43 protein-coding genes are annotated in these 41,285 nt (G+C 39.4%); 24 read left to right on the forward strand and 19 right to left on the reverse strand.

Annotation, left to right across the window (positions count from 1 at the left end):
• Positions 1 to 669 precede the first annotated feature (669 nt).
• From queC to PTQ34_RS08485, 6 genes are all read right to left on the reverse strand, one after another.
• Positions 670 to 1,335, reverse strand: a complete 666-nt coding sequence (gene queC, locus PTQ34_RS08460) for a 7-cyano-7-deazaguanine synthase QueC (RefSeq protein WP_273933147.1) — start codon at positions 1,333 to 1,335, stop codon at positions 670 to 672.
• Position 1,336: 1 nt separating this feature from the next.
• Positions 1,337 to 2,710 carry a phosphomannomutase/phosphoglucomutase gene (locus tag PTQ34_RS08465; RefSeq protein ID WP_273933149.1) on the reverse strand — a complete coding sequence of 458 codons (1,374 nt, stop codon included), beginning with the start codon at positions 2,708 to 2,710 and terminating at the stop codon, positions 1,337 to 1,339.
• 184 nt (positions 2,711 to 2,894) lie between these two features.
• Positions 2,895 to 3,080, reverse strand: coding sequence for a hypothetical protein (locus PTQ34_RS08470; protein WP_273933151.1), 186 nt, complete (start codon positions 3,078 to 3,080; stop codon positions 2,895 to 2,897).
• Positions 3,081 to 3,394: 314 nt separating this feature from the next.
• Positions 3,395 to 4,129 carry a TIGR02757 family protein gene (locus PTQ34_RS08475; protein WP_273933152.1) on the reverse strand — a complete coding sequence of 245 codons (735 nt, stop codon included), beginning with the start codon at positions 4,127 to 4,129 and terminating at the stop codon, positions 3,395 to 3,397.
• 2 nt (positions 4,130 to 4,131) lie between these two features.
• Positions 4,132 to 5,310, reverse strand: a complete 1,179-nt coding sequence (gene truD / locus PTQ34_RS08480) for a tRNA pseudouridine(13) synthase TruD (protein ID WP_273933153.1) — start codon at positions 5,308 to 5,310, stop codon at positions 4,132 to 4,134.
• A complete protein-coding gene (locus PTQ34_RS08485; protein ID WP_273933154.1) occupies positions 5,264 to 6,085 on the reverse strand; it encodes a thiamine-phosphate kinase in 822 nt (273 codons plus the stop codon). Before PTQ34_RS08485 ends, truD begins: the two co-directional genes overlap by 47 nt.
• Before the next feature lie 102 nt (positions 6,086 to 6,187).
• On the opposite strand from PTQ34_RS08485, the gene PTQ34_RS08490 reads away from it, so the two are divergent.
• From PTQ34_RS08490 to PTQ34_RS08525, 8 genes are all read left to right on the forward strand, one after another.
• Complete coding sequence (locus tag PTQ34_RS08490; protein WP_273933155.1) at positions 6,188 to 7,273, forward strand: aminotransferase class I/II-fold pyridoxal phosphate-dependent enzyme; 1,086 nt, start codon at positions 6,188 to 6,190, stop codon at positions 7,271 to 7,273.
• Positions 7,263 to 7,889 carry a pimeloyl-ACP methyl esterase BioG family protein gene (locus tag PTQ34_RS08495; protein WP_273933156.1) on the forward strand — a complete coding sequence of 209 codons (627 nt, stop codon included), beginning with the start codon at positions 7,263 to 7,265 and terminating at the stop codon, positions 7,887 to 7,889. The genes PTQ34_RS08490 and PTQ34_RS08495 overlap by 11 nt, the downstream gene beginning before the upstream one ends.
• On the forward strand, positions 7,879 to 8,562 hold the full coding sequence (locus PTQ34_RS08500) for a methyltransferase domain-containing protein (RefSeq protein ID WP_273933157.1): 684 nt from the start codon (positions 7,879 to 7,881) through the stop codon (positions 8,560 to 8,562). Before PTQ34_RS08495 ends, PTQ34_RS08500 begins: the two co-directional genes overlap by 11 nt.
• Position 8,563: 1 nt before the next feature.
• Positions 8,564 to 8,932 (forward strand): HIT family protein, encoded by a 369-nt coding sequence (locus PTQ34_RS08505; protein WP_273933158.1) that lies wholly within the window; start codon positions 8,564 to 8,566, stop codon positions 8,930 to 8,932.
• Between the two features lie 345 nt (positions 8,933 to 9,277).
• A complete protein-coding gene (locus PTQ34_RS08510; protein ID WP_273933159.1) occupies positions 9,278 to 10,072 on the forward strand; it encodes a DUF234 domain-containing protein in 795 nt (264 codons plus the stop codon).
• Positions 10,069 to 11,046 (forward strand): sensor histidine kinase, encoded by a 978-nt coding sequence (locus PTQ34_RS08515; RefSeq protein ID WP_273933161.1) that lies wholly within the window; start codon positions 10,069 to 10,071, stop codon positions 11,044 to 11,046. Before PTQ34_RS08510 ends, PTQ34_RS08515 begins: the two co-directional genes overlap by 4 nt.
• Positions 11,047 to 11,290: 244 nt before the next feature.
• The gene (locus PTQ34_RS08520; protein ID WP_273933162.1) at positions 11,291 to 11,947 is read left to right on the forward strand and encodes a response regulator transcription factor; all 657 of its coding nucleotides are present in this window, start codon (positions 11,291 to 11,293) and stop codon (positions 11,945 to 11,947) included.
• A gap of 283 nt (positions 11,948 to 12,230) precedes the next feature.
• Positions 12,231 to 13,490 carry a sensor histidine kinase gene (locus tag PTQ34_RS08525; RefSeq protein WP_273933163.1) on the forward strand — a complete coding sequence of 420 codons (1,260 nt, stop codon included), beginning with the start codon at positions 12,231 to 12,233 and terminating at the stop codon, positions 13,488 to 13,490.
• A gap of 166 nt (positions 13,491 to 13,656) precedes the next feature.
• On the opposite strand, the gene PTQ34_RS08530 is transcribed toward PTQ34_RS08525, so the two are convergent.
• The 6 genes from PTQ34_RS08530 to PTQ34_RS08555 form a co-directional block, all read right to left on the reverse strand.
• A complete protein-coding gene (locus PTQ34_RS08530; protein WP_273931174.1) occupies positions 13,657 to 14,067 on the reverse strand; it encodes a Fur family transcriptional regulator in 411 nt (136 codons plus the stop codon).
• Positions 14,068 to 14,192: 125 nt separating this feature from the next.
• Complete coding sequence (gene thyX / locus PTQ34_RS08535) at positions 14,193 to 14,942, reverse strand: FAD-dependent thymidylate synthase (RefSeq protein WP_273933198.1); 750 nt, start codon at positions 14,940 to 14,942, stop codon at positions 14,193 to 14,195.
• Positions 14,943 to 14,975: 33 nt separating this feature from the next.
• Positions 14,976 to 15,500, reverse strand: a complete 525-nt coding sequence (locus tag PTQ34_RS08540) for a pyridoxamine 5'-phosphate oxidase family protein (protein WP_273933164.1) — start codon at positions 15,498 to 15,500, stop codon at positions 14,976 to 14,978.
• A 37-nt stretch (positions 15,501 to 15,537) separates the two neighbouring features.
• Positions 15,538 to 16,749, reverse strand: a complete 1,212-nt coding sequence (locus PTQ34_RS08545; RefSeq protein WP_273933165.1) for a molybdopterin molybdotransferase MoeA — start codon at positions 16,747 to 16,749, stop codon at positions 15,538 to 15,540.
• Positions 16,736 to 17,257: a hypothetical protein gene (locus PTQ34_RS08550; RefSeq protein WP_273933166.1), complete on the reverse strand. Its 522-nt coding sequence runs from the start codon at positions 17,255 to 17,257 to the stop codon at positions 16,736 to 16,738. The genes PTQ34_RS08545 and PTQ34_RS08550 overlap by 14 nt, the downstream gene beginning before the upstream one ends.
• A 10-nt stretch (positions 17,258 to 17,267) precedes the next feature.
• On the reverse strand, positions 17,268 to 18,134 hold the full coding sequence (locus tag PTQ34_RS08555) for an MlaD family protein (RefSeq protein ID WP_273933167.1): 867 nt from the start codon (positions 18,132 to 18,134) through the stop codon (positions 17,268 to 17,270).
• Between PTQ34_RS08555 and PTQ34_RS08560 the strand changes: the two genes are divergently transcribed.
• Positions 18,116 to 18,304 (forward strand): hypothetical protein, encoded by a 189-nt coding sequence (locus PTQ34_RS08560; RefSeq protein ID WP_273933168.1) that lies wholly within the window; start codon positions 18,116 to 18,118, stop codon positions 18,302 to 18,304. The two genes, PTQ34_RS08555 and PTQ34_RS08560, sit on opposite strands and share 19 nt — an antisense overlap.
• Before the next feature lie 460 nt (positions 18,305 to 18,764).
• Here the strand turns inward: PTQ34_RS08560 and PTQ34_RS08565 are convergent, their stop codons facing one another.
• Together PTQ34_RS08565 and PTQ34_RS08570 are read right to left on the reverse strand one after the other, a co-directional pair.
• A complete protein-coding gene (locus tag PTQ34_RS08565) occupies positions 18,765 to 19,493 on the reverse strand; it encodes an ABC transporter ATP-binding protein (protein ID WP_273933169.1) in 729 nt (242 codons plus the stop codon).
• Complete coding sequence (locus tag PTQ34_RS08570; protein ID WP_273933170.1) at positions 19,490 to 20,554, reverse strand: MlaE family ABC transporter permease; 1,065 nt, start codon at positions 20,552 to 20,554, stop codon at positions 19,490 to 19,492. The genes PTQ34_RS08565 and PTQ34_RS08570 overlap by 4 nt, the downstream gene beginning before the upstream one ends.
• Positions 20,555 to 20,710: 156 nt before the next feature.
• Here PTQ34_RS08570 and PTQ34_RS08575 point away from each other — a divergent pair, with 156 nt between their 5' ends.
• The 3 genes from PTQ34_RS08575 (at position 20,711) to PTQ34_RS08585 (ending at position 24,952) form a co-directional block, all read left to right on the forward strand.
• The gene (locus tag PTQ34_RS08575) at positions 20,711 to 21,853 is read left to right on the forward strand and encodes a DUF2972 domain-containing protein (protein WP_273933172.1); all 1,143 of its coding nucleotides are present in this window, start codon (positions 20,711 to 20,713) and stop codon (positions 21,851 to 21,853) included.
• A gap of 13 nt (positions 21,854 to 21,866) precedes the next feature.
• A complete protein-coding gene (locus PTQ34_RS08580) occupies positions 21,867 to 23,123 on the forward strand; it encodes a DUF2972 domain-containing protein (RefSeq protein ID WP_273933174.1) in 1,257 nt (418 codons plus the stop codon).
• Positions 23,124 to 23,362: 239 nt separating this feature from the next.
• The gene (locus PTQ34_RS08585) at positions 23,363 to 24,952 is read left to right on the forward strand and encodes a flagellin B (protein ID WP_273933177.1); all 1,590 of its coding nucleotides are present in this window, start codon (positions 23,363 to 23,365) and stop codon (positions 24,950 to 24,952) included.
• A 578-nt stretch (positions 24,953 to 25,530) separates the two neighbouring features.
• On the opposite strand, the gene mobA is transcribed toward PTQ34_RS08585, so the two are convergent.
• Genes mobA through PTQ34_RS08600 form a run of 3 tightly spaced genes read right to left on the reverse strand, consistent with a single transcriptional unit; the run spans position 25,531 to position 27,768 of the window.
• Entirely contained in the window at positions 25,531 to 26,115 is a 585-nt protein-coding gene (gene mobA, locus PTQ34_RS08590) for a molybdenum cofactor guanylyltransferase (protein WP_273933178.1), read from the reverse strand.
• Complete coding sequence (locus PTQ34_RS08595) at positions 26,096 to 26,779, reverse strand: hypothetical protein (protein ID WP_273933180.1); 684 nt, start codon at positions 26,777 to 26,779, stop codon at positions 26,096 to 26,098. The genes mobA and PTQ34_RS08595 overlap by 20 nt, the downstream gene beginning before the upstream one ends.
• Positions 26,776 to 27,768, reverse strand: a complete 993-nt coding sequence (locus PTQ34_RS08600; protein WP_273933182.1) for an AI-2E family transporter — start codon at positions 27,766 to 27,768, stop codon at positions 26,776 to 26,778. The genes PTQ34_RS08595 and PTQ34_RS08600 overlap by 4 nt, the downstream gene beginning before the upstream one ends.
• 90 nt (positions 27,769 to 27,858) lie before the next feature.
• On the opposite strand from PTQ34_RS08600, the gene PTQ34_RS08605 reads away from it, so the two are divergent.
• From PTQ34_RS08605 to PTQ34_RS08615, 3 genes are all read left to right on the forward strand, one after another.
• Positions 27,859 to 29,805 carry a motility associated factor glycosyltransferase family protein gene (locus tag PTQ34_RS08605; protein ID WP_273933183.1) on the forward strand — a complete coding sequence of 649 codons (1,947 nt, stop codon included), beginning with the start codon at positions 27,859 to 27,861 and terminating at the stop codon, positions 29,803 to 29,805.
• A 37-nt stretch (positions 29,806 to 29,842) separates the two neighbouring features.
• Complete coding sequence (locus tag PTQ34_RS08610; RefSeq protein WP_273933184.1) at positions 29,843 to 31,798, forward strand: motility associated factor glycosyltransferase family protein; 1,956 nt, start codon at positions 29,843 to 29,845, stop codon at positions 31,796 to 31,798.
• 499 nt (positions 31,799 to 32,297) lie between these two features.
• Positions 32,298 to 33,887 carry a flagellin B gene (locus PTQ34_RS08615; RefSeq protein ID WP_273933185.1) on the forward strand — a complete coding sequence of 530 codons (1,590 nt, stop codon included), beginning with the start codon at positions 32,298 to 32,300 and terminating at the stop codon, positions 33,885 to 33,887.
• Positions 33,888 to 34,376: 489 nt separating this feature from the next.
• On the opposite strand, the gene PTQ34_RS08620 is transcribed toward PTQ34_RS08615, so the two are convergent.
• On the reverse strand, positions 34,377 to 34,601 hold the full coding sequence (locus PTQ34_RS08620; RefSeq protein ID WP_273933186.1) for a MoaD/ThiS family protein: 225 nt from the start codon (positions 34,599 to 34,601) through the stop codon (positions 34,377 to 34,379).
• The gene (locus tag PTQ34_RS08625) at positions 34,598 to 35,908 is read right to left on the reverse strand and encodes an NFACT family protein (protein ID WP_273933187.1); all 1,311 of its coding nucleotides are present in this window, start codon (positions 35,906 to 35,908) and stop codon (positions 34,598 to 34,600) included. Before PTQ34_RS08625 ends, PTQ34_RS08620 begins: the two co-directional genes overlap by 4 nt.
• Before the next feature lie 52 nt (positions 35,909 to 35,960).
• Here PTQ34_RS08625 and PTQ34_RS08630 point away from each other — a divergent pair, with 52 nt between their 5' ends.
• The 9 genes from PTQ34_RS08630 to leuC all read left to right on the forward strand — a co-directional run bounded on the left by PTQ34_RS08630 (position 35,961) and on the right by leuC (position 40,647).
• Positions 35,961 to 36,551: a Crp/Fnr family transcriptional regulator gene (locus tag PTQ34_RS08630; RefSeq protein ID WP_273933188.1), complete on the forward strand. Its 591-nt coding sequence runs from the start codon at positions 35,961 to 35,963 to the stop codon at positions 36,549 to 36,551.
• Positions 36,552 to 36,632: 81 nt separating this feature from the next.
• Positions 36,633 to 36,950 (forward strand): thioredoxin family protein, encoded by a 318-nt coding sequence (locus tag PTQ34_RS08635; RefSeq protein ID WP_273933189.1) that lies wholly within the window; start codon positions 36,633 to 36,635, stop codon positions 36,948 to 36,950.
• An 81-nt stretch (positions 36,951 to 37,031) separates the two neighbouring features.
• Entirely contained in the window at positions 37,032 to 37,208 is a 177-nt protein-coding gene (locus PTQ34_RS08640) for a YgaP family membrane protein (RefSeq protein ID WP_273933190.1), read from the forward strand.
• 9 nt (positions 37,209 to 37,217) lie between these two features.
• Entirely contained in the window at positions 37,218 to 37,727 is a 510-nt protein-coding gene (locus PTQ34_RS08645; RefSeq protein ID WP_273933191.1) for a cytochrome b, read from the forward strand.
• A 9-nt stretch (positions 37,728 to 37,736) separates the two neighbouring features.
• Positions 37,737 to 37,925, forward strand: a complete 189-nt coding sequence (locus PTQ34_RS08650; RefSeq protein WP_273931147.1) for a YgaP family membrane protein — start codon at positions 37,737 to 37,739, stop codon at positions 37,923 to 37,925.
• Between the two features lie 99 nt (positions 37,926 to 38,024).
• On the forward strand, positions 38,025 to 38,933 hold the full coding sequence (locus PTQ34_RS08655) for an SLAC1 anion channel family protein (protein ID WP_273933192.1): 909 nt from the start codon (positions 38,025 to 38,027) through the stop codon (positions 38,931 to 38,933).
• Positions 38,934 to 38,941: 8 nt separating this feature from the next.
• Entirely contained in the window at positions 38,942 to 39,088 is a 147-nt protein-coding gene (locus PTQ34_RS08660) for a hypothetical protein (protein ID WP_273933193.1), read from the forward strand.
• A complete protein-coding gene (locus PTQ34_RS08665) occupies positions 39,037 to 39,207 on the forward strand; it encodes a GNAT family N-acetyltransferase (protein WP_273933194.1) in 171 nt (56 codons plus the stop codon). The genes PTQ34_RS08660 and PTQ34_RS08665 overlap by 52 nt, the downstream gene beginning before the upstream one ends.
• Before the next feature lie 174 nt (positions 39,208 to 39,381).
• Positions 39,382 to 40,647, forward strand: a complete 1,266-nt coding sequence (gene leuC / locus PTQ34_RS08670; protein WP_273933196.1) for a 3-isopropylmalate dehydratase large subunit — start codon at positions 39,382 to 39,384, stop codon at positions 40,645 to 40,647.
• Positions 40,648 to 41,285: the final 638 nt, after the last annotated feature.

The following is a 41,285-nucleotide window of genomic DNA, read 5'->3' on the forward strand; positions in this document are numbered from 1 at the left end:
TTTGGGAATTCTAGTTTGGGAATTCTAGTTTGGGAATTCTAGTTTGGGAATTCTAGTTTGGGAATTCTAGTTTGGGAATTCTAGTTTGGGAATTCTAGTTTGGGAATTCTAGTTTGGGAATTCTAAATTTATTCTAGGAATTCTAGATTTTTGCTCGCTTTTAGGCTAGATAAATCTAGCCTAGCTCGCAAATTTCATAAGGGCTACGCCCTAAACCCTTAGGGGCTGCCGCCCCTAAAACCCCGCTAAAATCTAAAATTCCCTGTCATCCTCGGGCTTGACCCGAGGATCTCTATAGGGAATTTTGGAATTCTTTGTGATGAGATCCTCGGGTCAAGCCCGAGGATGACGCAAGGCGGTCAAGCCAAGAATTTTTATAGAGATTGCTCCCTCTGCTTTGCTCCCTCGCAATGACGGCGATTTGATGACACAGGGAATTCTAAAATTCCCTAGAATTTTTAGGGGTGTTTAGCCCTCTTCTAGCTTGGCTTTGATTAGTTTTTTGATTTTAGCGATGTTTATTTCATCTAGGTGGCGGCTTTTTGCTGGCAATCTAGAATTGCAAATCCATTAGAAATTCTAGAATTCCAAATGCAAATTCTAAAATTCCTAAGGCAAATTCTAGAATTCCTACGCAAAAAAGCCTAGGAATTTTAGATTTTTCTTAGCTTATGAGACTGGATCTTTTATGCCAGCTGCCTCAAAGCCTCTAGCCCTTAGCTTACAGCTATCACAAGCTCCGCAAGGCTTGCTATCGCTTTCATAGCAGCTGTAAGTGTGGCTAAAATCCACGCCAAGTTCTGTGCCGATTTTTACAATTTGGCCTTTATTTTTGGCAATTAGCGGGGCGAGCAGTTTAATTTTTGTGCCCGTGCCGCTTTGGATAGCGGCTGTCATCTTGGCTAAAAAATCAGCCGAACAATCAGGATAGCCAGAGCCGTCTTCTTCTACAAGCCCCAAAAATACAGCCTCGCAGCCCTCTTTTTGAGCTAGAGCCACAGCAATGCTAAGAAAAATGCCATTGCGAAAGGGCACATAGGTGATTGGCGGCTCACTCTTTTTTGCCCCTTCAAATAGCTCTTTGCGGTTTTTTGGCACCTCAAGGCTAAGATCAGTTAGCGCAGAACCGCCGATGCCAGCAATAAAACTAGCATCAAAAACAAAGCTTTTTGCCCCAAGGTCGCTACAAATATCGTAAAAACACTGCCTCTCACGGCTCTGCGTGCGCTGCTTATAGTCAAAATGTAAGCCCAAAATCTCATATCCCTCACGCCTAGCAATAGCCGCAGCGACTGCGCTATCCATGCCACCGCTGATTACACAAAGTGCTTTCATTTTAAAACTCCGCTTTTACTTTGTAAATTAGTTTGCTAAAACGCTCTTGTATGTCAGCCAAATCACGCTTTGAGCTAGCCTCAAAGCGAGTTACCAAAACAGGCGTGGTATTGCTCGCTCGCACTAGCGCCCAGCCAGCCTCAAAGCGCACTCTAAGCCCATCAATATCTACAATGTCTAAAATTTCAGGCAAATCAGCATTTTTAAGCTCAGCTTTAATTCGCTCAATTACCGCAAATTTCGTGCTTTCAGTGGCTTCTACTTTTATCTCATCGGTTGAGTAAAGCTTCGGCAGTTTATCAAGCTCGCTCTCAAAATCAATGCCCTTATAAAGCAGCTCTAATGCCCGCACCATCGCATATAGCGCATCATCAAAGCCAAAATATCGCTCTTTAAAGAAAATATGCCCGCTCACCTCAGCTGCCATGTCAATATTTAGCTCTTTCATCGCCTTTTTTATGTTACTATGACCGGTTTTGCCCATAAAGGCTGAGCCAAGCTTGTTTATCTCATCATACATGTTTTGGCTGCATTTTACCTCGCCAAGCACGCGTGGATTTTTCATATTTAGAGCATACAGATAGGCTAGCTCGTCGCCTTTGATAGAGCGCTCGCCGCACAGCACGGCGATACGGTCGCCATCACCATCAAAGCCAAAGCCGATTTTTGCGCCACTTGCTTTTAACTCAGCTTTTAGATCAGCTAGATTTGCCTCTATGCTAGGGTCAGGGTGGTGGTTTGGAAAGTTGCCATCAGGTTCTGCGTAGAGCATTTTTGCATTAAGATTTAGTGCTTTTATGATGCGGCTTGCTGCCACGCCAGCTGCACCGTTGCCAAAATCACACACAAAAGGCAGCGCAAAGCCTTTTAGATGAGAGAAGTTTTTGGTATAAAAATCTTCGTATTTGCTTAAAATATCAAATTTCTGGGCTCTTTTGTCGGTTGGAATATTAGCAGAGCTTGGATCTGCTTTTAGCATGCTCTCCACTACTGTGCCAAGTGCTTCTAAGTCCTTGCCAAAAAAGCTATCTGTGCCTATTGTGATTTTAAAGCCGTTGTATTCTTTTGGGTTGTGAGAGCCTGTGATCATTACATTTGCATCAAACTCGCCACTAAAAACGCTAAAATACCCCACCGGCGTAGGCGCAAGCCCTATGTCAAAAAGCTCCAAGCCCTGCGCATTTAGCCCTGAGACTAGCGCGCTAAAAAGCATGGGTGCGTGAGTGCGCGCATCATAGCCCACGCTAACACGCTTTGCGCCACGCTTTTTTATCTGCTCACCAAGCGCTTTGCCGATAGCCTTTACGCTCGCATCATTTAGCTCTTTGCCCACAAGCCCCCTGATATCATACTCTCTAAAAATATCTTTTATCATTTTTTACCTTATTTGGGAATTCTACGGAATTCTAGAATTTTCTAGGGAATTCTAGGGAATTCTAGATTTTTAAAAGCGTATTTTAGCATTTTATGATAAAAATTTTTGCTGATTTTGCTAGGAATTCTAGATTTTAGTTCTAAATTCTAGATTTTAGTTCTAGATTTATTAGTAGTTAATTTTTTTATATCTCTTTTCTTTGCTTGCGGATAAAGTCTTCTACTTGCTTTTTGTTTTTTGGATTTTTTAGGATGTATTGTTCAAACTCGTATTGCCTATCAAGCTTGATTTTTAGCCAAAAAACCTGCGCATTTACTATTCTATTTTCTGTGATGTATTTTTTTATATTATTAAAAACAGCAGAGTCCATTTTTGGCTAAATACCTTTATTGCTTGATTTAGAGTGATTTTGGCGCATTTTAACAAAGTTTTTTAAAAAATCAATACTAAATTAAAGCAAGAATTTTTTAAAACCACTAGAGCAAGTCTGCGTAACTATCATTTCTCATCACTTTTGCAGCATATAACAAGCACACTCTACAAACTCGCCATTATCATAGCAAACCGTGCGAGAGTCATCAAAAACTATCTTTAAGCTCATTTTTCTTCACTACAAAAGGCTGTAATTCTAGCATAAAATTCTAAAATTTACTAAGGAATTCTAGAATTTCTAGATTTTTTGGCTTATTTTTTCAAAAGTTCTTTTATCTTGCCACTTTGACCTAGGCGGTAAAGGGCAAAATCGTATTTTATAGGATCATCGCTATCAAACTCTTTTAAACGCTCTGTGATTTCTTTGGCGGCTTTAAAGTCGTATTGAGAGCGCTTACAAAGCCCAAGGGCAAGCGAGACCTTGTGCGTGTGCGTATCAAGCGGCAAAATAAGCTCCCTTGGACTAATGCGCCTAAAAAGCCCAAGATCAATATCGCTAGTTCGCACAAGCCACCTAAGCCACATATTGTAGCGTTTTAGCGGACTTTTTGGGCTTTTCTCAAAGCTCTTACCAAAGTAAAACTCAAGCCCAGCCGAGCGGTAGCTACTAAGCTCGTAAATCTTTTTAATCAGCGCATTTATGCCATTTTCTATGTAGAATTCCTTGCCTTGTTTTGCGCCATTTATGATAATATCTTCAATGTCTACCTCGCTTAGTTTTAAAATTATCTTAAAGATTTCATCGCAGTCGCTGCTGTTTTGAAATCTGTAAATTTTGCCTTTATTTGCGCTAAGATTATCAAAATTTAAAGAGGACAAAAACTTCACAATAGCCTTAGCATTGCCATAACTAAACAAAGCGCAGGCTAGCATAAGGGCTGGATTTTTTAGAGTGCGTGCAATTTGAAGCGGATCAGCAGCCAAGTTTAAGCCCTGCTCATTTGAGAAAGCTTTGTATTCGTTATCTAAAAGTTGTTTTAAGTTCATTTTTAATCCTCTTCAAAAAAGTTAAATATATCATCTCGTCCTAGCACTTCACGCAAAAAGTTTGTGGCATACGCACCTTTAATTAGCTCAAAACTTAGGCTAAAATGTGCATTTTGCTCGTCGTATTTATAGCTAAGATTATCCGCCCAGATAATAGCAGGACGCCTAGAGCCATTCATCAGCCCTAAGGTGTCGCTAAAAGGCGAAATGATAATGTTTTCTATAGCCCCAGCCATGCCAAAAGCCCCAAACATCTTTTTGCCAAAAAGTGGACCCACAGCTGTCTTTTTATGCTCACAAAAAGCTTTTAGCTCAGCTTCTAGCTCATCACAGCCAAAGACAGCGCCTCTTGGGTAATGCCCCAGCGCGTCACCTTTAAAAAGCTTAAAAAACTGCTCTTGCGACTTGAGTTCTTTAAAAAACTGGGCACTTTCATTTAGCCCAAAACTAGCAAAAATATCTCTTAGCTCGCTTGCGCTAAAGCTAGCACAGTAGTGGCTAAGCTCTACTCTAAGGCTAAGCCAGCGATTAAAAAGCTCACTTTGAAAGGCTGAGATTAAAAAATTACTCATTTTTGGATTAAAGCGTGATTTTTTGCCCTCTTTTAAAGCGCTTAAAAGCTGAAAGCCGCTTTTTGCATTATCTTTAAACTTGCCAAATCTTTGGTAGCCAAAATAATTTGGCACTCCGTTTTTTAGCGTGTTAGCAAGGGCCTGTTCTAGTTTTAAGGCATCGGTTTTGCTTACTTTTTTAAGGCGGATAAAAAAAGCATTGCCCCTTAAATGCCCCACTCTAAGCTTATTTGCGTGAAGTTCGCTACTTAAAATTTTGATATTTTGGTGGCTAAAAGTGCTTAGTTTGCCGCAAAACTTCGCTGGAATTGTGATATATTGGCTTGTTAAGCCCTCTTTGTCTTTTAGTCCTGCGTATCCTATATCACGCATTTTTGCGCCAGTAAATGCGCTAAAAGCACTAAGCATTTCTTTAGTGCTAAGACCTTTTTTTTGGACATGTATCATCATGTGTTCACCATTTTTGCTTGGGGCATAAAGCGGCAGTTCTCGCACGACAAAGTCATCAGCATTTTTGCTAAAATGCGCGTTTATGCCCGAGTGCGTGCTTATACTAAGGGGTTTAAAAGTGCTTGAAAGCTCTGTATTTTGGTATTTTAAGATATCCATTTTTTACTTGTCCTATTATAGTTAGTTTTGTGCGAGTTTGCTTTGCAAAACCTTGCACTCTTGCTTTATTTTTGGGGCTAAAAGCTACTAAAAGCTCGTATTCTTCACCACTTAGCCACTGGCTTTTGCTAAGTTTTGCGCTTATTTTTGCGCCCTTTTTGCCCAAAAACTTTGGCAAATCATTTGCTAGTCCATCGCTGATATCCATCGTGCTTTTTAGAATTTTGGCTGATTTTTTCATAAACTCTATTCTTAAACTTGGCTTTATAAATCTAGAATTCCTAGCAATTTTACCGCCGTTTTGTAGAATTTTTAGCCCTTTTAAAGACAGCCCCAAAGAGCCTGTAAAAGCAATAAAATCGCCATTTTTAGCCTTTTTGCGAAAAAGAGTTTTTTTATTTGCCTTTGATATGATTGTAAGGCTAATTATGATTTTATCCGCACTTGTAGTATCGCCGCCTATTATGCTTACTCCATGCTTAGCGCAAGTGCTTAAAATTCCAGCACAAAGTGCGTTTATTTCATCATTTTCTAGCTCTTTTGGCAGAGCAAGTCCCAAAAGGGCAAAAAGCGGCGTAGCATTCATAGCAATAGCATCGCTTAGATTTACTAGCACGGCTTTTGCGCCGATTTGCTCCATATTTAGCCACTCACGCTTAAAGTGGACATTTTCTATAAAAAGGTCTTTGCTATAAACAAAATCCCCCAAAAGTGCGCCATCATCGCCGTTTAGTGCGTGAGCAAAATGTGAAATTATCCTTGCTTCTTTATCCATTTTTAGGCTTTTTTTATCGTATTTTAGCTAAAAATTGCTACATTTTTTGCTAAAATACAGACAAAATTTTTATAAAAAGTATTTAAAAACAAAGCAAATTTTATGGATATTTTAAAAGAGCTTAAAACAATCAAAGAAAATAATAACCACAGAAGCCTAAAAACAGCACGCATAAATGGCGCAAATATTGAAATAGAAGGTAAAAAAGCAGTAAATTTAGCCAGTAATGACTACCTTGGCATTGCTAGTGATGAAAGCCTTAGGCAAAGCTTTTTAGAGCAAATCGCTTATAAAAATATCTTTTTTGGCGCAGGGGCTAGCAGGCTGATTTATAGCGCAGGCGATGAGTACGAGAGCTTGGAGAGCTGGTTTAATGAAAGGTTTGCTAACAAAAAAGCTCTTATTTTTAACTCCGGTTACTCGGCAAATTTTACTTTTATTTCGTGTTTTGGGGGCGCTGATACTTTATTTTTAGCTGATAAGCTAGTCCATGCTTCTATGATAGATGCGTTAAAAAGCGCAAACTTTAAACGCTTTAAGCACAATGACGCAAATGATCTAGCAAGGCTTTTGGAGCAAAATAAAGATAAATATAAACAAATCATCGTGCTTTGTGAGAGCCTTTATAGCATGGATGGAGATTATGCGCCTTTAATCCAGTTTAGAAAGCTTTGCGATAGTTTTGGAGCTTTGCTTTATGTAGATGAGGCGCATAGCTTTTTTGCTCTAAATGAGCTTGGAGAGTGCGAGGCTAGTGGCGTTAGAGCGGATTTTATGCTCTTTACTCTTAGCAAGGCAGTCGGCGGATATGGGGCTGTGCTTTTAGCAGATGAGATGACAAGAGATTTTTTAATCAACAAAGCAAGGGCTTTGATTTACAGCACAGCAATAGCCCCTGTAAATGCTGCGTGGGCAAACTTCGTGCTAAATACCGATTTTAGCTCTAGGCGTGAAAATCTGCGTAAAAATATAGAATTCCTAGCTCTTTCGCGCTCACAGATTGCGCCTTTTATTTGTAAGAGTTCTGCTATTGCGCTAAATCTTAGCAAAAGGCTATTAGAATGTGGATATTTCATCCCAGCTCTGCGGCCGCCAACAGTAAAAGAACCACGACTTCGCATAAGTCTGCGTGCTGATATAGAAACTTGCAAATTGGTTAAACTTAAAGAGATTTTAAATGAAATATGAGCTTATCAAAAAATCGCCAAAAATGATAATTGCCTTTTTGGGATATTCTTTTTTGCCAAAAAGCCTAGCGCATTTAGAGCTTGGCGAGTATGGTCTAGGCGTGGTTTATGAGTATAGCGAGCTTAGCTTTGATAAATTAGAGTTCTCAAAGCTACTTGGAGAGCAAAATTATCTTTTTGCCTTTTCTATGGGCGTGGCGGTGGCAAATCGTTTTTGTGCTGATTTTAGCTTTAAAAAATCTGTGGCGATGAACGGCTCAAATGCTGGTATAGACGCACAAAAGGGAATTTCTAGCAGTGATTTTAAAGCTAGCATTGATAGCTTTGATTTTGAGGGCTTTAAAAGGCTGTGTTTTTTGGGCGAGTTAAAAAAGGTAAACTTTGCTTTTAATGCTAAAGCAAAGGCTGAGCTAGAAAGGCTTTATTCTTATTTTTCTAGTGAAAAAAAACTAGGGAGTCCTAGAATTTGGGATAAAATGATACTCTCAAAAAAAGATAAAGTCTTTGCTAACGGGGCTATTTTAGCTGAAAATGAGTTTAAAAACTTAGAGAGTATTAACGCCCCACATTTTGGGCTGTTTTATTACAAAACTTGGGAGCAGATTTTTGAGATTTGAAAATGCTAGAAACTACGATGAGTTCGCACAAGCACAAAACTGGGCAGCAAAAAGCCTAGTAAGCTTAATTGAAACTTTTAGGGGCGAGTTTGGCTTAGTATATGAAATAGGCTGTGGTTCTGGACTGCTTACAAAGGTGCTGCTTGAAAGGCTTGAGATAGAGCACCTTAGCCTAAATGACCTTTATGAAAGCCAGATAATGAACGGATTTCATTCACAAATCGGCGATATTTGCCAGATAGAAATGCCAAAGGGGCTTGATCTTGTCGTATCTAGCTCGGTTTTTCAGTGGACCAACCCCCTTGAAGTGCTAGCTTTTCGCATACAGCAGGCTTTAAAAAAAGGCGGAATTTGCGCTTTTGCCATGCTTAGCGAGGGTTCACTAAATGAACTTAGCTCATATACAAAGCAAGGGCTAAACTACCTAGCCCCAGAGCAGATAGAGCATATTTTTAGCAAGTATTTTGATGTGCTAGCTATGCGAACTTCTAGCTATACAAGCCAGTTTAGCTCGCTAAAAGAGCTGCTTGTCAGTCTAAAAGAAACTGGCGTAAATAATATAAAAGGCAGTTTTGTGCTAAATAAAGCTAGTCTTGCAGGGCTTGAGGCGCATTTTAATGGGCTTTATGAACTAAGCTATAATTACACTTTTTTAGTGGCGCAAAAGGGGTGAAATGATATTTGAAAATGAGATATTTTACGCAGAGTTTGAGAGTAGCGAAGTGCCGTGGATAAAGCTCTTTGCTAAGCGCAAATGCACTGAAATAAGCGATTTAGAGGACTTTGAGCAAGAGGCGATTTTTAAAGCATCTTTGCTTTGCGAGAGGGCATTAAGGGAATTTTACAAGCCTGATAAGATTAACTGGGCGAGCTTTGCAAACTATGTGCCACAGGTGCATATTCATATCCAGGCTAGATTTAAGGATGATAGCTACTTTCCAGAGAGTTTGTGGGGCAAAAAGCAAAGGCAAGGAGCAAAGCGTGATTTGCGCCTAGAAGAGTTTAAGAAGTTTTTAAAACAGCAGTTTGCTAGGGAATTTTAGACGGAATTTTGCTAGGGAATTCTAGAATTCCTAAGAGCAAAATCTAGAATTCTAGAATTCCTTAGCAAAATCTAGAATTCTAGAATTCCCAAGCCTTGTGTCATCCCCCGACTTGATCGAGGGATCTCAGTACTAGAGAATTCTAAAATTCCCTAGAGATCCTCGGGTCAAGCCCGAGGATGACAAGGTAGGCTGGGGGTGACATAGTAGGGAATTCTAGAATTCCCTAGAACAAAATCTAGAATTCCCTAAAACAAATTCTAAGAATTCTAGAATTCCTAAGAGCAAAAGGAGAGAAAAATCAAAGAACTATCACGCTTTTCTTATCTTAGTTTAGAGCGGGCTTTGGAGTTTTATTTTGTCTTTGAAGGGCTTGATTTTAGCACGCATTACAGCGATCTAAAAGAGGCGATAAACTATGAAATTTTGGGCAAAATAACTGAGCTTAAAGCTCTTTTTGCTAACCTTAGCAAGGATGCTAATAAACTAGCGCAGAGGCTAGCACTTAGCAGCAGGTCGCTAAAAGGGCTAAAAGATCCACGCTTTCGCAGGGCCTTTAACGAGCTAAAAAGCGCTGGTATTATAAAGGTAGAAAAATCGCTTGAAACAAAGCCCACACCGCTTTTTGGAGAAAAGCTTAGACGTGAGATTAGAAGGCATTTAATCAGCGATAAAGCACATTTTAGCAAGAACTTTTACCGCTTTTATTTTGCCTTTATCGCCCCAAAAATAGAGCAAATCAGCGAGTTTAGCAATAAGGATAAAGAGCAGTTTTTGTCTAGCCTTAAGCTTGAGCGCTTTTTTTGTCTGCCTTTTGAGCTAGTTTGCGCTGATTTTTTAAGCCACAAGCTAGGCGTGATGAGACCCAGCATTTCTAGCTACTGGGATAAAGACTGCGAGATTGATATACTAGTGCAGAGCGGTTCTTTTTGCCTTGCTGCTGAGGTAAAATACAAAGAGCATATAGTTAGCAAAAAGCTTTTAAACGAGCTAGTAGCAAAGTGCGAAAAAGTAGGAATTAAGCCTGATTTTTACGCACTTTTTAGCAAAAGTGGCTTTTCAGGCGAGCTAATAAATCTAGCCAAAAAAAGCCCAAATTTGCTACTTTTTGAGCTAAATGATTTTAAGGATATTTTATGAGTAATGATATTAAAAACACGCTTGAGAGCCTGATAGAACAAACTTACAAGGTAGAAAGAGAATACAAAAGCCTAAGCGCTAGCTATGAAAATATGCAAAAGTTTGTTAAAGAGATCGTAGAAAGTCTTGGTGCTGCGCTGTGGGTGGTGGATAAAAGCGGAAATATAGTGATCCAAAACACGCTAGCAAGCTCACTGGGTGCTGTTTTTAGCTGTATAAATCTGGGGCTAAAAAGCCAAGAAATAGAGCAAAACGCTAGCGTCTATGCTGTAAAAATCACCAAAAGCGGCGAGCACAGCGTAATTTTAGCCACTGATATAAGCGCAGAAAAGCGTAGCGCAAGACTAGTATCAATGGGGGCAGTGGCTGCGCACCTAAGCCACGAGATAAGAAATCCAATAGGCGCAGTAGCCCTACTAACAAGCACTCTATTAAAGCGCAGCGATGCTAAAAACCGCCCCTTAATAGAAGAAATCCAGCGCTCACTAAGTCGCGTGGAGCGGATCATAAAAGCTACTTTGCTTTTTACAAAAGGCGTTAGAATCACGCCACAAAACTTCGCTCTAAGCGAGCTAAAAGCAGCCTGCCAAAACGCTATAAAAAGCTATGATTATAGCAAAGAAATTGAGTTTAATTTTAGCGGTTTTGATGGGGAAATTTGCGCTGATTTTGATCTTTTAGACCTTGTTTTTAGCAATTTTATATTTAACGCAATTGATGCTATTGAAAGCAGTGATGATGAGAGCGGAGAGATTAGCATAAAACATAGTTTTGATGGGGCTAGTCACGACTTTGAGATCAGCGATAGTGGCGTAGGGATTGATCCAAAGGTAATTTACGAGCCATTTAAGACCACAAAACTTAAAGGCAATGGACTAGGACTTGCGCTAAGTATTGAGATAATTAACGCTCATAAAGGTTCTCTAGCACTGCAAAAAGAGCCAAAAATTTTTACAATTTCTTTGCCAAAATAGACTGCGCAAAAACTAGAATTCCTTAGCGAATTTCAAAGTGAATTCTAGTTTAAGAATTCTAGTTTAAGAATTCTAGTTTATGGAATTCTAGTTTAAGAATTCTAGTTTAAGAATTCTAGAATTCCCAAGGTAAAAAATACCCCCATAACCCCCAAAAAACTAAATCTACAAAAAATATTGATAAATTTACAAATAATTAACAATATTATAGTTAAAATTCACAAATAAAATTAAAGGAGTAAAAATGAATAGAATTCTTATTCTTGAAGACGAGCCAGCATTAAATGAAATGATGTGTGATTTTTTAGAAGGTGAGGGCTATAAAGTAACGAGCTGTGCTAGCTATGATGAGGCAGTAGGGCTTGCTTCAAAGGGCTTTGACCTTTTTATTTTTGATGTAAAAATCATCGGCGGCAACGGCTTTGAGCTTTTGCGCGAACTAAGAGAGAGCGGGATAAAAACGCCTTGTATTTTCACAACCTCTCTAAATACCACAGATGATGTCCAAAAGGGCTTTAGTTCAGGTTGTGATGACTATCTTAAAAAGCCTTTTGAGCTGCGTGAGTTGCTTGTGCGTGTGCAAAATGTCTTGCGCAGGGTTTTTGGAGGCTCGCTAATCAAGCTAAATAACGAGCTTAGCTTTGATGCCTTGCAAAAGCGAGTATTGCGTGGTAATGAGCCAGTTGATATCACTAAAAAAGAGTGCGATTTGCTAGCACTTTTTGTAGCAAATAGTGGCAAAACCGTAACTAGAGATGAGATTTACACGCATCTTTGGGGCTATGATGAGCCAAGCGAGATGAGTCTTAGAGTTTATATCCGCAAACTACGCATTTTGCTAGGCAATGAAAGGATTATTTCGCACTCAAAGGTGGGATACGAGTTCGTGCCTTTTGCATAATTTTGCTTAAATAGCAATTCGTCTCGCACACTTATTTTGCTACGCAACCCGCTGGGTGCGAACTAAACGCCTTTAAGTGGCGGCTTAGGATGAATTTATATTCTATCCCCGCGCCGCCACCAAGGCGTTTAGCCACACTAAGCACACGATACTAGAATTGCTAATTTAATAGATAAATTCACTAAAATTTTAATATAAAAATCTAGAATTCCCTAAGAATTCTAGAATTCGCGCAGTGTTTGGGCTTTGCAGCTCTGCTAAGCAAATAACAAAAGGTCAAAAAATGCCAAAAGTAAAATACTATCTACCAGTTTTACTACTTTATATGATTACCAGTGTGATTTTTGCAGCTGTGTTTGCTGGTATTTTTTATCAGCAAAAAAAAGACGAGCTACTAAGTGCTAGCATTGCTTTCTTACGAAGTGAGGCTAGCGTGATTTCTCATGCTTTGCGCAAGGGCTATTTAGACGAGCGTGGCGGATTTAGAGATTATGAGACGGTGATTTTTGATGCCAAAAGAGGCAAGTTTTTAGCCCGTGAGTTTGAGCCTGATTTTGAGTATGTTTTTGAGCTTTTTAAAAGTCAAACTCCAAGCAAAAAGGCTGCTCGCGCAGGGCATAAATTTGATGAGAATTTTAGTGCGCGGGCTATAAGAGATTTTCAGCTTGATTTCAAAAGTGAATTTAACGCCACAAAAGAGCCAAAGCCTCGCAGACTGCTGTTTTTTGTAACAGATGAAAGGTATGTTTATTACTTTGATGGGCGAGATGGTATAAGTGTGCTGCTGCGCTCAAATGAGTTTGCTCACGAGCTCTCGGCTTTAAAATCTTGGCTTTTTATCCTTTGTGCTTGCGCCTCGCTTGCTATGTGCGTGGTGGCGTATTTCATCGTGCGTATGAGCTATGCGCCGCTGCTGCGCCACATAAATGGACTAAATACCTTTATCACAGATACCACGCATGAGATAAACACGCCACTTAGCGTGATACTAATGAGCGTGGAGATGTTTGATAAAAATCCACCAAAATACCTTGAAAACATTCGTCTAGCCGCTCGCACGCTCTCTATGCTCTACAGCGACCTCTCAGCAAATCTAAAAGCCGTGCCACTAAGCCTTGGCGAGTTTGATGTAAGTGCGATTTTAAAAGAAAGGGTGCGGTTTTTTGAGCTTTTGGCTGCTAAGAAAAACTTAGAGTTTAGCCTAGATATACCACAAAATCTAGTGCTAAAAACAGATGAATACCGCATAAGCAAAATCATAGATAATTTACTCTCAAATGCCGTAAAATACAGTAACAAAGGCGAGAAAATCTACATAAATCTAAATGAAAATGGCATAAATGTAGCGCAAAAAGGCGTGGTTATACCGCCTGAGAAAATGAGTAAAATCTATGATAAATTCACTCGCTTTGATAGCACAAACGGCGGCTTTGGCGTGGGACTAAGTCTAGTTAAAACCTACTGCTGCGAGCTAGGATATAGTATAAATTGCACCAGCAGCGAAGAGCAAACTAAGTTTTGCGTGAGCTTTAAAAAAGCCTAGGAATTCTAGAATTTCTAGGACTAAAATTAGGAATTCTAGAATTCCTAGACTAAAATGGGCTAAAATCTAGAATTCCCTCTAAAAACAGCTGGAATTCTAGAAAATTCTAAGGGAATTCTAGGCTTAAAAATATCCCCTAAGAATTATAGTAAGAATTCTAGAATTCTTAGCTACATTTTTTACATTTTGAAATGGTGGCGATGATATTTAGTGAGCTGATTTCTTCGCCAACTTGCTTTTCTATGTGGCTTTGGTATGTGTCCATTTTGGCATCTTCTTTAAAGATATCGCTTACTGCGCCGCAGTGTTTACAAACTATATGTATATGCTCTTTTTCGTAGATATCATAGCGAGTTTTTTGCCCTGGCACTGCGATTTCTACTACGAGTCTAGCATCTACAAGAGTAGCAAGGTTTTTATAGACTGTGGCTAGCGAGATGCTAGGATGCTCTTTGCGCACGGTGGCATAAAGCTCATCTATAGTAGGATGTGTGTGTGAACTAAGGCTTTTTAGCACGCATAGGCGTTGTGGAGTGGCTTTTAGCCCTTCGTTTTTTAACATTTTTAGTAAAAACATATTATTCTCTATTAAAAAAAATTATCGCATTTTACAAGCTTAGATTAAATTAAAATTTAATTGATACAAAAATATTCTTAATTATGCTTTTTAGCTAGGGAATTCTAGAATTCCCTAGGCTGTTTTTAGCTCTCTGCCATGCTGTCTTTAAAAAGATATTTATGCTCCTCAGGCAGTGCGGCAAATAAAGCATTTGCCAAATTTCTAATCTCCCAAAGAGCAGAAGCTGAGCTTCGCAAAGACAAGAAATTTTGTAAGCTTCTAGCATTTATGCTCCAAGAAAGTGCTGTTTTGTAGCTCTCAGGCAAGGCGTATTTAGCAAGGTCTATTTTTATGCCAGCAGCTAGGACTTTGCGCAGGTTTTCAAGTGCTAAAATGCTAAACTCATCCACCATACTATCGCCTGTAAATACCAAATACTTTTTAGCCCTAACAGCCAAATCGCTACCATAAAAATCTGCTTTTGTCTCAGTGTGTGGTAGATGTGGCAAAAGCTCGCCGGTGCCTTGCGCAGATAGAGCAGATAGCTCATCAAGCGAGGCACTAGGCGAGTTTTTATCGCAGATGCCATGCAATGGGACAAAAGGGCTCTCAGCTCTAAGCTCTTTTAGCGTGTAGCGTGTGCTTTTTACGCTAAGGCTTGCGATGCGATGGCGAGCAAGCTCTTGCAGGCACGCACGGCTAATTCCTTCAATGTAGAAGTTATAAAAAAGATGCTCTAGCGTGCTTGCGTGGCGCATTTTATTTCCCACTCGCTCTATTAGTTCTTTATCTTTCTCTCCGCCTTTATCGCCTTTTTCAAAGCTTTGATAGCAAGTGCGAATCGCATTTGAGCAAACCCACAGCGGCGTGTGATTTAGTAGAGTTATTTTTATGTCGTTCATTTTATTTTCCTATTTTTTATTAAATTAACTAGGTTTTATCACCTTTGCTTTTGCGCTTAGCTCTGTGATTTTAAACTCAAAAATATTCATGTGATTTATCACCTCTGGTGGCGTAGCAGCATCAAAAGCACTCATATAAGCTGCGCAGTATTTTTGGCTAAGTAGGCGCAGGGCGTGAAGCTTTGCGTCTTTATCACTTAACAAATGAGCAGTGGTAGTAGCAATAGCACTTTTATACTCAGTAGTAAAGGCATATTTACCAAGCTTAACATGGTCATCTTTTATACTTTCAAAAAACTCGCCGCTAAGCTTTGGGACAGCATTGCTGCTAACTGCTACGATTTTACAAACTCTGCCGTTTATAAAGTTTTCACACTTGCCGCCGCTTGTGGCTCCGTGTATGAAAATGCTCATATTCTCACGCACGATTGAGAGCGGCAGGCTAAAAATCTCGCCTTTGCTATCTACGCAGCTAATTACAGCATATTCGCACTCATCAATGATTTTTAAAGCCTCGTCTCTGCTTAATTCTCTATCTTTTCTACGCATTTTTGCTCCTTAAAATCTAGAATTCCTACTAGGAATTCTAGATTTCTATATATCTTACAATATCGCCCTTTTTAGCAGGTGAGCTAAGGCGCAGTAGCACAGCTAAATCAAGTAGATTTGTGCTAATTGCGCTTGAGCCTTGCTTTTTGCCTTTGGTGCTGATTAAAAGCTTGCCATTTTCTACGCTTAAACTTGCTGCGCTAAAGTTTTCTAGCTGCCTTTTTAGCTCGTAGTCCTCTGCTAAAACAGCTGTTTTTTCAAAGTCCATTTTTGCGCCAAAAAGCCTGTAAACATAAGGCCGCACAAACAAAATCGCAGTCGTAATCGCAGAATACGAAAACCCAGGCAAAGCAAAAACAAGCTTTTTAACCTTTGAGTTTTCCCCACAAATCCTAGCGATTTTTATATGACGGCCTGGCTTTATAGCGCATTTATCTACTAAAATTTCGCCGCTTTTTCGCACAAAATCACGCATAAAATCAAACTCACCAACGCTCACCCCGCCAGTTGTAATGATAAAATCGCACTCGCTAAGAGCCTTGTTTAAACACGCTTTTAGCGCATTTTCATTATCTTTTATGTTTGGATACATTACGCTCTCACAGCCCCAGTTTTCTAGCAAGGCATGTAGGGCATAAGCATTGCTATTATATATCTGCGCAGGGTTTTTAGCAAGGCCAATATCCACTAGCTCAGAGCCAGTTGTGATAAGGGCTACTTTTGGCTTTTTATACACGCCTATTTGCTTTATTCCAAGCTCGGCTAATACAGCAATAGCTGCGTAGTCTATAAAAGAGCCAGAGCGAAGCAAAATCTCGCCCTTTTTATAGCTCTCGCCGATTTGCCTTACAGCAAAGCCAGCTTGGACACATTCTTTTATAATTGCGTAATTTTCGTTATTTTCAGTAAAAAATTCTAGATTTTCAAGCGGAACTAGCGTATCGCTACCCTCACTCATCAAAGCCCCTGTAAAGCTCTTTACACAAGTATTTGCGACAACCTCATCACTAGGCATACTCCCAGCTGGCAAAGATGAAATAATGCGAAGTTTTGCCCCTGCTTTTATATCGCTGCTTTTACATGCTATTCCATCCATAGCTGCTGTTAGCATAGCTGGATAATCACTGCTTGCTTTTGCGTCGCAGGCTAGAACCCTACCAAGAGCATTTTTAAGCTCTACAAACTCAATGCTACTAGGTTCACTAACACTAGCTAAAAAACCATTTAAAGTCTCATTATAACTTTTCATTTTGGCTCTTTTTGATAAATTCTTCTAGCTTTAAAAGCAGACTTTCAAGCGCTGAGTTCATCCCTAGCACCACAGCATCGCTGCTACTGTTTTGTATTTTTGAGTTTGCGCTTAGATACATTTCATTTTCGCCGACCTTAGCTTTTAAGGCAACTTTTGCTAATTCATGCGTGGCGTAAAGCTCGGTTAGCTCTACGCTTAGTTTTGGGCTATTTTTATCGCTTGGCTTGCAGCCAAAATATTGTAGTAGCACACTTTCTAGCATATCCTCTCCAAAAGAGATAAACCTGGCATCTTTTAAGGTTTTTACATTTATGCCATGAGTAATGATTATATTGCGGTTTTGTAGCACTGGCAAGCTACTTACATTTGTGATTTTTACCGGTATTTGCGAGCATTTATCAGTATAAAGCGAGTATTGCTTGATAGCTGGTTTACTCTTGGCTAGACAGCCGCAAAATACTAGCGCAAAACACGCAAGAGCTAGAAAAATTAGAGATTTTTTCATATTTTATCCTTTATTTGCTTTCTTGTTGTAAAAAGAAAAAGTCATAGGGGCTTTCTTCTAGGCGCAAAAAGGCATTATCAATATGCGCTAGCGTGCGGCGCAAGGCTTTTTGCGTGATAGCAAGCTCAGAAGCCGTGCTTTCAATCACAGCTTTAAAGTCAAACTCCCCACTATCAACCTTATTTTTTATAGAATCAGCGGTGCTTTTTATGCTAAGGCTTGTTAGGCGGACATCTTTGCTTAGCATTTTTAGCTCATCTTGCATTCCTTTCATATCCACACCTTTTAGGGTCTGCGAGAATTCTTTCATATTCGTTAGCAGTTCTTTGAAGTTTTGCGAGTTTTCTTTGCTAGCCATTTGCCCCACAAAGGCTACTAGACCGCTATTTTCATCGCCTAGAATTTTGTTTATTTTATCCAAGGTCTCTTCTGTTTTTTGCGTGATTTTTAGCACGCTAACCTCAAGGCGCTCAAAGCTATCTTCTTGTAGCTTTATAATGCGAAGCTCATCACTATCAAAAGCCCTGCCACTACCACGAGTTACATTTAAAGTAGATTGATTGCCTAGAAGTGGCGTGATTACTTGAACCACACTATCACTGCTTACAGGCGAGTTTTTCTTAAGCCCGATTTTTATTTCTATCGTGCTTTGGTTTTTATCTACAAAATAAATATCACGCACAACGCCAGCTGGAATTCCTGAGCTTAGCACGGGGCTGTTTTTTCGCACGCCAGCAGGCAAAGAGCCGGTGCGGACAAGATACTCTTCACTAAACTCACCGTGATTAGAGTTCATAAACAGCACAAAAGCTACTAGTATAATCGAAGCTATCAAAAAGCTAGCACCGGCTAGAAAATATGAGTTTTTGCTTTCCATTTCATCCTTTCATTTATTGCGTTTGTAGCGGCTCAGTTTTTTTATCGACTGACTACCCTGCGGGGCTGTCGGCTGGCTCAGCTTTTTTGCGCTTTTTAGCCTTAAAGCCTTACGCAGCCCAGTCGCTCTGCAAAAACTTTTTTGCCGTTTTTCTGCGGCTTACGCCTTGAAAATTCAGCGCAAAATTTTTGCAGCTACTATCGCAGACGCTCCCCCACGGCTAGCGCAGCGGCTTTAAAACTAAAAATCGCTCACCCAGCGGGTGCGAAGCAAAAAATCTTGGAGCCTAGTTTTACTCCGCTACCGCGAGTTTAGAATTCCTAAGGCAAAATCTAGAATTCCCTAAACTAGAATTCCTGCCTTGTGTCATCCCCCGACTTGATCGGGGGATCTCATCACAAAAAATTCCAAAATTCCGTATAGAAATCCTCGGGTCAAGCCCGAGGATGACATAGTAGAGAATTCTAGAATTCCCAGTCCTCGCGGTAGCGGCGTGAAAATAAAAGGCGCGGCACTTTTAGTGATTTTTGCTGCCGCGCGCCGAAGATAGAATATATAATTCATCGAGGCACGCGGCAGTAAAAAGCGCAAAAGAGCCCCGCCAGCCATAAAAGCAAGACGAATCGCACCTTAACTTCGCAGTTTAAACATCCCAGCTAGTGGATTATTCTCCATAACCTTCGCCCCTGCTAAATCCCCCTCATAAGCGATTTTATGCCCCTCTAAAATAAGAAATCTATCTAAAATAGTAAAAATGCTATCTATATCATGTGTTACCATGACAACAGTGATACCAAGATCCTCTCTTAGCTCGCAGATAAGGCGGTCTAGCAAGCGAGAACTGGCCGGGTCTAGCCCAGAGTTTGGCTCGTCTAAAAATAGCACCTTTGGGCTTAGCACCAAGGCGCGTGCTAGTGCCACACGCTTTTTCATACCACCGCTTAGCTCGCTAGGATAGAGCAAGGCGGCTTCTTTTTTTAGCCCTACTTTAAGCAGCCACATTTTAGCAATTTCTCTTATATCTTTATCACTAAAATCGCTGTATTCTTTTAGCATTACGCCTATGTTTTCAAGCACATTAAGAGAACTAAAAAGCGCGCCAAACTGAAACATCACGCCCATTTGCTTTTTCATTTCATTTTTAGTTTGTTCATCGCTTTTCCACAAATTTACGCCATTTATAAAAATATCGCCAGTCGTAGGAGGGTTAAGGTATATCATGGTTTTAAGTAGCGTGGTTTTTCCTGTGCCAGAACCACCCAAAAGCCCGTAAATCTCGCCACTTTTTACGCTAAAACTGACTTTATCTTGCATTAGACGCTCTCCATAAGCTGTGCTTACATTAACTGCTTTTATCATATCTGCAACTCTGTAAAAATCACGCTAAATACCGCATCAAGCGCAATTATCCAAAATATCGCATTTACCACGCTTTTTGTAGTAAGCTTACCAACACTCTCAGTACTACCATCTACCTCATATCCACGCAAACAGCCAATAGTAGCTATTAGCGCACCAAAAATAGGTGCTTTTACAAGCCCCACCCAAAAATGGCGCATATCTACATTTGCGCTAAATCTATTTAAATAACTCTCAAAATCTAGCCCCAAATACCAGTTACACACAAAGGCCTGTCCAAAAAGACTGATAAAATCAGCACAAAGAATAACCACAGGCATAACAAAAATAAGAGCTAAAATGCGTGGCATAACAACAAAACGAAAAGGCGCAAAGCCCATAGTTTCCATAGCATAGAGCTCTTCTGTGATTTTCATAACGCCGATTTGCGCTGTAAAGCTAGAAGCAGAGCGCCCAGCTACTACAATAGAAGCAATAAGTGGCGCAATCTCACGCAAGGTAATAATACCCATGATATCCACAACCAGCACACTAGCCCCAAAGCGCTCTAGCATGACAGCACCTTGATATGCTAGGACAATACCGATAAGAAAAGCCGTTAGCCCCACGATAAAAATCGCAGAAATTCCAGCACTTATTATGTGATTGCTAAGTTCTTTTAGCCTTATGCGCCACGGACGTATTAGAGAATCTAGGATCATTATTAGCACTTGACCGATGAAGCTTATTATCGCTATACTCTGGGTCTTTGCGTTCAGTAGAAGCATACCTAGTCGCTCGATCAGGCTAAGCTCCACGCTTTTTGGCAGCTCGTAGCTTTTAAAACCCGCAAAATCTAGAATTCTGCTAATATTCCCACTAGCACCCACTATATTAGAGCCCTTAAAATGCTCTTTTAAAAAATACGCCCCAGCATAATCAAGGCTTTTTAAACCCTTTAAATCAAGGCTAGTATTTTTCTGTGCTAGAAGAGCTGAGAGCTTTTTTAATTGCGAGCCTGTAATCTTATAATCAAACTCGCCATGTAAAAAAATGGTATTATTGCTAAACTCAATTTGCATATTTTATCCTAAAATCACAGGGCAATTATACAAATTTTTTAAGAATTTTAGGCTAAAATACTACAGAAAGGCAAAAAATGACATTAGAGCAAATCGCAAAGCTTGGCAAAATAGAGCCAAATTGGGGTTTGTGTCCGCTCTATTATCCCAAAACAAATGGATATCGTCCAAGAGGGGCAAAAAGGCTCTTTTGGCTGCTACTGCCTACTACACAAAAAACTACTTGCTATGAAAAAAGTAAAAGAGCTAGGTTACACAAAAAAAGCTTATTTACAAATCACAAATCTAATTTTGGATAGTGACGCCAAAAAACTTTATAGCCTAATTGATACTAGCGTGGCTATAAATATAATAAGAGATCCTATTAGCGTACTTCGCACAATGGTAACTTTGCCAAACTTCGCAGATGAGTTTAGCATAGATGATGATGAGGGCAAAGGCACAGGGCTTTTTTTAAGCGATGAGCCAAAGGCTATTTTTAGCAAAAATCCTATCCATTATGGAGGGATTATAGATAAAAACGGCAACAAAATAGCTAGAATTTCTCCAGAGCTTAACGCAATCCCAGGCTGGCTAGAAGATAGAGAGCAAATGTTTCACGATGGAATTTTGTATGATTATTTTAAAGATAATATAAAAGAGCTTTATATCAAGCAAACTAGCGACTTTGCTGGTGGTAGGGGCTTTGATGCTATGAGTGAGCTTGCTGGTACTTTGGACTTTGATAAGCCTGATAAAAAAGACCGCTGGCTCTTTGAAAAGCATGTAGGAGAGATGAAAAATCTACTGCCTATCACGCTTTATGCAAATGAAAAAGATGAGCTATTTTCTAATAAAATAAAAACTAATAGAAACGATAAAAACTTTAACAAAAATAGTGCAAAAATAGTGCTTTGTACTAGATTCAATGAAAACAACCGCCTAAAACCAGAACGAGATATAAGCGAGCTTTTTTCTTTGCCAGATCCATTGCTTCGTGTTTTTGTAGATAAGCCAAGTGACGCTGTAAAGCTGCTAAGAAGCCCTGACTTGCTAAAAAAAGCACAACTCTACATAGAAAAACTAAGCCACGAAGTGCTACAAAAAGCTAGCGAGCTTGAAGCAAATAGAAAGCTTTTTAATGAAAATGATATTTTAGAGTATTTTCGTAAGCATGAAAAAGAGCGCAAACTAGCAGCCACTCTCATAAAAGAGCATCTAAAATACCAAAAACAAAAAGCCCCAAATATAATAGAAAGCTTTAAATACTACAAAGAGTTTGAAAAAATGTGCCTTGAGCTTGATGGCACAAAACTTTAAAAAGTGAGAAAAAATGAGCCTAACACAAATCGCACAAATAGCAAAGCTAGACCACACAGATAAAGAAACGCTAGATATCCTAGCTTTGTATGAAAATCAAATCATCTCATGGCTAAATAGCAAGGAATTCCACTCTAGCCACTGGGCAAGTAAATCTTATGTGCCATTACTAAATCCAGATAGCTTAGATTATGCTTTTTTACATCCCTTTCATGCATGGACGCTAAATCTGCCTTTAAAGCACTATGATTTTGTAGCCTTTGGCTCAAAGTTTAGTGGCTTAGATGCTGCTAGGGGGTATTTGCTAGCTTGCGATGCTCACGGCATTAGCCATGCTGGCTCTAGCAGCTGTGAGAGCTATATGAGTTTTTACCAAAACCTTTTAATCTACGCTGATATGAAAGAAAAAGGCGAGATTTCTAGCATATATTTGCTACTTGATGATTTTGTGCTAGATAATGATGCCAACAAACTATATAGTCTAATTGATGCTAGTTTGGCTTTGCATGTGGTGCGTGATCCTATTTCAGCTTTATGCGCTAGTCTTTGTGCTAGCAAGCTTAGCTCAGATTTTATATTTGATGAAAACTCTGATCTTCAAGCAGCCTTGCAAAGTCCAAATAGCGATATAAACTCTCATCTCTCAAACATAAAAGAGCTTTTTCACGACGGCTTTATGTTTAAACTTCTTAGCCAGAGTATGAAAAGCTTATGTTTAAAAGAGTATAGCGATTTTAGCGGCGAAAATGCCTTTGCTACAACGAAGGGGATTGCAAGCACGCTAGGGCTAAAAGCCCCACAAAATGGCAGTTTTTTTAGCGGGGATCCGCAGAGCTTTGCTGGTATTTTGCCTCTAAAAATCCAAGTAAATACCGAGCTTTGCTTGTATCTTACTTCTGTTTATGATACCCAGTTTGGCATTTACAAAGACAGCGATATCAGCCCTGCTTTTACCCTGGCTCATAGTAGTATGCGCGTGCTGCTAGCAAAGCCAGATGATGCCCTAACCCTGCTAAAAAATAAAAAGCTTTTTGCCGAAACAAAAGAGTTAGTAGAACTTGCTAGCAAAAAAGTTTTAGAGCTTAAAAAAGGATCTAATATTAACGAAGCTGAAATTTTGGAGTTTTTGCTCACCCATAATGACGCGCGCAAGCTAGCAAAGAGCGTGTTAGATCAGCATTTAATGCTCTTAAAACAACTAGCCCCAGCCCTAGTTCAAAGCTTTTCACGCTACCAAGCCTTTGAGCTACTTTGCGCAAAAGATATATAATCTAGAATTCTAAAACTAGAATTCCTAGGCAAAAATCACTAGGAATTCTAGAATTCCCTAAGTATTTAAATCCTAGCAAAGCTTATTATTTCATATTTTATCAAATTCTGGAACAGATATTGCTTATGCATAAAACAAAGCAAAAATACTAAGGAAAGCAAAAAGTTAGAACAGAATTGCTTATAACTTAGCTAGACTAAAAAAATTGAGCCTAAGGCTCACTAAGAAGGGGAAAAACAATGGCTTTTCGTATTAACACTAATATCACAGCGATGAACAACCACAACAACGCTCGTAAGACCGACGATAGACTAAACGCGTCTTTAGCTCACCTAAGCTCTGGTCTACGCATTAACAAAGCTGCTGATGATGCATCAGGTATGACTATCGCTGATAGTTTAAGATCACAAGCAAACTCTCTTAATCAAGCTATCGCAAACGGCAACGATGCTATCGGTATTGTTCAAACAGCAGATGGTGCGATGGAAGAGCAAATCCAAATCACAGATACAATCCGTGTAAAAGCTATCCAAGCAGCACAAGATGGTCAAAGCACTGATTCAAGAAAAGCACTTCAAGCTGACATTAGCCGCTTGCTAGAAGAGCTAGATAATATCGCTAAAACTACTAGCTTTAATGGCAAACAACTACTAAATGGTAACTTTAGCAATCAAAACTTCCAAATCGGTGCTTATAGCAATGAAACAGTTCAAATCAGCATAGGTGCAACTGAGAGTTCTAAGATTGGGCATACTAGGTTTGAGACTAGCCAAACGTTTGTTTATAGTAACTCAGGCGCATTATCAGCTAGAACAGTAGGCATAGAACTAAGCGGCATTGATGGTTTCCCTAATGGATATAAATTCCAAGATATAACTGGTACTGAGCTAGCAACTAACGGTTTTAAAGCTATTGTTGATCGTCTAAATGGTGTATCTGATACAACAGGCGTTAGAGCAAAGGTTACAAACTCTATTACCTTCTCAGGCATCATAGCTGATGGAACTGTAAAAGGCCTAGAAATCAACGGTGCAACAATCGGCGATATAGAGCTAAAAGCAGGTGATGGCAATGCCGTTCTAGCAAATGCAATAAACGCTGTAAAAGCTCAAACTGGAGTAGAGGCTACTGTAACTGATGGTAAACTAACTCTAACTGCTCGTGATGGTAGAGCCATGAATATTAAAACATTCTCTAAAACTGCTTCTGTAATGGGAGCTATAACTGGCAAATTCAGTGCTGGTAAGTCTATCCTAGGTAGCCTTTCTCTTGTAAGAGAAGATGCTAGAGATATAGTTATCGGCATAAAAGGTCTATCAGGTGGAGATCAAGTTCTTGGTGCATATGCTCTGGCAACTAAAGGTATGTCAACAGGTGTCCTAAACTCTGTGGCTCAAACAGCTACTGTAACTCTAGCTGATTTAAATACTGGAATTTTAACTGGTAAAGCTGCGGCTGCTATGGGCTACTTCCATGCTGGTCAGTTTTCTAGCTCACAATACTCAAGTGGCACTTACGCTGACCAACTAAGCGGTGTTACAACCTATGGTGGTGCGCAAGCGATGATTAGCGTGGCTGAATCAGCTCAAAAACAGCTTGATAGAATCCGCTCTGATATCGGCTCAGTTCAAAACCAAATCGTAGCTACTATAAATAATATTAGCACAACTAGGGTAAATGTAAAAGCAGCTGAGAGCCAAATCCGTGATGTAGACTTTGCTAGTGAAGCAAGTAACTTTAACAAATACAACCTACTAGCACAATCAGGCAGCTACGCTCTAAGCCAAGCAAATACCGTTCAGCAAAATGTCATGAGACTACTCCAGTAGGTCAAATAACATTTCTGTGAAAATGTTATGCGCTTGCTTCAATAATCTAGCATCATAGCCGCTGTAATCGTAAAATCATAACCTTAGACCAGGAATTCTAGAATTCTAAAATCTAGAATTCCTAGCCTTTTTTTATTTACCTTAGGAATTCTAGAATTCCGTCATTGCGGAAATTCCGTCATTGCGAGGAAGTAAAGCGACCGAAGCAATCTCTTAGAATTTACTACAAAAAATTTAAGGGAATTCTAGAATTCCCTAAAAAATCTAGAATTCCTAAGGATAAATTTAGAATTCCAAGAATAAATTTAGAATTCCTAGAGATTGCTTCGCTTCGCTCGCAATGACGAAAATTATAGAATTCATAGCCTTGTGTCATCCCCCAACTTGACCCTAGGATCTCATCACAAATAATCTAGAATTACTAGGGGTTTTTTGTGTTTATATCATTTAAGAATTCTAGAATTCCATATAGAGATCCCCCAAAGGGGTTTGACATGGTGCGCCTTGTTTAGCTTAGGAATTCTGGAATTCTAAATCTAGAATTCCTAGAGATTACTTCGCTCGCAATGACGAAAAATCTAGAATTCCCTAGCAAATTCTAAGGCTTTTTTAAAATCATCTTTGTAATTTATATTTAAAAAATCACGCTCAAACTCTACGCTAGTAGAGTGGCAAAGATTTAGAAGTTTGTGTATGGCTAGCTCGCCTGCTGCTATTTGCTCTCTTGCCTTAGCTGCTATGCTAGGGCGAAAAAATCCGCATAAAAAATGCTCTTTTTTGCTATCCTTTGCGTAGCAAATATCAAAGTCCTTTAAACTCTTAAAAAGCGTAAAAATCTCAGCCTCGCTAATAAATGGCATATCAGCTGGCAGTATAAAAACTGGCTTAGAAAAATTTTTATCAAGGCAAAAATTTTTATCAAGGCAAGCAAGAACAAAAATCGGCGCAAACTCGCTAAAATCATCAATGAGAAGTGGCAAGGGCACAGAGAACTTCGCAGTCTTAGCGCAGACTTTCACAGAGCCAAAAACACGGCTCAAACGCTCATATAAAAAATGCGTAATACTAGCAAAATCCCCAAAAGGCTCGGTGGTTTTATCACTGCCAAAACGGCTGCTTTTACCACCGGCTAAAATAAGAGCATTATAGTTTTTTAAATTCATATTTGGCATTTGGCGCAAAAAATAGCCCTGTTGTGCCCTTCAGCGTGCTATCAAGCTCAAAAGTAGCTTCAATGCCATCTATCAGAGCCTTTGCGCCGTTTTTTAGCTTTGAAGCCATAGCAAACATCGCTGAGCCTTTTAGTGCTACTTGTTCTGCTGGCAGACAAAACACGCTAGCACCGTTAAAATCAGCTCCATCTTCTAGCTCGCTCATTTTAAGAGGGGCGTTTAGTTCATAAGGCTTGCCGTTTATACCGATCACGCAAAAGCCAAATTTTTTGCTAAGGGCACCCAGCATAAAAGCGATATTTGCGCTGTTTGCGCCGCTAAAGTTTTCAGGTGCTACGATGATGCCATCACAAGAGCTAAAAAACTCGCAAAGCGTCTGTATTTCTTCTTCGCTAGCATTGCTCTCACCGCTTAGATAGCCCTGGTCTATTTCAGGGAATTCTATCTCAGGGAATTCTAAAACTCTAGCGCAAACCAAGGCTAAAACAAAGCCCAAAGTATCTATCTCATACTTTAAAAAATGATGATTTTTAATAGCACTAAAAAGCACCTCATCATCTAGTGGAGATACCACAAAAACCTCATCGTCCTTGTGTCTAGCTATAAACTTGCTTGTTTGTGCGCTAAGAAGCGTCGCAAAAGATAGTATTTTCATTTTTCTGCCTTATCACTTAGTAAAATTGCTATAAACTTAAAGTTTTTGCTCTCATCTAGGGCTAGTTTTATACTCATAGTCAGTGGAACTGCCAAAAACATACCGCCCACGCCTAGCAAAAAGCCCCAAAAAATCAAGCTTAGCACCACAGCAAGTGCTGATATGCCAAGCCCACTGCCAAGAAACTTTGGTTCTATAAAATTGCCTATTGCTATGTTTATTACTAGATAATACACGCTTAGCCACAGCGCAGATATAGGCTCTCCTGTAAGCAGTGCTAGCAAAATCGCAGGCACAGCCGCAATAGTGCTACCAACTGTCGGTATATAGTTAAAAGCAAAGGCTATTAGAGCAAGTAGCAGTGCATAAGGAACAGAAAAATAATAAAGCGCAGGCAGTAAGATAACAGCAGTACCTATTGATGAGATTGTTTTTATTAGCACATAGCGTTTTAGCTTTGAGGCGAAGTTATCCATCACAGAGCTAGTCCTGCTGCCAAGTAGCTCGATTTTTTGTGAGAAAATCGGTGCCTCAAAGCTCATAAATACAACCAAAAGCAGCACCAAAAAGCTCTTTGTTAGCACCTCGCTAGTGCCTTTTGCCACAGCACCTGCTGAGCTAAAAATGCGCTCCAAATTGTCCTTTAAAAGCCCACCAGTCTCAAAAGAAATCCCATGAGCATCCAGCCACGCAATACTAGCGTTTATCACAGCATTTAGCTTTTGTTCATAAAGTGGCAAGTCGCGAGCTAGACTGCTGCCAGCATCAGCTATAATAGCACCAAAAAGATAAAAAATATAGCCAAAAAGCCCCATGAGAACCACAAGCGCAATACCCCTAGGCACTCTGCGCTTCATAAGAAGGCTCATAAGCGGCGAGACCGCAACAGTGATGAAAATAGCTAGCAAAAACGGCACAACGATAGAACTAGCAAGGCTGATACCAGCACAAGCTATAACAAAAGCCGCAAAGGTAATAATCTCTCTCATAGGGCTAATTTTAGCAGATTTTTTTTAATTTATAAGCAAATTTGAAACTAAATTTGCTTATAATCTAGCAAAATAATCAAAGGATAACAGATGAGTAACGAAGAGTTTTCGCAAATAATAGTAGCTCTAACTAAAAAAGATAAAAAGCTTTTATCAACATTTGAAAAAAATCTTTTGGGCGTGGCTTACTACCTGGCACCACTTGCTAAAAGGCTAATAGAGCTTGGTGGCAACAAAAGCTTTAATGTCTATGCTGGCTCTAACCCACTAGATATAAACATAATAGCCGCTGATGGCTCAAAGTATATGTATGAAAATCCTTTAAAAGACACTCAAAATCAGCTTGAAAGCTTTGAAAAAGCTTATTCTCGCTATGGCTCGCTTTTTATTTATGGGCTTGGAAATGGCGTGCTTTTAAAAGGAATTTTACAAAACCAAACTCATAAGACTATAGTTGTATTTGAGCCAGAAATTGAGATTATTTATATAGTTTTTCATCTTTTTGATTTTAGTAAAGAGCTTCTTAGCTCTCGCTTAGTTATAGCTAGCAGTGAGCTATTTACTCCCACTCATTACTGTGTTATATCGCAGATGGAAGATGTGTTAAACCACGCTAGAGTATATAATCTATATATAAACTGCTCTTTTTATGATGCTTACCACGCTGATATGTGCAAAATAAATGAAAATATAACAAGCGTCTTTACGCACTGCTTAAAAGTAATAGGCAACGATAGCACAGATGCACTAATAGGCATAAACCACACAACAGCTCATATCCCAGATATGATAGAGTCTATACCTTTAAAAAACATAATAAATCAAAGAACTAAAAAAACCAAAACCGCTATCATAGTCTCAACTGGACCTAGTCTAAATAAACAACTAGAGCTTTTAAAACAAGCCCAAAACCACGCTACTATAATAAGCGTAGATTCTAGCTATCCTATACTAAAAGCTCATGGCATAAAGCCTGATTATGTAACATCAATTGAAAGAGTGGAGTGGACAAGTGAGTTTTTTAATTCAGAGCCTAGCGAGTTTGATAAAGATATTATTTTTCTAACAGCTACTCTAACTCATCCTACCACGGTAAAATATCTAAAAGGTAGAAATGCTGCTTATATCCTTAGACCTTTGTCTTATGAACTTGGCTTTGAGGATAATGACTTTGGCTACATAGGCGGTGGGCAATCAGCTGCTCATTTATCTTTTGATATAGCTGTAGCCTTAGAGCATGAAAGAATTATATTTATAGGTCAAGACCTAGCTTATGGCGAGGGCAGAAGCTCTCATGCCAAAGGACATATCTTTTCTGGCAATAGTGATAAAAAGAAAGAATCAAAATACACCATAGCTTATGGCGGAGAGGGCATGGCTGAGACTATGGAGGTGTGGAATATTTTTAGAGAGTTTTTTGAACATATTATAGCTATAGTACAACGTAAAAACCAAAACCTACTTATCTATAACTGCACCGAAGGTGGTGCTAGGATAGCAGGAACTATAGAAAAGCCCTTTAAAGCTGTGCTAGAAGAGGTCTTTGATGAGATAAAGCCTAGCATGCCACTACCAACTAAGCTAAATGAAGCCCAACAAAAAGCCAAGCTAAAAAGATACAAAAAGCATATACAAAAAATCATAGCTTTTGGCAAAGAATTACAAGATAAATGCGAAAAGCTATTTTTAGAACTAGCAAAGCAAGTTGAACTAGCAAAAGAGTTAAAAGAACAAGGTAAAGATGAGCAAATAGACTTTGGCAGCCTACAAAAAATCTCAGCCAAACTAGACAAGCTAAAAGAGCTTTTTGAAGATAAGCTATTTAGGGATACTTATTATACTATTACTTCTAGTTTTATCCACAATCAAGAACTAGAACTTACCACTATAAAAGTCCGCCCAAGCAATAACGATGAAGAGAAAAAAGAAAAGCTCTTAGAGTGGGTAAGCGTCCATGGACACTGGCTATTTAGCATAGCTGGCATGATATCTGTAATGAGAGAAAATCTAGAAAAATCATCCCTCTGGCTAAAATAGGAATTCTAGAATTCCATAAACCAAAAAAGGATAAAAAATGACAGAACAAGAATTCTCACGCCAAATAGAAGCAATAGCAAAGAAAAAAGGTACGATATCAAAGTTTGAAAAAAACCTGCTAGCAGTAGCTATTTACTCAGCCCCGCTAGCCAAAAAGCTACTTGAAATTAATACAAACAAACGCTTTAATCTCTACACAGGCAAAGACCCCATAGATATAAATATAATAGCCGCTGATGGCTCACGCTATATGTATGAAAATCCAGTTAGCGATGTAGAAAAACAGCTTGAAAGCTTTGAAAAAGAGTATTCTGGCTACAAAGCTCTTTTTATCTACGGACTTGGAAATGGCGTGCTTTTAAAAGGAATTTTAGGCAACCTAGCTCATAGCACTACAGTAGTGTTTGAACCAGAAATTGAGATTATTTATGTAGTTTTACATTTGATTGATTTTAGTGCTGAGATTACGGGCTCTCGCTTAGTTATTTTTCAAACAGATATAATGGAGTTTATGGACTACTATAACATAGTAGGGCTAAAAGATGTGCTATCTTGTGCTAGGCTTTATAGTCTTTTTGTCTCTTCGCCTTTTTATGAGCGTTACACTAGCGACATGAGCCTAATCAACGAGAATATGACAAAAGCCTTCATGCAATACCTTAGAATCGCTGGCAACAACGGCGTAGACTCAATGATAGGCGTAAATCACACCACGCTACATATCCCAGATATGCTAGAAGGAATTCCACTAAGCCATATCAAAAAACAAAGAAGCAAAAAAACCAAAACCGCTATCATAGTCTCAACAGGCCCAAGCCTAGACAAACAGCTAGAACTGCTGAGAATTGCACAATCTCACGCCACCATAATCAGCGTAGATGCAAGCTACTCTATACTAAAAGCTCGCGGCATAAAGCCTGATTTTGTTACTACAATGGAGCGAGCGGAACTAACAGCTGAGTTTTTTAACTCAGCTGTTAGTGCTTTTGATGATGAGATTATATTTTGCGCTACAACTCTTACGCACCCAAATACAGTAAAGTATCTAAAAGACAGAAACTCTAGCTACATCTTTCGTCCTTTACCTTATGAAGAAGGCTTTGATGATGAGGACTTTGGCTATCTTTGTGATGGGCCATCGGCTGCGCATTTGGCTTTTGATTTAGCCGCGTATTTAGAACACGAAAAAATCATTTTCATAGGACAAGACCTAGCTTACGGAAAAAACAGAAGCACGCACGCAGTAGGCCACACAGCCACCTTAGCTAGTCAAAAAGACAAAATGCAAAAGACAGAATATGCCCCAGCTTATGGCGGTGATGGTATGGTAGAGACCATGATGGTGTGGAATCTTTTTAGGCAGTATTTTGAGGCTATGGTAAGCAAAATCAAATCCGCAGATGAAAATATACAAGTCTACAACTGCACCGAAGGCGGTGCTAGGATAGCAGGAACCATAGAAGTACCTTTTAAAGAAATCTTAGAAAAAGAAGTTTTAACTGAGATAAAACCGCATTTTTCTTTGCCAAAAAAGTTAAATGATAGACAAAAAGAAGCCAAATATAAAAAATATTCAAAGCATATAAAATCTGTTTTAAGATACGGAGAAAAATTACAAAAAAAATGTGAAAAGCTGTTTTTAAAACTAGCAAAGCAAATAGAACTAGCTAAAAAACTAAAAGCTCAGGGAAAAAATGACAAAATCAACTACGAAAAGCTAAAAGATCTAGCCTTGGAAATTGATGATTTTAAACTTGGTTTAGATGATAAAGTATTTGCAAGCTCGTATTATGCTGTGCTAAATAGCTACATCCAACACCAAGAACTAGAACTAACAGCCATCATGGCACGCCCTAGCGATACTGACGAAGAGAAAAAAGAAAAGCTCTTTCTTTGGGTTAGCGTCCATGGTGCTTGGCTATTTAACATAGCAGGCGGTATCTCAGTAATGAGAGAAAATATAGAAAAGAGCTCACAAAAGTGGCTAAGGTGATTTTTTCTTGATTTTTTTCTAGGGAATTCTAGAATTCCTAGGCTAAAATCTAGAATTTCCAAGCCTTGTGTCATCCCCTGACTTGATCGGGGGATCTCATCACAAATAATCTAGAATTCCCTATAGAGATCCTCGAGTCAAGCCCGAGGATGACATAGTACGCCTTGTTTAGCTAAGGAATTCTAGAATTCCTTAGCTAAATTTTAGAATTCCTTAGAAAAATTCTAGAATTCCTAGATAATTTTTCAAAAACACTAAAGTTTTTAAGAATACTTACGATATACTTCATGCAAATCGGCAAGGATGCCACGGTTTGCTCTCATAGATTTATCACCCCAAAGAGCTAGGCAAAAAGCCTAGCTACTTTAAGGACTTGCCCGGGTAACAAAAGCAAGTTAAATCTAATGAAAATCCGGACGACCCGTCCGTTAAGAGCAAATCTGGGAGTGATGAACCCAAAATAAATCTAGGCTTTTAGCCAAAAACAAAGGAGAAAACAATGGCTTTTCGTATTAACACTAACATCACAGCGCTTAACAACCACAACAACGCTAGAAAAACTGATGATAGACTAAACGCCTCTTTAACTCACCTAAGCTCAGGTCTACGCATCAACAAAGCTGCTGATGATGCATCAGGTATGACTATTGCTGATAGTCTAAAATCACAAGCAAACTCTCTTGGCCAAGCCATAGCAAATGGTAACGATGCTATCGGTATGGTTCAAACAGCAGATGGTGCGATGGACGAACAACTCCAAATAATAGATACCATCCGCACAAAAGCTATCCAAGCAGCCCAAGATGGTCAAAGCACTGATTCAAGAAAAGCACTTCAAGCTGACATCAGCCGTCTAATGGAAGAGCTAGATAATATCGCTAAAACTACTAGCTTTAATGGCAAACAACTACTAAATGGAAATTTCTCTAATCAAAACTTCCAAATCGGTGCTTATAGCAATGAAACAGTTCAAATCAGCATAGGCGCAACTGAGAGTTCTAAGATTGGGCATACTAGGTTTGAGACTAGCCAAGCGTTTGTTTATAGTAACTCAGGCGCATTATCAGCTCAAACAGTAAAATTAGAACTAAGCGGTATTGATGGTTTTCCTAATGGATATAAATTCCAAGATATAACTGGTACTGAGCTAGCAACTAACGGCTTTAAAGCTATTGTTGATCGTCTAAATGGTGTATCTGATACAACAGGCGTTAGAGCAAAGGTTACAAATGCTATTACTTTCTCAGGCGTAATTGAAACTGGTACTATCAAAGGTCTAGAGATAAACGGCGCTAAAATCGGTGATCTAGAGCTAACAGCAGGTGATACAAATGCTGTTCTAGCAAACGCAATTAACGCTGTAAAAGCTCAAACTGGAGTAGAGGCTACTGTAACTGATGGTAAACTAACTCTAACTGCTCGTGATGGTAGAGCCATGAATATTAAAACATTCTCTAAAACTGCTTCTGTAATGGGAGCTATAACTGGCAAATTCAGTGCTGGTAAGTCTATCCTAGGTAGCCTTTCTCTTGTAAGAGAAGATGCTAGAGATATAGTTATCGGCATAAAAGGTCTATCAGGTGGAGATCAAGTTCTTGGTGCATATGCTCTGGCAACTAAAGGTATGTCAACAGGTGTCCTAAACTCTGTGGCTCAAACAGCTACTGTAACTCTAGCTGATTTAAATACTGGAATTTTAACTGGTAAAGCTGCGGCTGCTATGGGCTACTTCCATGCTGGTCAGTTTTCTAGCTCACAATACTCAAGTGGCACTTACGCTGACCAACTAAGCGGTGTTACAACCTATGGTGGTGCACAAGCTATGATTAGCGTAGCTGAATCAGCTCAAAAACAACTTGATAGAATCCGTTCTGATATCGGCTCTGTTCAAAACCAGATCGTAGCTACTATAAATAATATTAGCACTACGCAAGTAAACGTAAAAGCAGCTGAGAGCCAAATCCGTGATGTGGACTTCGCTAGTGAAGCAAGTAACTTTAACAAATACAACCTACTAGCACAATCAGGCAGCTACGCTCTAAGCCAAGCAAATACAATACAACAGAATGTTATGAGACTACTCCAGTAGTTTAGCGCAGGCATCATAGCTGATGTAAGCGTAAAATCATAACCTTAGGCTAGGAATTCTAGAATTCTAAAATCTAGAATTCCTAGCCTTTTTTTATTTACCTTAGGAATTCTAGAATTCCGTCATTGCGGAAATTCCGTCATTGTGAGAAGTGAGTGAAACGAACGACGAAGCAATCTCGTTCAAAATTCCCTACAAAACATTCAATGGAATTCTAGAATTCCATATAGAGATCCTCGGATCAAGCCCGAGGATGACATAGTAGAGAATTCTATATTTTAGCGGGGTTTTAGGGGCGGCAGCCCCTAAGGGTTTAGGACGTAGCCCTTATAAAATTTGCGAGCTAGGCTAGATTTATCTAGCCTAAAAGCGAGCAAAAATCTAAAATTCCTAAGGATAAATTTATAATTCCTAGAGATTGCTTCGCTTCACCCCTCAATGACGAAAATTCTAGAATTCCTAGCCTTTTTTAGACCTGAGTTTTTTTGGCTATCCACCGCAAACTGGTGGCAATACAAAAAGAGTATCGCCGTCCTTTAAAGGCGTATTTAGATCCGTTATTATTTCATCATTTAAGCTTATAGCGCAGTCTTTTAGCCAGCCTGCCAGTCTTTCATCTTTGCTTAAAGTTTCTTTAAGCTCGCTTAGATTAGCGCAGTCATACTCGCACTCGCCAAGAGCCGATAAAGGCCCCAAAAAACATACTTTTATCATATTTTTACCCCCACAGTATTATAATCTACATAATTTACAAAGGCCCCGCTTACTACCTTGATATTTGAGCGTTTGGTAAAATCTACCTGAAATGACCCACGAGTATGCCCGCTAAAAAGCACACACATACGGCTCGCAAACGCTATTATTTCATCATTTAGCTTTTGTTTGTTGCTTTTTATGATGACATGCGCGCCCTTATAGCCTTGAAGGTGAAACCACACATCATCTTTTTTAGCATTTTCTAAAAGCCAAGCATTGCCTTTTTCGTTTTTGCCCACGCTGATTTTATACTCGCCTTTGTAAAAATCCTCGCAAAAGTCGCTGTGGACGCTTTTTTTAGCTACTCTTTTTTTAGGTGCTAAAACCTCTAAATTCTCAGCTTCACTCTCAGCTAAAATCGCAGTTTTAAGCCCTAGCAAAAAGTTCTTTTTCTCATTTAGATTTTGCTCTTCAAGGCTTATGTTAGCAGCCTTTTGGCGCAGTTTTTTAGCACTTTTAAAAAGCTCATCCAAGGCCTCTTTTGCAGGCTTATCGGTGCTAAAACTAAGCCCATCAAGAAAAAACTCACGCTCATAGTCTTTTATCTTAAATAAATTCGCTTTTAGAGCATTTGCCTTAGCAAAGTTTTTAGCACAAAGGCTTTCTATTTCTTCTTTCTTTGGCAATTTTTCTAGCAAAGCGTTAATATTTGCGATTTTTTTATCCACACTTGCGATTTTGCTTTGTTTTAGCGTGTTTAGGGCTTTGTTTTTTATGCGTCTTGCTTCACTATCAAAAAACTCGTAAAAGTCCTTTATTTCATCGCTTGGAGCTTCTTTTATTTCATGGAATTCTAGATTTGGTAGCACTTTGCCCACCACCACATCACGCTTTGTGTTTTTAAAAAGATGAAGTGCGCCCAAAACTACGCTATGCTCATCAGTTATAATCACATTTGTAAAACGGCCAGTAAACTCAAAAATAAGCTTGCTTTTTAGCTCTTTATACGAGCCTTGTTGCGTGATAGCAAACTCTAATATTCTATTATTTGGCAGGGTTTTTGCGCTAGTGATTTTGGCATTTGTAAGACGCTTTTTTGCTAGCACATCAAAAGGTGCTTTGTATTCTTTGTTTGTGCTCTTTTTTGCGCTATAAATGCTTGAATCACTTTTGCTCATATCAAAGCAAAGAGTAAAGGGCTTGGCATCTTTTTTGCCTTGGAATTCTAGATTTACACAAAGGTCGCTACTGCGCCAAATAGAGCTTATTTTATAGGCATTTTGTTCTAAAAAACTAGCAATTTGATTTAAAATAAAATATTTCATAGTCGCATTATATCAAAAATTTTTGTTATAATCACAAAAAAAAGGGCAAAAAATGAAGCTAGAAAACTACGGATTTAGCGCGCAAGACTTGGGCCTTGCAAAGAGCAAAATACAAAGCTTTAAAGCCAAAAAAGGCGAGGTTTTTTACAATGATTTTTGCTATGGATTTGTAAGCGTGCTAAGTGGCGAGCTAAAGGTCTATGCTAGTAGCGAAAATAGGGAAATCGCGCTTTTTAGCCTAAAAAGTGGCGATGAGTGCTTAGTTTGCGCTGATTGCCTTGATGCTTTTGGGTCTAGAGTTCGCATTGAAGTAGCTAGCGAGTGCGCCTTTGAGAGCTTGCCAGCAGGGCTTTTTAAAGACTTAAAGGCAAAATATCCGCTTTTTGCTAATCACATTTTATCGCTTTTAGCCGGGCGTTTTTACAGCAGCGTTTCTGTGCTAAGTGTGGCGCTTTTTGCGCCTTTAAAAGAGAGAATTTTAGATTTTTTGCGCCAAAACTCGCAAAATGGCGTTTGCACCTGCACTCACGCACAAATCGCAAGCGAGCTAGGTAGCGTAAGAGAGGCGATTTCAAGGGTGCTAAAAGAGCTAGAAAAAGCCGGTATCATACGCCAAAAACGCGGGGAAATCACACTTTTATAAAAATCTTTTGTAACATTATTACTGAAAATAACTTCTTAAATCCTTACAATTCGCTCACTTTAATTTCAAAAGGAGCAAAAAATGACATATTTAGACAAAAACTCTTTTAAGAGTGCTATTAGCAAGGGATTTTGCGTAGTTATCCTTGGTGCGCCTTGGTGTAAAGACTGCATTGCTTTAAAGCCTATTTTAGAGCGAGTTATCCCTGCTTATGCTGATAGAATTAACTTTTTTGGCGTGAGCATTGACGAGGCTGGTGAGCTAAAAGACAGCCTTAATGTGCGAAAAATCCCTACTATTATCTTTTATAAAGACGGCGCTCAGGTGCTTACTCGCCTTGTAGAGCCAAACTCGCAAGATACGCTAGAAAAAGCCTTTAATGAGCTTTTAAAAGTCTAGGGAATTCTAGAATTCCCTAGACTAGAATTCCCAAAGAGAATTCCCTAAACTAGAATTCCCTACAAACACAAAGGAGAAAAAATGTTAAGTAAAAATAAAAGAATTCTTCAAGCCTTGCTTGGAGTAGCACTCATCGCAGGATTGTTTTTTGTAAGCCCTTGGCTTAGTTTAATAGGCTTTGTGCCACTTCTAGTAGGCATTACGGGCTTTTGTCCGGCTTGCTATTTTCTAAACCGCTGCTCGCTGCCAAAGCGCTAAGGAGAAAAAATGAAATATTCTAAAATTTCAGTTATTTTACACTGGCTTAGCGTGCCGCTTTTAGCGTTTTTGTTGCTTAGTGGGACTTTTGTTTTATCAAACATTCCAAATACGCTAGAAAAACTGCCAAATATCAAGCTTCATAGCATTTTAGGCTTTGTGGCGCTAATTCTAAGCTTGCTTAGAGTGTATTTTTTGCTAAAAAGCAGACCGCAAACCCCTGCTATGAGCAAAGCACGGGCCTTTTTATTTCACGCAAATCACATAGCCATTTATCTTTGCGTGGTGCTAATAGCTTGTAGTGGTATCGCGCTAAATCTACAATCTGGCGTGGCTGGGGCGATTATGAGCGGGGCAAATGATTTTAGCATGTATGAAAATATGAGCGAGTATCTTTGTGGCTATATTCATAGAATTCTTACAAAGATTTTGCCTTTGCTTATTGTTATGCATGTGCTTGGCGTGTTTAGCTATATGATAGCTAATAAAACAAATATAATTAAGCGAATGTGGTTTTAAGGGGGATTTATGTGTAGATTTGCTTTTTGGGATAAGACTATTAGGCTGGTTTTGGGCTCGGCTTTGATTTATTTTTTTGGCTTTATTTGTGAGAGCTGGTGGTGGCTTTTTGGTGCGTGGCTTGTGATAACTGCTGTGTATGGATGCCCACTGTATCGCTATTTGCCGTGGTTTAAGGATAAATGTAGAAATAACTAGAATTCTAGAATTCCCAGCCAAAAAAGTGGAATTCCACAAGCCCTGACTTTATCCTCCTTTCTCAGGGCTTTTGGAATTCTAAAATTTAAAAGGATAAAAATGAGTAGAATTAAAGAGTTTCCTATAATGTTTTTTGCTGTTATTATGGGCTTTGGTGGGCTTAGCGTAGCAGTTTTAAAGCTTGGATTTGATGAAAATATTTTTCTAGCACTAAGGGCACTTAGCACCTTGCTTTTTGCCCTTATTTGCGTGCTTTATGCTATCAAAATCGTAGCATTTAACGCTGAGTTTAAAAAAGAGTTAAACCACCCTATTAGGCTAAATTTTTTCGCCGCATTTAGCATTTCGCTACTGCTACTAGCGATGATTTATGAAGGCAGCGTGGCTACTTGGCTGTTTTATGCTGGGGTGATAGCACAAAGCTATATCACGCTTTTTGTGCTTCGTGCGTGGGTAGAGCGTGATATTAACATCACTCATAGCAATCCAGCGTGGTTTATCCCAGTAGTTGGCAATCTGCTCGTGCCTATTGCTAGCCCTGAGCTAGCGCCGTGGCTGTGGTTTTACTTTGGCTTTGGCTTGTTTTTTTATATGGCGCTATTTTCGGTGCTGTTTTATAGACTGATTTTTCATCCACAACTGCCAAGTAAGTTTATGCCTACGCTTTTTATTTTTATAGCGCCGCCTAGCATTGCGTTTTTGGACTTTGTTAGGCTTAGTGGCTTTGGGGCTTTTGCTTATATTTTGCTTAGTGTGGCGGTGTTTTTTGCGGTTTTGCTTGTGTTTATGTGGCGAAATTTCATAGGCTTAAAGTTCTTTTTGTCGTGGTGGGCTTTTAGCTTTCCTTTGGCTGCGCTTTGTGTGGCACTACATAAGGCTGGCGAGCTAGATTTTAGCTTGGGGTTTGCTGCTTATGTAGTTTTTGCCTTGCTGTGCTTGGTTGTGATAGTAAATTCATTTTTTACGCTAAGGGCTATTATAAATAAGCAAATTTGCGTGGCTGAGTAGGGGGCAAGATGAGTTTGATGATAGTTTTTGAGGGCTCTCGCACGGCTTGCTATGATAGTGGCGAGTTTGTAGGCGAGTGTGCTTTTGTAGAAAATGACGGAAAATGGGAGCTAAATCGCACCTTTGTCAAAAAAGCCACGAGGGCAGAGGTATAGCAAAAATGCTGCTTAACGAGTTGCTTGATAACGCTCGCAAACAGGGCATAAAAATCATCCCTACTTGCTCATATGTCGCAAAAGTGATGAAAAATGATAGCTACGCTGATTTGCTATAAGCTAAGCAACTCTAGAATTCCCTAAACTCGCGCAGTGTTTTTGGCTTGCGGCAGCTGTAAAAAACTAGGGAATTCTAGATTTTTAAGTGCCTTTTGCTGGTGATTTGATGCATAAAAATCATTATATCAAAAATTTTCGCTATAATAACGCAAATTTAATCACAAGGATAAAAAATGGCACAAACAATCACAGAAAAAATATTTAGCGAGCATGTGGGTCGTGAAGTACGAGCAGGACAGATAATAGAGAGCGAAATTGATATGACAATCGGCAATGACATCACAACGCCGATTTCAATCCGTGCTTTTAAAGAAAGTGGCGCAAAGGCTCTTGCTAAGCCTGAAAACTTCGCAATTGTCATGGATCACTACATCCCAGCTAAAGACATAATGAGCGCAAATCAGGCAAAAATCAGCCGTGATTTTGCCGCCGAGCACGATCTAAAATACTTTTTTGATGAAAAAGACATGGGAATTGAGCATGCCCTAATCCCTGAAAAAGGCCTAGTAAGCCCAGGCGATGTGGTAATCGGCGCTGACTCGCACACCTGTACTCATGGAGCTCTCGGGCTATTTAGCACCGGTATGGGTAGCACGGATCTAGCATACGCAATGATTACTGGCAAAAACTGGTTTAAAGTCCCAGCTACTATAAAGGTAGATTTTAAAGGCAAGCCAGGCGAGCATATTTACGGCAAGGATCTCATCCTTGAAATCATCCGCCAAATAGGAGTCGATGGTGCGCTATATCAAGCGCTAGAATTTACTGGTGAGGCGATGAGCCACATTGATATGGATGGACGTTTTAGCCTTTGTAACATGGCAATAGAAGCTGGAGGCAAAAACGGAATAATCGCCGTCGATGAGATAACAAAAGAGTTTTTAAGTGACAAAAACTTAGCTCGCGCACCACGCCTACATTACAGCGATGAGGGCGCAAACTACGCAAGAGTGCTAGAAATCGATGTTAGCAAGCTTGATCCAGTGATCGCTTATCCATTTTTGCCAAGCAATGGAAAAAGCGTAAAACAAGCTCAAAAAGATGATATAAAAATAGATCAAGCCTTCATCGGCAGCTGCACAAACGGTCGCTTGGGCGACCTGCGAATAGCAGCTAAAATCCTAAAAGGCAAACGAGTAGCCAAACACACAAGGCTAATCATCACCCCAGCCACTAGCAAAATCGCCCTACAAGCGCAAAAAGAAGGATTAATGGATATTTTCGCAGAGGCTGGCGCAGTGGTAAGCAACCCAACTTGCGGAGCCTGCCTTGGCGGATATATGGGAATTCTAGCTGCTAAAGAGCGCTGCATTTCAACCTCAAACCGCAACTTCGTAGGCCGCATGGGCGATCCTACAAGCGAAGTTTATCTAGCAAACTCAGCAGTGGTTGCAGCCAGCGCAATCGCCGGCAAAATTGTAGATCCTAGGGATTTGTAAGTATATTTGTTATACAACTCTTAGTGGTAGGGTTGAAGCTTTATTGTGGAATTCTAGAATTCCCAAACTAAAATTCCTACTTAAATTTACTAGGAATTCTAGTTTTCTAGCTAAACCAACTCGCTTGGCAGCTAGTTTTATGGGGGTCAGGGGGCATCTTTTAGGAATTCTAAAATTCCCAACCACTTTTGTCATTGTCCGACCCCTCCGGACAATCTCTATAAAAATTATTTGCCTTGACCACTAGTTTGTCATCTCCCAATCCCTTCGGGGGATCTCATCACAAAGAATTCTAGAATTCTACATAGAGATCCCCCAGTCAAGCTGAGGGATGACATAGTAGGGAATTCTAAAAATTCCTAAGCTAAAAAATACCCCCTAACCCACAAAAAGCCTAGGAATTCTAGAATTCCCAAAGAGAATTCCTACTTAGACTTACTAGAAATTCTAGATTTTCTAGCTAAATTTAAGCTAGGAATTCTAGATTTTTCTAAATTTAGAATTCCTAGGACTAAATCTAGAATTCCTAAACTAGAATTCCCAATCTAGAATTCCCAGCAGAACACAGCAAGCTTACTTTACAATAATCTCATCTTTGATATTATTGTAAATACCCTCACCTATGCCTTTTACCTTTT

It is taken from the genome of Campylobacter magnus, assembly GCF_028649595.1.
GTDB lineage: Bacteria > Campylobacterota > Campylobacteria > Campylobacterales > Campylobacteraceae > Campylobacter > Campylobacter magnus.

Excerpts from the sequence above, each read along its gene's own strand:
- PTQ34_RS08545 (WP_273933165.1), bottom strand. The coding sequence starts at position 16,749 with ATGAAAAGTTATAATGAGACTTTAAATGGTTTTTTAGCTAGTGTTAGT.
- PTQ34_RS08665 (WP_273933194.1), top strand. The coding sequence starts at position 39,037 with ATGGGAGCTAAATCGCACCTTTGTCAAAAAAGCCACGAGGGCAGAGGT.
- PTQ34_RS08580 (WP_273933174.1), top strand. The coding sequence starts at position 21,867 with ATGAGCCTAACACAAATCGCACAAATAGCAAAGCTAGACCACACAGAT.
- PTQ34_RS08610 (WP_273933184.1), top strand. The coding sequence starts at position 29,843 with ATGACAGAACAAGAATTCTCACGCCAAATAGAAGCAATAGCAAAGAAA.
- PTQ34_RS08555 (WP_273933167.1), bottom strand. The coding sequence starts at position 18,134 with ATGGAAAGCAAAAACTCATATTTTCTAGCCGGTGCTAGCTTTTTGATA.
- PTQ34_RS08630 (WP_273933188.1), top strand. The coding sequence starts at position 35,961 with ATGAAGCTAGAAAACTACGGATTTAGCGCGCAAGACTTGGGCCTTGCA.
- PTQ34_RS08620 (WP_273933186.1), bottom strand. The coding sequence starts at position 34,601 with ATGATAAAAGTATGTTTTTTGGGGCCTTTATCGGCTCTTGGCGAGTGC.
- PTQ34_RS08515 (WP_273933161.1), top strand. The coding sequence starts at position 10,069 with ATGAGTAATGATATTAAAAACACGCTTGAGAGCCTGATAGAACAAACT.
- queC (WP_273933147.1), bottom strand. The coding sequence starts at position 1,335 with ATGAAAGCACTTTGTGTAATCAGCGGTGGCATGGATAGCGCAGTCGCT.
- PTQ34_RS08525 (WP_273933163.1), top strand. The coding sequence starts at position 12,231 with ATGCCAAAAGTAAAATACTATCTACCAGTTTTACTACTTTATATGATT.
- PTQ34_RS08490 (WP_273933155.1), top strand. The coding sequence starts at position 6,188 with ATGGATATTTTAAAAGAGCTTAAAACAATCAAAGAAAATAATAACCAC.
- PTQ34_RS08645 (WP_273933191.1), top strand. The coding sequence starts at position 37,218 with ATGAAATATTCTAAAATTTCAGTTATTTTACACTGGCTTAGCGTGCCG.
- PTQ34_RS08635 (WP_273933189.1), top strand. The coding sequence starts at position 36,633 with ATGACATATTTAGACAAAAACTCTTTTAAGAGTGCTATTAGCAAGGGA.
- PTQ34_RS08505 (WP_273933158.1), top strand. The coding sequence starts at position 8,564 with ATGATATTTGAAAATGAGATATTTTACGCAGAGTTTGAGAGTAGCGAA.
- PTQ34_RS08585 (WP_273933177.1), top strand. The coding sequence starts at position 23,363 with ATGGCTTTTCGTATTAACACTAATATCACAGCGATGAACAACCACAAC.
- PTQ34_RS08650 (WP_273931147.1), top strand. The coding sequence starts at position 37,737 with ATGTGTAGATTTGCTTTTTGGGATAAGACTATTAGGCTGGTTTTGGGC.
- PTQ34_RS08550 (WP_273933166.1), bottom strand. The coding sequence starts at position 17,257 with ATGAAAAAATCTCTAATTTTTCTAGCTCTTGCGTGTTTTGCGCTAGTA.
- PTQ34_RS08615 (WP_273933185.1), top strand. The coding sequence starts at position 32,298 with ATGGCTTTTCGTATTAACACTAACATCACAGCGCTTAACAACCACAAC.
- PTQ34_RS08470 (WP_273933151.1), bottom strand. The coding sequence starts at position 3,080 with ATGGACTCTGCTGTTTTTAATAATATAAAAAAATACATCACAGAAAAT.
- PTQ34_RS08495 (WP_273933156.1), top strand. The coding sequence starts at position 7,263 with ATGAAATATGAGCTTATCAAAAAATCGCCAAAAATGATAATTGCCTTT.
- PTQ34_RS08660 (WP_273933193.1), top strand. The coding sequence starts at position 38,942 with ATGAGTTTGATGATAGTTTTTGAGGGCTCTCGCACGGCTTGCTATGAT.
- PTQ34_RS08465 (WP_273933149.1), bottom strand. The coding sequence starts at position 2,710 with ATGATAAAAGATATTTTTAGAGAGTATGATATCAGGGGGCTTGTGGGC.
- PTQ34_RS08485 (WP_273933154.1), bottom strand. The coding sequence starts at position 6,085 with ATGGATAAAGAAGCAAGGATAATTTCACATTTTGCTCACGCACTAAAC.
- PTQ34_RS08520 (WP_273933162.1), top strand. The coding sequence starts at position 11,291 with ATGAATAGAATTCTTATTCTTGAAGACGAGCCAGCATTAAATGAAATG.
- PTQ34_RS08475 (WP_273933152.1), bottom strand. The coding sequence starts at position 4,129 with ATGAACTTAAAACAACTTTTAGATAACGAATACAAAGCTTTCTCAAAT.
- PTQ34_RS08655 (WP_273933192.1), top strand. The coding sequence starts at position 38,025 with ATGAGTAGAATTAAAGAGTTTCCTATAATGTTTTTTGCTGTTATTATG.
- PTQ34_RS08605 (WP_273933183.1), top strand. The coding sequence starts at position 27,859 with ATGAGTAACGAAGAGTTTTCGCAAATAATAGTAGCTCTAACTAAAAAA.
- truD (WP_273933153.1), bottom strand. The coding sequence starts at position 5,310 with ATGGATATCTTAAAATACCAAAATACAGAGCTTTCAAGCACTTTTAAA.
- PTQ34_RS08625 (WP_273933187.1), bottom strand. The coding sequence starts at position 35,908 with ATGAAATATTTTATTTTAAATCAAATTGCTAGTTTTTTAGAACAAAAT.
- PTQ34_RS08595 (WP_273933180.1), bottom strand. The coding sequence starts at position 26,779 with ATGAAAATACTATCTTTTGCGACGCTTCTTAGCGCACAAACAAGCAAG.
- PTQ34_RS08560 (WP_273933168.1), top strand. The coding sequence starts at position 18,116 with ATGAGTTTTTGCTTTCCATTTCATCCTTTCATTTATTGCGTTTGTAGC.
- PTQ34_RS08570 (WP_273933170.1), bottom strand. The coding sequence starts at position 20,554 with ATGCAAATTGAGTTTAGCAATAATACCATTTTTTTACATGGCGAGTTT.
- PTQ34_RS08530 (WP_273931174.1), bottom strand. The coding sequence starts at position 14,067 with ATGTTTTTACTAAAAATGTTAAAAAACGAAGGGCTAAAAGCCACTCCA.
- PTQ34_RS08600 (WP_273933182.1), bottom strand. The coding sequence starts at position 27,768 with ATGAGAGAGATTATTACCTTTGCGGCTTTTGTTATAGCTTGTGCTGGT.
- PTQ34_RS08565 (WP_273933169.1), bottom strand. The coding sequence starts at position 19,493 with ATGATAAAAGCAGTTAATGTAAGCACAGCTTATGGAGAGCGTCTAATG.
- PTQ34_RS08640 (WP_273933190.1), top strand. The coding sequence starts at position 37,032 with ATGTTAAGTAAAAATAAAAGAATTCTTCAAGCCTTGCTTGGAGTAGCA.
- PTQ34_RS08540 (WP_273933164.1), bottom strand. The coding sequence starts at position 15,500 with ATGCGTAGAAAAGATAGAGAATTAAGCAGAGACGAGGCTTTAAAAATC.
- mobA (WP_273933178.1), bottom strand. The coding sequence starts at position 26,115 with ATGAATTTAAAAAACTATAATGCTCTTATTTTAGCCGGTGGTAAAAGC.
- PTQ34_RS08575 (WP_273933172.1), top strand. The coding sequence starts at position 20,711 with ATGGATATCGTCCAAGAGGGGCAAAAAGGCTCTTTTGGCTGCTACTGC.
- leuC (WP_273933196.1), top strand. The coding sequence starts at position 39,382 with ATGGCACAAACAATCACAGAAAAAATATTTAGCGAGCATGTGGGTCGT.